Origin of the sequence: Mycobacterium sp. (assembly GCF_035697385.1) — a bacterium.
Taxonomy (GTDB): Bacteria; Actinomycetota; Actinomycetes; order Mycobacteriales; family Mycobacteriaceae; genus Mycobacterium.
Map to the genome: position 1 here is coordinate 1 of NZ_DASSCY010000149.1, position 57671 is coordinate 57671.

At 64.6% G+C, this 57671-nt stretch carries 55 protein-coding genes and 1 pseudogene (1 of these 56 running past the window's edge); 10 read left to right on the plus strand and 46 right to left on the minus strand.

What is annotated here, in order from left to right:
* Positions 1–234: 234 nt before the first annotated feature.
* The 10 genes from guaA to guaB all read right to left on the minus strand — a co-directional run bounded on the left by guaA (position 235) and on the right by guaB (position 11580).
* Positions 235–1794, minus strand: a complete 1560-nt coding sequence (guaA, locus tag VFH65_RS12540; protein ID WP_353321889.1) for a glutamine-hydrolyzing GMP synthase — start codon at positions 1792–1794, stop codon at positions 235–237.
* A gap of 9 nt (positions 1795–1803) precedes the next feature.
* A complete protein-coding gene (locus VFH65_RS12545; RefSeq protein WP_353321891.1) occupies positions 1804–2514 on the minus strand; it encodes a hypothetical protein in 711 nt (236 codons plus the stop codon).
* Positions 2511–3128 carry a TetR/AcrR family transcriptional regulator gene (locus VFH65_RS12550; protein WP_353321893.1) on the minus strand — a complete coding sequence of 206 codons (618 nt, stop codon included), beginning with the start codon at positions 3126–3128 and terminating at the stop codon, positions 2511–2513. The genes VFH65_RS12545 and VFH65_RS12550 overlap by 4 nt, the downstream gene beginning before the upstream one ends.
* Positions 3129–3138: 10 nt before the next feature.
* Positions 3139–4206 (minus strand): dihydrodipicolinate reductase, encoded by a 1068-nt coding sequence (locus VFH65_RS12555; protein WP_353321894.1) that lies wholly within the window; start codon positions 4204–4206, stop codon positions 3139–3141.
* A 9-nt stretch (positions 4207–4215) separates the two neighbouring features.
* Complete coding sequence (locus VFH65_RS12560) at positions 4216–5073, minus strand: SDR family NAD(P)-dependent oxidoreductase (RefSeq protein ID WP_353321896.1); 858 nt, start codon at positions 5071–5073, stop codon at positions 4216–4218.
* A gap of 1 nt (position 5074) precedes the next feature.
* Positions 5075–6181, minus strand: coding sequence for a dihydrodipicolinate reductase (locus VFH65_RS12565; RefSeq protein WP_353321898.1), 1107 nt, complete (start codon positions 6179–6181; stop codon positions 5075–5077).
* Positions 6182–6232: 51 nt separating this feature from the next.
* Complete coding sequence (gene phoU, locus VFH65_RS12570) at positions 6233–6892, minus strand: phosphate signaling complex protein PhoU (protein ID WP_353321899.1); 660 nt, start codon at positions 6890–6892, stop codon at positions 6233–6235.
* Positions 6893–6962: 70 nt separating this feature from the next.
* On the minus strand, positions 6963–8699 hold the full coding sequence (locus VFH65_RS12575) for a GMC family oxidoreductase (RefSeq protein ID WP_353321901.1): 1737 nt from the start codon (positions 8697–8699) through the stop codon (positions 6963–6965).
* A gap of 71 nt (positions 8700–8770) precedes the next feature.
* Positions 8771–9898, minus strand: a complete 1128-nt coding sequence (locus VFH65_RS12580; RefSeq protein ID WP_353321989.1) for a GuaB3 family IMP dehydrogenase-related protein — start codon at positions 9896–9898, stop codon at positions 8771–8773.
* Between the two features lie 128 nt (positions 9899–10026).
* Complete coding sequence (gene guaB, locus VFH65_RS12585) at positions 10027–11580, minus strand: IMP dehydrogenase (RefSeq protein ID WP_353321903.1); 1554 nt, start codon at positions 11578–11580, stop codon at positions 10027–10029.
* 168 nt (positions 11581–11748) lie between these two features.
* Between guaB and VFH65_RS12590 the strand changes: the two genes are divergently transcribed.
* On the plus strand, positions 11749–12156 hold the full coding sequence (locus tag VFH65_RS12590; protein WP_353321905.1) for a DUF5319 domain-containing protein: 408 nt from the start codon (positions 11749–11751) through the stop codon (positions 12154–12156).
* 24 nt (positions 12157–12180) lie between these two features.
* Here VFH65_RS12590 and VFH65_RS12595 read toward each other — a convergent pair whose 3' ends face one another.
* From VFH65_RS12595 to VFH65_RS12605, 3 genes are all read right to left on the minus strand, one after another.
* On the minus strand, positions 12181–13326 hold the full coding sequence (locus tag VFH65_RS12595; protein WP_353321907.1) for an anti-sigma-D factor RsdA: 1146 nt from the start codon (positions 13324–13326) through the stop codon (positions 12181–12183).
* Complete coding sequence (locus VFH65_RS12600; RefSeq protein WP_353321909.1) at positions 13319–13897, minus strand: sigma-70 family RNA polymerase sigma factor; 579 nt, start codon at positions 13895–13897, stop codon at positions 13319–13321. Before VFH65_RS12600 ends, VFH65_RS12595 begins: the two co-directional genes overlap by 8 nt.
* An 89-nt stretch (positions 13898–13986) precedes the next feature.
* Positions 13987–14775: a hypothetical protein gene (locus VFH65_RS12605; protein ID WP_353321910.1), complete on the minus strand. Its 789-nt coding sequence runs from the start codon at positions 14773–14775 to the stop codon at positions 13987–13989.
* Positions 14776–15213: 438 nt separating this feature from the next.
* On the opposite strand from VFH65_RS12605, the gene VFH65_RS12610 reads away from it, so the two are divergent.
* Positions 15214–15504, plus strand: a complete 291-nt coding sequence (locus VFH65_RS12610; protein ID WP_353321912.1) for a WhiB family transcriptional regulator — start codon at positions 15214–15216, stop codon at positions 15502–15504.
* A gap of 1 nt (position 15505) precedes the next feature.
* Here VFH65_RS12610 and VFH65_RS12615 read toward each other — a convergent pair whose 3' ends face one another.
* Complete coding sequence (locus tag VFH65_RS12615) at positions 15506–16408, minus strand: DUF4349 domain-containing protein (protein WP_414688405.1); 903 nt, start codon at positions 16406–16408, stop codon at positions 15506–15508.
* A gap of 436 nt (positions 16409–16844) precedes the next feature.
* Here VFH65_RS12615 and VFH65_RS12620 point away from each other — a divergent pair, with 436 nt between their 5' ends.
* Complete coding sequence (locus VFH65_RS12620; RefSeq protein WP_353321915.1) at positions 16845–17975, plus strand: NDMA-dependent alcohol dehydrogenase; 1131 nt, start codon at positions 16845–16847, stop codon at positions 17973–17975.
* Between the two features lie 12 nt (positions 17976–17987).
* Here the strand turns inward: VFH65_RS12620 and VFH65_RS12625 are convergent, their stop codons facing one another.
* From VFH65_RS12625 to VFH65_RS12670, 10 genes are read right to left on the minus strand one after another with little or no spacing between them, the layout of a single operon-like run.
* Entirely contained in the window at positions 17988–19457 is a 1470-nt protein-coding gene (locus tag VFH65_RS12625) for an MlaD family protein (protein ID WP_353321917.1), read from the minus strand.
* Position 19458: 1 nt separating this feature from the next.
* The gene (locus VFH65_RS12630) at positions 19459–20568 is read right to left on the minus strand and encodes an MCE family protein (RefSeq protein ID WP_353321991.1); all 1110 of its coding nucleotides are present in this window, start codon (positions 20566–20568) and stop codon (positions 19459–19461) included.
* Between the two features lie 23 nt (positions 20569–20591).
* Entirely contained in the window at positions 20592–21941 is a 1350-nt protein-coding gene (locus VFH65_RS12635; protein WP_353321919.1) for an MCE family protein, read from the minus strand.
* Positions 21938–23245, minus strand: a complete 1308-nt coding sequence (locus tag VFH65_RS12640; protein WP_353321920.1) for an MCE family protein — start codon at positions 23243–23245, stop codon at positions 21938–21940. Before VFH65_RS12640 ends, VFH65_RS12635 begins: the two co-directional genes overlap by 4 nt.
* Positions 23242–24270, minus strand: a complete 1029-nt coding sequence (locus VFH65_RS12645; RefSeq protein WP_353321921.1) for an MCE family protein — start codon at positions 24268–24270, stop codon at positions 23242–23244. The genes VFH65_RS12640 and VFH65_RS12645 overlap by 4 nt, the downstream gene beginning before the upstream one ends.
* Positions 24271–24310: 40 nt before the next feature.
* A complete protein-coding gene (locus tag VFH65_RS12650) occupies positions 24311–25645 on the minus strand; it encodes an MCE family protein (RefSeq protein WP_353321922.1) in 1335 nt (444 codons plus the stop codon).
* 2 nt (positions 25646–25647) lie between these two features.
* Positions 25648–26496, minus strand: coding sequence for an ABC transporter permease (locus VFH65_RS12655; protein ID WP_353321924.1), 849 nt, complete (start codon positions 26494–26496; stop codon positions 25648–25650).
* Entirely contained in the window at positions 26493–27260 is a 768-nt protein-coding gene (locus VFH65_RS12660; RefSeq protein WP_353321926.1) for an MlaE family ABC transporter permease, read from the minus strand. Before VFH65_RS12660 ends, VFH65_RS12655 begins: the two co-directional genes overlap by 4 nt.
* Before the next feature lie 59 nt (positions 27261–27319).
* Positions 27320–28228, minus strand: coding sequence for a hypothetical protein (locus VFH65_RS12665; RefSeq protein WP_353321927.1), 909 nt, complete (start codon positions 28226–28228; stop codon positions 27320–27322).
* A 42-nt stretch (positions 28229–28270) separates the two neighbouring features.
* Complete coding sequence (locus VFH65_RS12670; RefSeq protein ID WP_353321928.1) at positions 28271–29116, minus strand: SDR family oxidoreductase; 846 nt, start codon at positions 29114–29116, stop codon at positions 28271–28273.
* 188 nt (positions 29117–29304) lie between these two features.
* Between VFH65_RS12670 and VFH65_RS12675 the strand changes: the two genes are divergently transcribed.
* Both VFH65_RS12675 and VFH65_RS12680 read left to right on the plus strand, forming a co-directional pair.
* Positions 29305–30126, plus strand: coding sequence for a TetR/AcrR family transcriptional regulator (locus tag VFH65_RS12675; protein WP_353321930.1), 822 nt, complete (start codon positions 29305–29307; stop codon positions 30124–30126).
* A gap of 163 nt (positions 30127–30289) precedes the next feature.
* Positions 30290–31381: a hypothetical protein gene (locus tag VFH65_RS12680; protein WP_353321932.1), complete on the plus strand. Its 1092-nt coding sequence runs from the start codon at positions 30290–30292 to the stop codon at positions 31379–31381.
* Between the two features lie 20 nt (positions 31382–31401).
* On the opposite strand, the gene VFH65_RS12685 is transcribed toward VFH65_RS12680, so the two are convergent.
* Positions 31402–32286: a hypothetical protein gene (locus tag VFH65_RS12685; RefSeq protein WP_353321934.1), complete on the minus strand. Its 885-nt coding sequence runs from the start codon at positions 32284–32286 to the stop codon at positions 31402–31404.
* Between the two features lie 614 nt (positions 32287–32900).
* Between VFH65_RS12685 and VFH65_RS12690 the strand changes: the two genes are divergently transcribed.
* Entirely contained in the window at positions 32901–33575 is a 675-nt protein-coding gene (locus VFH65_RS12690; protein WP_353321936.1) for a TetR/AcrR family transcriptional regulator, read from the plus strand.
* 16 nt (positions 33576–33591) lie between these two features.
* Here the strand turns inward: VFH65_RS12690 and VFH65_RS12695 are convergent, their stop codons facing one another.
* The 5 genes from VFH65_RS12695 to VFH65_RS12715 form a co-directional block, all read right to left on the minus strand.
* Positions 33592–33957 carry a MarR family winged helix-turn-helix transcriptional regulator gene (locus tag VFH65_RS12695; RefSeq protein WP_353321938.1) on the minus strand — a complete coding sequence of 122 codons (366 nt, stop codon included), beginning with the start codon at positions 33955–33957 and terminating at the stop codon, positions 33592–33594.
* 243 nt (positions 33958–34200) lie between these two features.
* Positions 34201–35010, minus strand: a complete 810-nt coding sequence (locus VFH65_RS12700) for an SDR family NAD(P)-dependent oxidoreductase (RefSeq protein ID WP_353321940.1) — start codon at positions 35008–35010, stop codon at positions 34201–34203.
* 8 nt (positions 35011–35018) lie between these two features.
* Positions 35019–36113: an LLM class flavin-dependent oxidoreductase gene (locus VFH65_RS12705; RefSeq protein WP_353321942.1), complete on the minus strand. Its 1095-nt coding sequence runs from the start codon at positions 36111–36113 to the stop codon at positions 35019–35021.
* Positions 36114–36164: 51 nt separating this feature from the next.
* Positions 36165–37490, minus strand: a complete 1326-nt coding sequence (locus tag VFH65_RS12710) for an acyl-CoA reductase (RefSeq protein ID WP_353321944.1) — start codon at positions 37488–37490, stop codon at positions 36165–36167.
* A gap of 50 nt (positions 37491–37540) precedes the next feature.
* A complete protein-coding gene (locus tag VFH65_RS12715) occupies positions 37541–38875 on the minus strand; it encodes a hypothetical protein (protein WP_353321946.1) in 1335 nt (444 codons plus the stop codon).
* Between the two features lie 409 nt (positions 38876–39284).
* On the opposite strand from VFH65_RS12715, the gene VFH65_RS12720 reads away from it, so the two are divergent.
* Entirely contained in the window at positions 39285–40211 is a 927-nt protein-coding gene (locus VFH65_RS12720) for an SDR family NAD(P)-dependent oxidoreductase (RefSeq protein ID WP_353321948.1), read from the plus strand.
* A gap of 117 nt (positions 40212–40328) precedes the next feature.
* Here VFH65_RS12720 and VFH65_RS12725 read toward each other — a convergent pair whose 3' ends face one another.
* From VFH65_RS12725 to alr, 12 genes are all read right to left on the minus strand, one after another.
* Positions 40329–40991, minus strand: coding sequence for a PaaI family thioesterase (locus VFH65_RS12725; RefSeq protein WP_414688404.1), 663 nt, complete (start codon positions 40989–40991; stop codon positions 40329–40331).
* A gap of 394 nt (positions 40992–41385) precedes the next feature.
* Positions 41386–42024 (minus strand): hypothetical protein, encoded by a 639-nt coding sequence (locus tag VFH65_RS12730; protein WP_353321950.1) that lies wholly within the window; start codon positions 42022–42024, stop codon positions 41386–41388.
* A gap of 315 nt (positions 42025–42339) precedes the next feature.
* The gene (groL, locus tag VFH65_RS12735) at positions 42340–43968 is read right to left on the minus strand and encodes a chaperonin GroEL (RefSeq protein WP_353321952.1); all 1629 of its coding nucleotides are present in this window, start codon (positions 43966–43968) and stop codon (positions 42340–42342) included.
* A gap of 80 nt (positions 43969–44048) precedes the next feature.
* Complete coding sequence (gene groES, locus VFH65_RS12740; protein WP_015305122.1) at positions 44049–44351, minus strand: co-chaperone GroES; 303 nt, start codon at positions 44349–44351, stop codon at positions 44049–44051.
* A gap of 167 nt (positions 44352–44518) precedes the next feature.
* Positions 44519–45538 carry an alpha/beta fold hydrolase gene (locus VFH65_RS12745; protein WP_353321954.1) on the minus strand — a complete coding sequence of 340 codons (1020 nt, stop codon included), beginning with the start codon at positions 45536–45538 and terminating at the stop codon, positions 44519–44521.
* Positions 45539–45560: 22 nt separating this feature from the next.
* Complete coding sequence (locus VFH65_RS12750) at positions 45561–46013, minus strand: nuclear transport factor 2 family protein (RefSeq protein WP_353321956.1); 453 nt, start codon at positions 46011–46013, stop codon at positions 45561–45563.
* 97 nt (positions 46014–46110) lie between these two features.
* Positions 46111–47136: a tRNA (adenosine(37)-N6)-threonylcarbamoyltransferase complex transferase subunit TsaD gene (gene tsaD / locus VFH65_RS12755; RefSeq protein WP_353321958.1), complete on the minus strand. Its 1026-nt coding sequence runs from the start codon at positions 47134–47136 to the stop codon at positions 46111–46113.
* Positions 47133–47585, minus strand: a complete 453-nt coding sequence (gene rimI, locus VFH65_RS12760; protein ID WP_353321960.1) for a ribosomal protein S18-alanine N-acetyltransferase — start codon at positions 47583–47585, stop codon at positions 47133–47135. Before rimI ends, tsaD begins: the two co-directional genes overlap by 4 nt.
* On the minus strand, positions 47582–48178 hold the full coding sequence (gene tsaB / locus VFH65_RS12765) for a tRNA (adenosine(37)-N6)-threonylcarbamoyltransferase complex dimerization subunit type 1 TsaB (protein WP_353321994.1): 597 nt from the start codon (positions 48176–48178) through the stop codon (positions 47582–47584). Before tsaB ends, rimI begins: the two co-directional genes overlap by 4 nt.
* Before the next feature lie 2 nt (positions 48179–48180).
* Positions 48181–48648, minus strand: a complete 468-nt coding sequence (tsaE, locus tag VFH65_RS12770) for a tRNA (adenosine(37)-N6)-threonylcarbamoyltransferase complex ATPase subunit type 1 TsaE (protein WP_353321962.1) — start codon at positions 48646–48648, stop codon at positions 48181–48183.
* Positions 48641–49690 carry an alpha/beta fold hydrolase gene (locus tag VFH65_RS12775; protein ID WP_353321996.1) on the minus strand — a complete coding sequence of 350 codons (1050 nt, stop codon included), beginning with the start codon at positions 49688–49690 and terminating at the stop codon, positions 48641–48643. The genes tsaE and VFH65_RS12775 overlap by 8 nt, the downstream gene beginning before the upstream one ends.
* 68 nt (positions 49691–49758) lie before the next feature.
* Complete coding sequence (alr, locus tag VFH65_RS12780; protein ID WP_353321964.1) at positions 49759–50937, minus strand: alanine racemase; 1179 nt, start codon at positions 50935–50937, stop codon at positions 49759–49761.
* 255 nt (positions 50938–51192) lie between these two features.
* Between alr and VFH65_RS12785 the strand changes: the two genes are divergently transcribed.
* Positions 51193–51633 carry a hypothetical protein gene (locus tag VFH65_RS12785; protein ID WP_353321966.1) on the plus strand — a complete coding sequence of 147 codons (441 nt, stop codon included), beginning with the start codon at positions 51193–51195 and terminating at the stop codon, positions 51631–51633.
* A gap of 6 nt (positions 51634–51639) precedes the next feature.
* Here VFH65_RS12785 and VFH65_RS12790 read toward each other — a convergent pair whose 3' ends face one another.
* Genes VFH65_RS12790 through VFH65_RS12800 form a run of 3 tightly spaced genes read right to left on the minus strand, consistent with a single transcriptional unit; the run spans position 51640 to position 55927 of the window.
* Entirely contained in the window at positions 51640–53022 is a 1383-nt protein-coding gene (locus tag VFH65_RS12790) for a glutamate decarboxylase (RefSeq protein ID WP_353321968.1), read from the minus strand.
* A 14-nt stretch (positions 53023–53036) separates the two neighbouring features.
* Positions 53037–54458, minus strand: a complete 1422-nt coding sequence (locus VFH65_RS12795) for an NAD(P)H-hydrate dehydratase (protein ID WP_353321970.1) — start codon at positions 54456–54458, stop codon at positions 53037–53039.
* A gap of 38 nt (positions 54459–54496) precedes the next feature.
* A complete protein-coding gene (locus VFH65_RS12800; protein WP_353321972.1) occupies positions 54497–55927 on the minus strand; it encodes a PLP-dependent aminotransferase family protein in 1431 nt (476 codons plus the stop codon).
* Between the two features lie 99 nt (positions 55928–56026).
* On the opposite strand from VFH65_RS12800, the pseudogene VFH65_RS12805 reads away from it, so the two are divergent.
* Positions 56027–56812: pseudogene (locus VFH65_RS12805) on the plus strand (DMT family transporter); the annotation flags it as partial.
* A gap of 40 nt (positions 56813–56852) precedes the next feature.
* On the opposite strand, the gene VFH65_RS12810 reads toward VFH65_RS12805, so the two are convergent.
* The gene (locus VFH65_RS12810) at positions 56853–57317 is read right to left on the minus strand and encodes a CGNR zinc finger domain-containing protein (RefSeq protein WP_353321974.1); all 465 of its coding nucleotides are present in this window, start codon (positions 57315–57317) and stop codon (positions 56853–56855) included.
* Between the two features lie 80 nt (positions 57318–57397).
* Here VFH65_RS12810 and VFH65_RS12815 point away from each other — a divergent pair, with 80 nt between their 5' ends.
* A protein-coding gene (locus VFH65_RS12815; RefSeq protein ID WP_353321976.1) for an alpha/beta fold hydrolase crosses the window boundary here: on the plus strand, positions 57398–57671 show its beginning. 641 nt of this gene lie beyond the right edge of the window; 274 of the gene's 915 nt are visible here — the first part of the coding sequence; the start codon lies at positions 57398–57400; its stop codon lies beyond the right edge, outside the window.

A 57671-nucleotide genomic window follows, 5' to 3' on the forward strand; every position in this document is an offset into this window, starting at 1 on the left:
AGCAGCACCTCCCGCATCATCTGAATCACCCGCTGTTCGAATGTATGTTCGATACAGCGAGTAAACACCCACCCACCGACGCCGTCAAGCGGGCTTAGGAGTTGAAACACGGTCCGGGCGGGGACTGATCCGCATCAAGGACGACGCGCCGAAACACATCTGTCGCTCGTTACGCGGGCACTTTCACATACGTCCCCGCGGACGGCGAGCGTGCAGTTTGGTACGCCAGCGCGGTCACTCCCACTCGATGGTGCCCGGCGGCTTGCTGGTGACGTCCAGCACGACCCGGTTCACCTCGGTGACTTCATTGGTGATGCGGGTGGAGATGCGTTCGAGCACCTCGTAGGGAATCCGCGTCCAGTCCGCGGTCATGGCGTCCTCACTGGACACCGGCCGCAGCACGATCGGATGACCGTAGGTGCGGCCGTCACCCTGCACTCCCACCGACCGGATATCGGCCAGCAGGACGACGGGGCATTGCCAGATCTGGTTGTCCAACCCCGCCGAGGTGAGCTCCTCGCGGGCGATCGCGTCGGCGTGGCGCAACGTGTCCAGCCGCTTGGCGGTGACCTCCCCGACGATCCGGATTCCGAGGCCAGGCCCCGGGAACGGTTGGCGCGCAACGATTTCCTCGGGCAGGCCGAGTTCACGGCCCACCGCGCGCACCTCGTCCTTGAACAGCAGGCGCAGCGGCTCGACGAGCTTGAACTTCAGGTCTCCGGGCAGGCCGCCGACATTGTGGTGGCTCTTGATGTTCGCGGTGCCCGTGCCGCCGCCGGACTCGACGACGTCGGGATACAGCGTGCCCTGCACCAGGAACTCGACCTCAGATCCGCTGTCCCCCACGATATCTCGTACCGCACCCTCGAACGCCCTGATGAACTCGCGCCCGATGATCTTGCGTTTGCCCTCCGGGTTGGTCACCCCGGACAGTGCCTCGAGGAATCGGTCGGCGACGTCGACGGTAACCAGGTTGGCGCCGGTGGCCGCCACGAAATCGCGCTGCACCTGGGCTCGCTCGCCGGAGCGCAATAGCCCATGGTCGACGAACACGCACGTCAACCGGTCGCCAATGGCCCGCTGCACCAGCGCGGCGGCCACCGCGGAGTCCACTCCGCCCGACAAACCGCAGATCGCCCGGCCGTCACCGATCTGGTTGCGAACCTGTTCGACCAGGGCATCAGCGATGTTCGCAGGTGTCCACGTCGAACCGATACCGGCGAACTCGTGCAGGAATCTGCTCAGCACCTGCTGACCGTGCGGGGTGTGCATCACCTCGGGGTGGTACTGCACGCCTGCCAATCGCCTGCCGCGGTCCTCGAAACCCGCCACCGGGGCGCCGGAACTGGTGGCCACCACTTCGAATCCCGCTGGGGCGGCGGTGACCGCGTCTCCGTGGCTCATCCACACCGGCTGTTTGGTGGGTAGGTCGGAATGAAGTTGTCCCCCAGTTACTTCCATCTCGGTGCGGCCGTACTCACTGGTTCCGGTGTGGGCGACGGTGCCGCCAAGCGCCTGGGCCATCGCCTGAAAGCCGTAACAGATGCCGAACACCGGCACCCCGAGGTCGAACAGTGCGGGATCCAGCTGCGGGGCACCGTCGGCGTAGACACTGGCCGGACCGCCGGACAGCACGACGGCCTGCGGATCTTTGGCCTTGATCTCCTCAACGCTGGCGGTATGAGGAATGACCTCCGAATACACCCGCGCCTCGCGGACCCGTCGAGCGATCAGCTGCGCGTACTGCGCGCCGAAGTCGACCACCAACACAGGGCGGGGAGATGCTGATTCCACCCGGTTAGTCTAATTGGCCCGCGAACGACCCCGCCGCCACAGCACCGAGACGCCCTCTTCGCTTATCCCCATCGCGCGAATAAACGCCTCGTTGTCGAAACCGGGCAATCCCTGCAGGCGGGGTAGTAGTTCGGATCCCTCACCGAGCGGAACCACGCTGTCGGGACCGTCGTCGTAACGCAGCACGAAGAACACGTCCTCCTCGAACGGCCCTCGCGACGTCGTCATCAACGCGACTTCGGCCAACCCCTCCCACCGCACTCCGGTGCCACCCTTTCCACCCGCATGCTGCTGGGCAGCCCGGTGTGCCTCCAGCAGGTCGTCCACCTCGCGGCCGAACGGTTGCAGCACTGCCGGTTCACGGTCACCGAACTCGAATCGGATTGCCCGCCAAGCACCCAACGGAATCGGGCCGGCTTTTCGCTGGTAGCTCTGATCGGTCAGCCGCACTTGCGCCAGCGGCCAAGTTCCGATGAGCGTTTTGCCCTTGTCGGGCCGCATGTGGTGTGCTTCGATGACGAACAACCGGGTCGCTCCCGCGCCGATCAGCGTCCAATCCGGTAGTCCGCCCGCCCATTCGGCGCGTCCGCGCACTCCCGGCTGCGCGCCCATGCTGTTGCCGGCCCACGTGAAGTTCGCGACCGCCACCAGTTCCTCGTCGGCGAACGGCTGGCCCCTGCGGATCAACAGCCGAGCACGGCGGCGCTGCAGGAAGTTCACGTCGTCATGCCGTCGACATACGCTGTGATCATGTCGACGAGCGCGCGCCGTTCACGACTGGTGTCCAGCGGTTCTGGAATCACCAACTGCGCCACCACAAGCCCGCGCAGCGTTGCCCAGATCATGTTGCCGATGGCGGCGGCGTGCCGGGCGTCCAATCCCTCGCCGATGTCCCTGCCCAGTTTGGCGAACGCACTTCCCAGGTCGCTGAGATGCTGGCTTGCGCCGGTATCGCGCATGGCCCTGGTCGCGATCAGGATCTCCAGCGCCGCCATCGATGTGGGGCTTGAGAACGCCTCCCACGCCGTCGTGAGGATGGCTTCCGTTCGTTCATAAGTATTTTCAGTGTTGGGAGGTAGTTCGTCCAACGCGCGGAGCAACTCGCCGAAGCCCTTGTCCACCACCGCCATCAGCAACCCGTCACGGTCCCCGAAGTGGTATTGCACCACACCCCAGGTCACGCCGGCGCGTTCGGTGATGTGCTTCGCGCTCGCCGCTGCGAACCCTTCTTCCAGGATGCAGTTGATGGTCTCGTCGATGACCAGCGCGCGGGTGCGATCGGCACGCTGCTGGCTGCCGTGTGCGGGTCGTCGTGGCGAAACTACTTGTGCCATGTCGTCCAGATCACCACATGACGCCGCGGATGTGTGCGGCTGGCAGATCCTGTGCGGCGAGGAGTCCGGTGGGAGCAAGACACACCGGCTCGATCGCGTTGACGGCCCGAGCGGCGGTGGCGATCACCCCGCCTTGGTTGTGGTCGGTTCCATCCAGGCCGACGTGCGCGTTGATCTCGACACCGGGATCGCCCGTGATCGTCACGCGGTGCACCCCGGGGCGTCCGTCCGGCGGATACGGCCATTGCGGCGCGGCGGCGACCGTCAACCGGTTGACGTGTTCCATCGTGATCAGCGGTTGGCCGTCGCGCAGACCTTCGACCGCGAACCGCACGGCGGCAACCCGACCGGGAGACACCGTCATCATCGTGCAGTCGATCCGCTCAGACGTCACCCATGTTTCATGGCGCTCGCGGACCTCGTCGAGTTCGACGCCGAGGCCGTCGGCCAGGCTGCGCACCTGCCCTCCCCACAGCGAAGCCAACACGCCTGGTGCAAACATGATCGGTGTGTGGTCGGGCGTCGCACCGAATCCCATGCTGACACCGGTGAATTCGGCGTCGTCGTAGCTGCCGTAGTCGAAAATCTCCTGCACGGTAACGGCGGTGGCGCGAGCGGCAAGGCTCAGCGCGGTGTACACCAGGGTGTCTCCGGAGAAGCCCGGGTCGATGCCGTTGATGTAGAGCGAGGTGTTGCCGGTCTTGCAGGCTCGCTCCAGCGGCGTACGCAACCACTCGTCGGCGTGCTGCGGTGCGACCAGCCAGACCAACGACGTGCCAACGACGTTGGTACCCGCCGCCAGGAACCGTGATATCTCGTCGAGCGCGGCGTCGGGGCGCATCTCGGCCTGCGACGTGTACACGACGCAATCGGCGCCAAGCGCGACCAACGCATCGATGTCGTCGGTCGCCAGCACTCCGGTGTCCTCACTGAGTCCACACAGCTCGGCGGCGTCGCGGCCTACCTTGTCCGCGCCATTGGCGTGCACACCGACCAACTCGAGGTCGGGTCGCTCGATGAGCGTCCGCAACGCGTGACGTCCCACGTTGCCGGTGGAGTACTGAATGACGCGTCGCATGCGGTGTCCTCAGAGCAGATCGGTGATGGTCTTCAAGCCGGCTTCGTACAGCACGCCGGGCAGCATGCCGCCGTCGATCTCGATGGTCGTTCCGTTGATGAAATCGGCTGTGCCACTGCACAAGAACACGCACGCCCGGCCGACCTCGGCAGGTTCACCTGCTCGCCGCAGGGGAACGTTGCGGAAGTACTGTGCGCCGTCCGGGTCGTCCTTGGGTAGCACGAAGCTGCGGAAATTCTCGGTCATGGTGGGGCCAAGCGCCAGGCAATTGACGCGCACCTGTGGTCCCCATTCCTCCGCCAGCGATCGGGTCATGTGGTTCAGGCCAGATTTGGCGGCACCGTAGGAGACCAACGTCGGGGAACCCGCGGGATGCCCGGCGCCGCTGGAGATGTTGACGATCGACCCGGTGCCGTCTTGATTGCGCATCTGCCGATACACCCGGATGGCGAACCACAGCGGGCTGATCAGATTCATCTGGACGGCGAAGGAGTGAAAAAGCGCCGTACGCTCGAAGTCGTCGTCGCTGCGCGGCGCGCCCTGGATCTGGGAGACAAGGGCGGGAACGTCTTCGACGCGCGGAGCAGGTACGGTTCCGCCGGCGTTGTTGACCAGGATGTCGATATGGCCGTAGGTCTCTGCGACCTCCGAGACCAGCGCGTCGATCGCTCGGTAATCGCCTTGGTCGCATACCAATTGGGCCGAGCGCTGCTCCCATTCCGGCTCGATGCCCGGCAACGCGTCGAGCTTCGAGCGGGAACAGCCGATGACGGTTGCGCCCGCGCGCAGTAGCTCATGTGCGATGCCGACGCCGACGCCCCGGCTGGTGCCGGTGACGATCGCAACCTTGCCGTCGAGGACGCCCATGTCAGAACGCCGGAACGCCGTCGCGATGCGGATGCAATGCGCCGACGGGTGAGGTCAGCGGCAGGTGCAGCGCGTCGACGATGCCCGGCTGCGCCGCGCACACCCACGGAATGGCGTTCACCGCACGCATTCCGGTGGCGAGGAGCCCTTGGTCGCTCGAGTCTTCGCCCGGCTGGAAGCCCACTTCGAACTCGGCGTCGAAACTGGGCTCGCCGTCGATGATGACGCGCCAGACGCCGTCGATGCCGCCGGTGCGGCCTTTCGGCCAGTCAGGTGCGAGGTCGTCGGCCATCCGGTCGACGTGTTCGATCGTGATCACATCCGTGCCGTCGACCACGCCGATGCATCGCGCGTACGTCGCGCCGACGGTCCCCGCCTCGATGATGCCGCACGCTGTCTCCAATTGCCGTGGTGTTGGCAGGAACTCACACTCCTCGCGGATCTCGTCGAGCTGCACACCCAACGCGTCGGCCACCATCGTCACCGCCGCTCCCCAGCCCCACCTCAGCACACCTGGGCTCTTCAACCCGCCCTGGTAGTCCAGCGGCTGGCCGAACCCGAACAGCTCACGCATGTCGAACTCGACGGGATACCGCGAATAATCGGTGATCTCGATGCCGCGTACGGAGTACACCTTGTGCGACATCGTCATGAGCGCGATCGGAAACAGGTCGCAGCCGAAGCCCGGTTCGATCCCCGAGGAGAATATCGACGACGAACCCGCTTGAGCTGCTTGGCGAATCGCGTCCAGGTACCGCTCAGATAGCGACCCGCGCTCATACACCAGGCCCGGCAGCGAGGTGGTGACGACGTTCTTGCCTGCGGCCAGGATGCGGCAGAGGTCGTCCAACGCTTCCTTGGGTCGCGAGCCGGCCGGAGCCGCGTACACCACGCAGTCGGCGTCGCCGCCAAGGATCTCCGACTCGAGCCGCGTCGCCCGCACGCCCACCGGCGCGATGCCGGCCAGTGTCCCGATGTCTTCGCCGTCTTTTTGCGCCGAGTGCACCCACGCGCCCACCAGTTCGAAGTTCGGCCGGTCAACGATGGTGCGGATGGCGAATCGTCCGACGCCGCCGGTGGCCCACACCGCCACCTTGTAGGTCTGCACGGCTAGACCATAAAGCACTCAATGTTTTCTCGGGGGCGGATTCTGCGACCTCTACACCAGCTGTTTGGTCACGGGTAGGCCGCCGGTGGCCTCGAACACCACCCGCCTGCCGATCTCGACGGCGTGGTCGGCGAACCGTTCGTAATACCGGCCGAGCAGAGCGACGTCGACCGCGGAGCAGACCCCGTCCTGCCACTTGCGGTCGATGAGCAACGTGAAGAGATGCCGATGCTCGGCGTCCACCGCGTCGTCTTCGTCACGCAGGCGCCCAGCCTTGTCGGGGTCACGCGACAGCAGCACTTCCTGCGCTGTTCTGGCCAACTGCACTGCCCTGGAACCCATTTCGGCGAAACTGGACCGGACCTCATCGGGCAACGCGCATTCGGGATGGCGCAGCCGGGAAATGCTGGCGACGTGCACGGCGAGCGCACCCATCCGTTCGATATCGGCGCTGATGTGAATCGATCCGACGATCGTTCGCAGGTCGCTTGCGACGGGCTGCTGCAGCGCGAGCAGTTTGAGCGCGGTTTCCTCGGAATGCCGGTTCATCGCCGCAATATGCTCGTGGTCGGCGATGACCTCTTCGGCCAAGGACAGGTCGGCTTCGAGCAATGCGCGCGTGGCTTTCTCCATCGCCGTGGCGGTCAGACCGCACATCTCACCTAACTGCGCGCACAGTCCGGATAACTGCTCGTAGTAAGCGGTTCGCATGGTCCCAGCCTCCTCGCCGGATCCGTATCAGTCCCTGAAGCTGACGTTAGGTACCCGTTTCGACGGCGCCCTAACCGGCTGAGCTGACCGGCTCGATCGGCAACCGTCGTAGTGCAGCGGGCGCGTCAGCGGGCACGACCGGCTGTTGCGGCGGGATCGGCGCAAGCCGCCGGTAAGCCTCGCCCTGCGGTGGCCGCTGGTCTACCTCCCCCTTGTTCGGCCACAGCGACGCGGCGCGTTCGGCCTGAGCGGTGATCGAAAGCGACGGATTGACACCGAGATTCGCCGAGATGGAAGCTCCGTCCATAACCGACAGCGTCGGGTAGCCGTATACCCGCTGATACGGGTCGATCACACCGGTCTCGGGACGGTCCCCGATCGCCGCGCCGCCGAGGAAGTGCGCGGTCAGCGGAATGTTGAACAGCTCACCCCAGGTGCCACCGGCGACGCCGTCGATCTTCTTCGCGATGCGGCGGGTGACCTCGTTGCCCGCCGGGATCCACGTCGGGTTCGGCTGGCCATGACCTTGCTTGCTGGAGTAACGCCTGAAGCCGAGCTTGCTCCGCTCGGTGAAGGTCGTGATCGAGTTGTCCAGATGCTGCATCACCAACGCGATCATCGTGCGCTCGCTCCACTGCCTGACGTTGAGCATGCGCAGGGTGGCGCGCGGATCCTCACCGGCGTTGCGGAAGAACTGCCGCCACCTGGGAACGTCGGTGCCCTGTGGACCGGAGCCATCGGTCATCAGTGTCTGCAACAGCCCCATGGCATTTGAGCCCTTGCCGTATCGCACCGGCTCGATGTGGGTGTCGGACGTGGGATGGATCGACGACGTGATCGCCACCCCGTGCGTGAGGTCGAGGTCGGGCGAGACTTCGAAACGTCCTGCGCCGACGATCGACTCCGAGTTGGTGCGAGTCAGCACGCCAAGCCGCTGCGACAGCTTCGGCAGCTTGCCCTTGTCACGCATCTTGAACAGCAGCTTCTGTGTGTTGAACGTGCCCGCGGCCAACACAACGTGTTGCGCGGTGAATGTCCGCTTCTTCCTGCGCACCCAGCTGCCGGTGCGCACGGTGTGCACCTCCCACAGCCCGTCGGCCCGCTGCTCGAAGCCGGTGACGGTGGTCATCGGATGTACTTCGGCGCCAGCCTTTTCCGCCAGGTACAGGTAGTTCTTGACCAACGTGTTCTTGGCGTTGTGACGGCAGCCGGTCATGCACTCCCCGACCTCCACGCAGCCGGTCCGCGCTGGGCCGACACCGCCGAAGTATGGATCGGGCACCGTCTTACCCGGCGCCTTGGTGCCGTCGGGCCCGAAGAACACGCCGACCGGGGTTGGCACCCACGTGTCGCCGACGCCCATCTCGTCCGCAACCTCCTTGACGATGCGGTCGGCGTCGGTGAACGTCGGGTTCTTGACCACGCCGAGCATCCGCTGCGCCTGGTCGTAGTGGGGCATCAGCTCGGAGCGCCAGTCGGTGATGTCGGACCACTGCTTGTCGGCGAAGAACGGCTCCGGCGGCACGTACAGGGTGTTGGCATAGTTCAGCGACCCACCGCCGACGCCGGCACCGGCCAGGATCATCACGTTGTTGAGCAAGTGGATCCGCTGGATGCCGTACATGCCGAGTTTCGGCGCCCACAGGAACTTCCGCAGATTCCACGAAGTCTTCGCGAAATCCTCGTCGGCGAACCGCCGGCCGGCTTCGAGGACCCCGACGCGATAGCCCTTCTCGGTCAATCGCAGCGCCGTGACGCTCCCCCCGAAACCAGAACCGATGATCAAGACGTCATAGTCAGGCTTCATCGACCCAGTATGACCTCATCACGAGGCAAGTTCTAGACAGGGGGGCCTAATTTGTAAAGCAGATCTGGGGCTCAGCCGCCTACCGTCAGACCCACCTTCTGGAACTCCTTCAGATCGCAATAGCCGGCCTTGGCCATCGACCGGCGCAGGCCGCCGACCAGGTTCAACGAGCCGAACGGGTCGTCTGACGGCCCGGTGAGCACCTGCTTGAGCGACGGCCGCTCACCGAGCGCGACCTGCAGCAATGCACCACGCGGCAGCGACGGGTGGGCCGCTGCGGCAGGCCAGAACCAGCCGTCGCCCAACGCTTCGGCGGCCGTCGCCAGCGGCGTGCCCAGCACCACCGCGTCGGCACCGCAGGCGATCGCCTTGGCCAAGTCGCCGGACGTATGGATATCGCCGTCTGCCAACACGTGCACGTAGCGGCCACCGGTCTCGTCGAGGTATTCGCGGCGCGCGGCGGCGGCGTCGGCGATCGCGGTGGCCATCGGCACGCTGATGCCGAGCACCTCGTCGCTGGTGGTCACGCCAGTGGTGGAGCCGTAACCGACGATGACACCTGCCGCGCCGGTCCGCATCAGGTGCAGCGCGGTCCGGTGATCGAGCACGCCGCCTGCGACCACAGGGACATCCAGCTCTGAGATGAAGGTCTTGAGGTTCAGCGGCTCGCCGTCCTGCGCGACCCGCTCCGCGGAAATGATGGTGCCCTGGATGACCAGCAGATCGATACCCGCGGCGACCAGCGCCGGCGTCAGCGACTGCGCGTTCTGCGGGCTGACCCGCACCGCCGTCGTCACCCCGGCATCACGAATCCGCGCCACCGCGGCACCCAACAGGTCGGGATCAAGCGGTGCAGAATGCAGCTGCTGAAGCAGACGGATCGCCGCCGACGGTTCTGGTTCCTTCTCGGCGGCCTCGACCACCTGGGCGATCTTGGCCTCGACGTCGGCGTGCCTGCCGATCAGACCTTCGCCGTTGAGCACGCCAAGACCGCCGACGCGGCCCAGTTCGATGGCGAACTCCGGGGACACCAGCGCATCGGTGGGATGCGCCACCACCGGGATCTCGAACCGGTATGCGTCCATCTGCCAGGCCGTCGACACGTCTTGGGACGACCGGGTGCGACGCGACGGCACAATAGTTATGTCGTCGAGTTCAAAGGTGCGGCGGGCGGTGCGGCCCATGCCGATTTCGACCATGTCACGCATGACTACCCCCGACTTCCGCGAGATCGACGTTTTGCAGAGAAAGTACGAGAAGCCGCCTGCAAACGTCGATCTCGGCGCGCGGGGGCGACTCGTGAATGTGGCTCATCGATCAGAACCCTCTAACGGGCGTAGTAGTTCGGCGCTTCGACAGTCATCGCGATGTCGTGCGGATGGCTCTCCTTCAGGCCAGCCGCGGTGATCTGCACGAACTGCGCCTGCTGCAACTGCTCGATTGTGGCCGAGCCCGTGTAGCCCATGGCCGCACGCAGCCCGCCGGTGAGTTGATGGATCACGGTCGACAGCGGACCCCGGAACGGCACCCGGCCCTCGATGCCCTCTGGCACCAGCTTGTCCTCGGAGAGCGCATCGTCTTGGAAGTAGCGGTCCTTGGAGTAGCTCCGGCCCGTCGACGCGGCGCCGGCGCGGCCCTGCATCGCGCCGAGTGAACCCATGCCGCGATAGCTCTTGAACTGCTTGCCGTTGACGAAGATCAGCTCACCCGGCGACTCCGCGGTGCCGGCCAGTAGCGAGCCCAGCATGGTGGTCGACGCGCCTGCGGCCAGCGCCTTTGCGATGTCACCGGAGTACTGCAGCCCGCCGTCGGCGATCACCGGCACACCCGAAGGTGCGCACGCCGCGACGGCCTCGAGAATCGCGGTGATCTGCGGCGCACCGACCCCGGCAACGACCCGGGTGGTGCAGATGGATCCTGGGCCGACCCCGACCTTGACGGCGTCCGCGCCGGCCTCCACCAGAGCCGCGGCCGCCGCCCGGGTGGCGACGTTTCCGCCGACCACCTCGACGCGGTCACCGACCACGGTCTTGAGGCGGTGAACCATGTCGAGGACCAGCCGGTTGTGCGCGTGCGCGGTGTCCACGATCAGCACGTCGACGCCCGCCTCGACCAGAGTGATCGCGCGGGTCCACGCGTCGTCGCCGACACCGACCGCGGCTCCGACAAGCAGCCGACCATCGCTGTCCTTGGTGGCGAAGGGAAATTGTTCGGTCTTGACGAAGTCTTTGACGGTGATCAGCCCGGTCAGCTTGCCGTGGCCGTCGACGATCGGCAGCTTCTCAATCTTGTGGCGGCGCAACAGACCTAGCGCCGCTTCAGCGGACACGCCTTCCTGCGCGGTGATCAACGGCGCCTTGGTCATCACCTCGGAGACCGGCTTGGACTGGTCGACCTCGAAACGCATGTCGCGGTTGGTGATGATGCCGACCAGCGAGCCGGTGTCGTCGACGACGGGAAGCCCGGAGATGCGGAACCGCGCGCACATCGCGTCGACCTCGGCCAGCGTGTTGTCCGGCGAGCAGGTGACGGGGTCGGTGACCATCCCGGCCTCGGACCGCTTGACCGTCTCGACCTGACCGGCCTGCTCGGCCACCGGAAGATTGCGGTGCAGCACGCCCATGCCGCCTGCGCGCGCCATCGCGATCGCCATCCGCGACTCGGTCACGGTATCCATCGCCGAGCTGACCAACGGCACCTTCAGCCGGACCTTGCGGGTGAGCTGGCTGGAGGTATCGGCTGTGGCGGGCACCACATCGGATGCGGCGGGCAACAACAACACGTCGTCGAAGGTGAGCCCGAGCATCGCGACCTTGGTCGGATCATCGCCCCCGGTCGGCACCGGAACGGCGATGGGAATGCTGCTTTCAGCAATCGACATGAGCGGGGCCTCCAGTTACGAAACGCAGCCGAGCACAGGCGCAGGCCTGAAACCTCATCTTATCGGCATTGACGTCGCCACTTCGGCTCCACACCGTGCTGCCGATACCCGCGCGGCGTACCGGTGAACGGCTGGCGCGATACCTGTGCCGCTGCGTAATGTGGAGTCGTGCGTGATCACCTGCCACCGGGTTTGCCGCCCGATCCGTTCGCCGACGACCCGTGCGACCCGTCCGCGGCACTTGACGCCCTCGAACCGGGACAGCCGCTGGATCCGCAGGAGCGGACGGCGGTCGAGGCCGATCTCGCCGACCTTGCGGTGTATGAGGCGTTGTTGGCGCACAAGGGAATTCGCGGCCTGGTGGTGTGCTGCGACGAATGCCAGCAGGACCACTACCACGACTGGGACATGCTGCGCGCCAACCTGTTGCAGTTGCTGGTCGACGGCACCGTGCGTCCGCACGAGCCGGCCTATGACCCGGAACCCGACGCCTACGTGACCTGGGATTACTGCCGGGGCTACGCCGACGCGTCACTGAATGAGGCGACGTCGTCGGACTCCGACGGATATCGCTGAGGGCGCAAACCCGCAGCTGCCTGCCTAGCGCGGCTCTTTCGGCCCGCCCGGAACCACAACCGTTGTCGTGACCTCCGTCTGGGGCGCAGGCGCCTCCAGAATCGGCGGCTCCGTCGTCGCGGGTTCCTCTTCCTCCTCCGCCGCCGGCGGCGCAGGCACCGGAGTCGGCAGCGGGATCGGAGTCGGTATCGGCGTGTAGGCCGTCGGCGTCGGCAGCGGGGTTGACGGTGCCGGCGTCGGCAGCGGGCTGTACGTCGACGCAGGCGGCGTCGGCAACGGGCTGTACGTCGACGGTGTCGGGCTCGGCAGCGGGGTCGACGGCGTCGGCGTTGGCAGCGGAGTCGACGGTGTCGGCGTCGGCAGCGGAGTCGACGGCGTCGGGCTAGGCAGCGGAGTCGACGGCGTCGGGCTCGGCAGCGGAGTCGACGGCGTGGTCGTCTCGGACGGCGAAGTGGTCTCCGACGGGGAGGTGGTCTCCGAGGACGTCGTGGTGGACGTGGTCGTGTCGAGCACTACCGCAGGCACGTCGGGGAACGGGAATATCGGAGGCGGCGCATTCGGCGGCACCGTCGCGTTGACGTCCTTGGTCTCGACCTTCACCGTGAGGTCTTGCCACTGTTCGACCAATTCCTGTTGCTGCTCAACGTCATTCACAGTCGCCACTGTCGTGGTGAGCGTCTCCAGCTTGTCCTGGGCGGCATCCCACTGGCCCTGGTCGATCAGCTGCTGCACTTCGGCGAGCTGCTGCGAGGCGAGCGTGACTGCGTCAGTGCGCGGCGCCTGCGTCTGGTCACCGAACAGCATGGTGCGCAATCCGTAAAGCGGGTCGCCGGGTCCGGCGCCGGCGATGACCGCGCCGAAACCGCCGAGGCACAGCACGGCGGCCGCAAGTGATCCGACCACGGCCATCGACGTGCGCCTGCGCTTGCGGGTGGTCGTCGCACGGTGCAGCGCGACGACCGCGTCGCGCGGCGTGACGACAGCGCGCAGCGGCGGGTCGCGCACCTCGTCGCGCCATCCGGCGAGCAGGTGGGCGAGTTCGGCCTCGCCCGGGTCGGTCGAGTACACGGCCTGTTGCGAGGCAAGGGCATCGAGGAACCGGTCGGTGCGGTTGATCTCGTTGAGCGACGGGTCCCCGCCATTGGAAGTCCAGCGTCCGAAGTCAGGCATGGTCACGCCCCGTCGCCATGATTTCGGACTTCAGCCGTGCCAACGCGCGATGCTGCGCAACCCGGACCGCACCGGCCGTGCTGCCTACCGCCTCGGCGGTCTCTTCGGCGCTCATGCCGACGACCACACGCAGGATCAGGATCTCGCGCTGCTTGTCGGGCAGCACTGACAGCAGCTTGTTCATCTGAGCCGACGATTCGGAGTCGAGTGCCATTTGCTCGGGGCCCGCATCCAGCGAGAACCGCTCCGGAACGACGTCTGTCGGTTCGGCCTTGTTCCTGGCGGCTGCGCGGTGAGCGTCAGCAACCTTGTGCGCAGCGATGCCGTACACGAAGGCCAGGAACGGTCGTCCCTGATCCTTGTAGCGCGGCAGCGCCGTGATGGCGGCCAAGCACACCTCCTGTGCAACATCGTCTGCTGAAAGACCACTTCGCTCGGTCGTCCCAACCCGTGCCCGGCAATACCGAACAACGATCGGACGGATGGTCTCCAGTACCTCCCGGAGCGCGTCCCTGTTGCCCGCTACGGCCTCAGCAACGACAGCATCGAGACGTTCTCCCGAAATTGTCATCGTGGGCAATCTCTCCAGCGTTACGGACGGGACACATCCCGATTGGGTGGCTCAGCTAAACAATAACTTTCAAGATGGTGTGAACCCGGTTAGCGAGCCGACCACACGCCGCCCAGGCGACGCACTGTATCGGCGGCGTCGTCACGGATTGCGACCACCTGTGCAGTCGGCCACGCCGCGCTGCCGATGTCGGCCAGCAGGCAGGCCAACGCCCAGCGCAGCGGGACCATTCCCAAATGCCCCGCGGTTTCCAGCGCCGGATCGGCAATCTGGCGCGCCGAATCGAGCTTCCCGGCGCTGCACCACGCCGCGGCGAGGACGACGTCCGATTTGAGGGCGTGGCGAGTCGAGCCGGACTCGGCGGCCAGGTCGACAGCGCGTTGCGCGTGGCCGACGGCATCAGGACCGTCGCCACGTGCCATCGCCAATTCCGCGGACACCCACGCGAGCCGGACCGGCAGCCGCGGCGGCGCGAATTCGTTCAGAAGACCCGCGGCACGGTCAAGCGCAGCCGCCGACGCCGCGAAGCGGCCCACCCCGAGCGCGTCTGCCGCCAGCCCGATCAAGGCGTCGGCACCCGCCTGCAGGTCACCACCGGCCAGCGCCGACGCCCGGCCATCCCAGCGGCGGGCAAGAACGTGCCAGCCGAGCTGACGCAGGAACGACGCGCGGCTGCTGTGGGCCAGCGAGACCAGCGGACCACCGCGATGTCGGCGGCACACGGCGGCCAGGTCGGCCAGCGCACTGGCGTAGCGGCCCTGGCCGCCTGCGACGACCGCGCGCAGCCACAACTGGTGCGGCGTTGTCGCCGGCGGCAGTGGCCAGCATCCCGGGTCATCGCCGAATGCGGCGTTGGCCAATATTCTTTCGGTGGTCATCGAGTCGCGAGGCTATCAATCGCTGACAATGCGGTGCGCAAAAACCCGGTACCGCTGGGCACGTATTAGCCACGCCGCCAAATCAACATTGGTTAACAGTTCGTGGTTGGCATGTTAATTCGATGTCAACCGCCTACTGAGCGCCAGGAAAAGCCGCCGCGACACAGCTTTGCGCGATCAGGACAAACACGAGTCGTTATCGGTCAGAGGGGGTTTCGTTACCACCGATCTCGTTGCCCGCGCGTCGCATCGATGAACGTGATGTAAATTCTCGGCCTGCTGTTATGTCCTTGAGCACATGATCGGGCTATTGACGGAATTTCGTGAGCACCCCTACTTTGTGTGCACGAGTAGTCATCGGCGACTTGTGCTCGGATCGGTTCCACGACTCACGCACTCACACGTTCGTGAAAAGGGTGTGTAGAGAGGGGTTTTCCAATGCCACAGCCGCAACAGCTACCAGGACCCAATGCTGACATCTGGGATTGGCAGATGGCCGGGCTTTGCCGAGGCGTCGATTCCGCTATGTTCTTTCATCCCGACGGCGAGCGCGGACGGGCTCGTGCGCAACGCGAAATGCGCGCCAAGGAGATGTGCCGCCGTTGCCCCGTGATCACGCAATGTCGCGCCCATGCGCTGGGAGTCGGTGAGCCCTACGGCATCTGGGGCGGTCTGTCTGAGGCAGAACGTGAGCTGTTGCTCAAGCGAGGCATCCGCCGCGCTTCTTAGATCATTCAACCGATTCGTCCGACGATCCCCGGTCCTGGCCGGGGATTGTCGCCGTTGCGGGCACCTCTTGCGATGCACTCCGAGCCCGCGCCAACCGAATCACTCCGTACAAGATTGCGGCTGCAACGGCTAGTGCGCCCAGCCATGGCAACAGCAGGCCGAAGAGCAGAATCCCGTTGTTCAGAACCCACACCAAGCCATCCCAACCGCGTTCGATCTGGCCGGTGAACCCGTCGTACTGTTGCGGAGCCGGTCCACCAATTCGCTCGGCGATGAAGGTGACGTCGACGGTGCGGTAGTCGATTCGCTCGCCGAGCTGATCGCGCTGTGCACGCAAGCTGTCCAGATCGGCCTGGCGCTGCGAGAGCGCGCTCTCGGCCTTGATGAGGGCGTCCGGGTCCTCGGCGTCGCGCATGATCGCCAGGAGTCGATCCACGGAGGTCTGCAGGGCCTTGATCCTGGCGTCGAGATCGACGCGTTGCGCCGTTACGTCCTCGGACCTGGTCTCGGCCGTCTGCACGGTTCCCAGGCCCTTCAGTTCGCGCACGACGCCGTCGAGCTTGGCCACCGGAACTCGCAGCACGACCGAGGTGCGGGCCAATCCCCGTTCGGATCCCGCATCCTCGGTCCGGCTGTCGACCCGGCCGTCGGCGTTTTCCACCACGACGGCGGCTTCGTCCGCGGCCTCGGAGGTATTGGCCACCGTGATGGTCATCGACGCCGTCTTGACGACGTCGCGCTGTGGTTCCAGCGGTGGCGCGGGCCCGAACTCCGGTGCCGGCGAGCCGACAGCGTCCTTCATCCCGGTTGCAGGCGCGGTCGCAACATCGCCGCCCTGCGGCGCCGCGTCCTCGCGCGACGCCGAGCAAGCCGTCAGCACGCCCAACACGGCGATCCCCGCCATCGCCAGCGTCAACCACCTGCGACCCCACCTGCACAAAACCCGGTTCATGATCATCAACCTTGCCATCGGCTGTGATTTACGACAACGAGCCAGCAAAACGCCCCCACGTCGCGGGCACGTGGGGCCTTAGCGTCGTAAGTGATCGTTCACGTTGAACCGTGCGACGGGCTCGATAGCTGGCGGTCATTTGCCCCGAACGGAGGTCCTTCACCGCTCCTTGGCGCCTGGGTCGTTGCGGCCGCTGGCGTCCCCCCGACGCGCAACCGGGCGCGTCGGGCGACTCTGCAATGTCGTCGCGACGCATGCCGAGAAAACATTCCGTATGCCATTATAATCGCGATTGAAATAGTTTTGGGGCTCTGGTAGATCGTTCAAGCGGGTGAATGCCCGTGTACGGCCACCGGACCCACATACCTGGACGCGTGGAGAGGCGACTGTGAAGACCAAGGGTGCGGTGCTGTGGGGTTTCAACGAGCCGTGGTCGGTGGAAGAGATCGAAATCGGCGATCCGCGTCGCAAGGAGGTGAAGGTACGACTCGAGGCGGCCGGGATGTGCCACTCCGACTACCACCTAGTCACGGGAAGCATCCCGATGGCAGGCTTTCCGGTCGTCGGCGGCCACGAGGGGGCGGGCGTGATCGTGGAGGTGGGACCGGACATCGACGACCTGGCAGTCGGTGATCACGTCGTGTTGTCCTTCATTCCGTCGTGCGGCAAGTGCCCCTCGTGTCAGTCCGGTCTGCGCAACCTGTGTGATCTTGGGGCCGGCCTTCTCTTCGGTGCATCGGTCACGGATGGGTCGTTTCGTGTCCAGGCTCGAGGCCAGAACGCTTTTCCGATGTCACTGCTGGGGACGTTCGCGCCATACGCCGTCGTTCACGAGACGTCCGTGGTCAAGATCGACCCGTCGATCCCTTTCGAGGTCGCCTGCCTGGTGGGATGCGGTGTGACGACCGGATATGGATCCGCGACCCGCGCAGCCGACGTCCGTCCAGGCGAAGACGTGGCCATCATCGGTGTCGGTGGCGTCGGTATGGCCGCGCTGCAGGGTGCCGTTCATTCCGGTGCTCGCTTCGTCTTCGTAGTCGAGCCAATCGAGTGGAAGCGTCAGCAGGCGCTGAAATTCGGCGCCACCCACGTGTACCCCGACATCGAATCGGCTACTGCCGGGGCCGCGGAAGTAACCTCGGGCGGCATGGCCAAGAAGGTCATCGTCACCGTCGGCGAGGCCGACGGCCATGATGTCGATAAATGGATGGGCATCACCGCGAAGGCGGGCACATGCGTCGTGACAGCCATGTCCAAGAGTCTGCTCGATACCGAGGTGACGTTGAACCTGTCGATGCTCACGCTGATGCAGAAGAATCTTCAGGGCACGATCTTCGGTGGCGGCAACCCCCAGTACGACATTCCGCGCCTGTTGTCGGTATACAAGATGGGCAAACTCAATCTCGACGACATGATTACACGCCGCTATACCCTTGAACAGATCAATGAGGGCTACCGAGACATGGTCGAAGGCAACAACATCCGGGGTGTGATCGTCTTCTCAGACGCCGACCGCTGATCGAGCTGAGTCTCAGCTGCCCGGCCGTGTCAGCATGTCCTGCCACGAGGTCGGCTGCCCGCTGTCGGCGAGATCGGCCTGCGTGTAGCGCTTCCCATCTGGTCCCACGTACTCGCCAGACGCCGGATCGTATATAGCGGCGGCGATCGGCGGCGGTGCAACCTGTGGAACTGTCTGTGGCGGATCCGGCAGTGGCGCAACGATCGGAGGCCGCGGCCCGGGAATATCCTGCCCGGACAGCGTGGCGTTGGGGTCGCCCTTCCAGTTGTATCCATCGTTGAGCGGCACATACTGATCGTCGCCCTCGCACATCTGGACGGTGGGTGCACGCTTCCACGGCTTCGCCTCGCAGGGAATGTTTCGAATGCCGCGCACATTCAGTTGAGAGTCCTGCGGGACTCGGCAGTACAGGTCCTCAACCGGTCGGTCCGGATAGTCGATTTCGGCGGGGCTGCGCCGAGACTGTGCGGGAAGATAGCCGGTCGTGCAGGTTGGCGGCAGATTGAGATTGAGATTGAAGGACAAGAATCCAGTCTTGTAGGGCCCAGGCGGGGTGTTGAGGGACGCGGCCGAGATGGCCTGAGCGTTGGCGAGGCTTTGCGGCACCAGTACCAAGATCTGTTCCAGGTCAGCTCGGTAAGTCAGCGCGATCTGGCTGATGCTGACCAGGTTCGCCATCAGCAGCGGTACACCTTGCTTCAGCCGGTCGATCAACTGCTGGGCTTCGGCAGTGGCGCCTGCGCCGTTTTCCAGCACGCCGGCGACGGCCGAGTCGTGGTCACGCAGCCGACCGGTCAGGCTGGCTACCTTGGCTGCCCACGCGGCAATCGAATCCGAGGTGTTCGCCTGGGAATCCAGAATCGGCCCGGAGCCGTCGATGAGTGTGGTCATCGAATCGAGATTGGCGCGAGCGTCGATAGCAAGCGTGGTGAAACCCGAGACGATGCGTGACAACTCGGGACCGTGGCCGCCAAAGGCCGTGGCGCTTTCGTCGATGACGGTCTTGAGGTTGTCCTTCGGGATCGCCTGCAGCGCAGTGTTGGTGGAATCCAGGATCCCCGTGATGCTGGGAGGAACTGACGTGCGGCCCTCGGGAATGACGTCACCGTCCCGCAATGGTGGAGCCTCGCCATTTCGCGGTAAAAGAGCGACGTACTGCTCGCCAATGGCGGACTGGCTGTGCACCTCTGCGTTCAAATCAGACGGAATTGCAACTCCCTTATCGAGCGACAGTTGCACGTCGACGCCAGAATCTGTGAGGTCGACGGACTCCACGTGGCCGACTTCGGTGCCCTGATAGGTGACATTGCTGCGGTCGTAGAGTCCACCGGATTGGGCGAGCCGCATGGTGACCGTGTAATGGCCTGAGTTGAACAACATCTGGGGCAGATTGAGGTAGCCGAACAACATGTAGCCCGTGAACACCATGGATACGACGATGAAGACGGCCAGCTGAACCCAAGTCCGCTTGTTGAGGTGCATATCAGTAGCCTTGATCGAATCGGTATGGAGCTACCAGCGGATTTCCGGCGGTATATGGGCTGGGCATCTGACCGATGGTTCGGCCCCATTGCATTTCGAGTTGTGTGAGGTCGCCTTCGAAACGGGTGCCGGTGAACATGGCGGCGTCGATTCTGCTGAGCGTCAAGTCAAGTACGGCGGTGAGGTTGCCGTAGTCACCGCGCATCCATTTGTCTAGGGTGTCTTTCGGGTAAGGGTAGGTCGAGAAGAAGCCCAGTGATTCGATCAGCGACGGGCCGGCGTCGGCCAGCGATTTCAGTACGGGTGCTAAATCCCGCAGTTCTTGTACGAGGGAGACCTTGGTCTGGTCGACCGCTTGAGTGGCCAGTGCGCTGAACTTGCTCAGGTGGTCGAGCGCGTCGGCGATCTTGGTGCGTTGGTCCTTAAGGACATTCAACGCTTGGGGCAGAGTCCTCAGCGCCGTGTCGATGACGGGTTTTTGCTGCGCGACCTGACCCGCCAAGTTGTCGATACTCTCCGTCGCGGCGATGATGTCGTCGGTTTGATTGTTCAGGTTGGCAATGAATTGATCGATTTGCGTGAGCAGGCTGCGCAAGTCGTCGACACGCCCCCCGAAGGCGGTCGCAAGAGATTTGACGATGTCTTGAACCTGCCCGATGCCGCCGCCGTTGAGTAGTAGCGACACTGCCCCGAGTGTCTGCTCGGTGGTGGGATAGGTGCCCGCATGTGCCAGCGAGATCATGGATCCGTCATGCAGCCGTCCTTCGGGTGGAACTCCGACGGGCGGCGCCAACTCGATGTGAAGTGAACCGAGCAGGCTGGTTTGACCGACCATCGCGGTGGTATTGGTGGGAAGCTCCACGTCGCCGTCCAAGCGCATGGTCACCAGCGCATGCCAGTCTTGCAGTTCGACCTTGGTGACATTGCCGACGGTGACGTCGCCGACTCGTACTCGCGAGTTCGGTTGGATGTTAGTCACATTCGGCATCTGCGCGGTGACCGTGTACGCCCCGGGTCCGCTGCCGGCTGTGCCGGGAAGCGCCAGGCTGTTCAGGCCGTGCCATTCGCATCCGGCCACGCCCAACGTGGATGCTGCGATCGTTGCTGCGATCGCGGCTCGCCAGCGGACGGATTTCACGAGCCAGCCCCCGCGGGCACCATCAGGCCGGGCAGTCCGGCGGCAGGGTCGGTCGGAGTGGGTACAGGCGGAAACGGTGCTTCGGCCGGCAAGGGTGTCACTGGTACGCCCGGCTCCGCGGGTGATACCGCCGCAACCGCGGCCGAAGGCGCACCCGGCGGGGCCGCTGGAGGTACGTAGTCGGGACGCAGTCGATCCTCGCTGTAGGTGATCTCGTTGGGCCGTGCTACCGCACCGACAAGTGGGTTGAGACCGAACGGCAATGTATTGAACTGGCGGTTCTTGATGATCGGAGCAAGGTACTGAACGCAGAGCTTGGCTGATTGCTCGGCACCGAGACGCGAAGCCGCCTCAACCGCACCGCAGATGAACTGGATTGGGTCGGCGAAGTTGTTGAACGCCAACGCCCCTGTGACAGTGCCCTGGGCGGGTTGGTAGATGTTGACATAGTTGGCCAACTGCGTCGGCGTGATGTGCAGGATCTGCTTGAGATCGTAGTTGGATTCGTTGATCGCCGTGGTGATCGCCGTAAGGTGATCGACCGTGGTGCCGAGCGGCTCACGGTTGTCCGCGACGAATCGACTGAGGTCGCTGGAGGCCTGACTGAGCGCGGCGACCGCGTTACTGATCTCACCCGGGCTGTTGGTCAACAGGTTGGTGACCGCGGCGAGGTTGACGTTGAGGTCGCTCATCAGATGCGAACTTCCCTGCAACGCAGAGACGAGCAGGGCGAGGTTACGCACGACGGTGAAGATGTCGGAGCTGTGATCGCCGAGCACCGAGGCCGCCTGCGAGAGCTTGACCAACGTGTCGCGAACGGCCTCACCGTTGCCGCGCAGGTTGTCGGCGGCGACGTTGATGAACTCCCCCGCCGGCGCGACACCTCCCGGTTGTGCCGGCTGCAGAGTCAGTGCGAGTTTCTCGAGTTGCTCACGCAGATCATCCCATTCGATTGGGACAGCGGTGCGATCTTCTTGGATCACCGCCCCCGACGCCAACGCGGGACCACCGGTGTATGCAGGCGTCAACTGGATGGCACGCGCGGAGATCAGTGTGGGGGAAATGATGACCGCCTTGGCATCGGCGGGCACGTCATACTGGTCGTCGAACCAGAACGTGATCCGAGCGCGCCCTGGCAGCGGCTCGATCTTCGAGATCTTGCCGACCGGGATTCCGAGAATACGTATGTCGTCGCCGACGAAGATTCCATTGCTGTTGGCGAAGTACGCGGTGATCGTCGTTCTGCGCGCGTCGTCAGCGTGGTGCCAAACCATCGCGACCCCCGCGATCAACGTCGCGATCAGCACGATCGCCAGTACCGTGCGTGACTTCATGAACTTGCTCATGGCTGACCTCCGAGCGGAAACCGCCTCTCCGGAGGAGGCGGGCCGATTTCGGCGGAGGTCGGCACCGGCACTGCCGGCATTATCGCTGCGGGGTCCTGTGCGGGCGGTCCCGGAGGAGGGCCGCCGGGCGGTGGGGCGGGCAGCGGTTCGCGGTACGGGTAGCGCGAGTCACCGGGTTTCCCCGTGATGGCGTCGGGCAAGTTCAAGTGCGGCTCTCCGCCCTGCCCTGTACGCGGATACGGGATCGGCAGCGCGGGAGTGGCCGACTGTCCGGTTTGGGGTTCCTGTCGTTCGGATGGCAGCAGAACGTTGGGGTCTAGGCCGAGATCGGAGAACGCGGCGTCGATGAAGGGCTGCATCCACTGGCCTGGCACGAGGTTGGCCAGATAGGCCTTGAAGAAGGGCCCTGAACCGACAGTCTCGCCGAGTGACATCGCATAGCGCGATAGCATCGGGATCGCGTCTTGGACGTCTGCCTTGCGCTTGTCGAGGATGGCTAGCGTCTCGTTGAGCCTGTCCAGCGTTGGCTTGAGGTTCTGGTTCTCGGCCGCAAGTCCGGAGATCTGATGGGACAGCGCGGCAAGACTGCCTAGGATGTAATCCAGTGCCGCGCTTTCGGATTGGAGCTCGACCAACAATGCGTTGGTGTTGGCGATGAGGTCAGCGATCTGTTTGCTGCGCTCGCCGAGCACAGTGCTGACCTTGCTGGCGTTGGTCAATAGGTTCCGCAATGCGGCATCGCGTGTGTTGAGGGTGTCGGCGAATCGGGCGACGCCGTCGGCCGCGGCCCGCAATTCCGGTGGCGTCTCCCGAAAAGTATCGGCCACGGTGGCCAGGGAAGTGGAGAGTTGGTCGGTGTCGAGTTCGCTTATCGTGGCAGTGAGGTCTCCCAGCGCGTTGGGCAGGTCGTATGGCGATACAGTGCGATCCAGCGGGATCGGTCCAATCTGTTGACCGTCCCCGCGCGGACTGATCTCGAGTGTCTTGGCGCCGAGCAACGTCTTGGTCTTGACGGCCGCCTCGGTGCGATCCCCGAGGCGGATGCCGTCGTCGACGGTGAAGGTCACCAACACCCGAGATCCGTCCAGCTTCAACGCAGACACCTGTCCGACGCGGTAGCCGGCGACTTGGACCTCCGCTCCACTGGTAAGTCCGCCGGCCTCTGCGAAGTACGCCTCGTAGGTGGTGCCGGACTGTACAAAGGGGAGCTTGTCGTACTCGACGGCACCGACGACGAGTACCGCGGTGACCGCCAAGCCAACCAGCCCGACGGTGAACGGGTTGCGATCGCTGAGCGACTTCATCTCGGCGCGCACCTCCCCGTAGATTGTCCCGCCAATTTGATGTAAACCGGTTGTCCGCCTTTGCCATTGACTTTCAGGACGAGGTCACACAGGTAAAAGCTAAAGAAGTCGCCCCATAGACCCTGGCGTCCCAGAATCTGGTAGGCGGCCGGCAAAGTCTCGAGTGTGTGGTCGAGGTAGTCCTTTTGGAGCAGTACGGCTTGGGCAGTGCGATCCGTCTCGTTGATCGTGTCCTTCAGCGGGGGGCGTGCCTGGGTGAGCAGATCAGCCACCGACGACGCGACGGCATCGGTATAGGCGACGCCATCGCGAACCTCGGTTCTCCGATCGGAGAGCTCTGCGACGAGTTGACTCAACGAGTCGACTGCCGAACTGAATTGCTTGTTCTGGTCACCTAGCGAACCCAGTACCGCGTTGAGGTTGTGGATGACCTCACCGATGAGATTGTCCCGGTCGGCAAGTGTGTTGGTCAGCGTTGCAGTTTGATTCAGGAAAGACGATATGGTTCCGCCCTGGCCTTGCAGCACTGAAATCAGTTGTCCGGTCAGAGTGTTGACCTGCTCCGGATCGAGCGCCCGAAACAGCGGCCGGAAGCCCCCAATCAACGCGTCGAGGTCGAGCGCGGGTTCGGTCCGGTCGACGGGAATCGTGGCTCCGGCCGACAGTCGGCGGATACTTCCCGCCCCGTCAGCCAATTCGAGAAATCGATCGCCGATCAAGTTCTCGTAGCGCACAATGGCGCGAGTCCCCTCGGTCAGTGCGACGCGCTGATCAAGGTTGAATTGAACGGCAGCACGATTGTCGGTGTTGATCGAAATGCGCTTCACCTCACCGACTTCCACTCCCGCGATGCGCACAAGATCGCCTTCGCGCAGTCCGCTGACATCGTTGAACTCGGCGCCATACGCTGACTCATCGCCAAACCGGAGCTGGGCGAACACAGCGACCAACGCGAACATTCCGACGCTGCACAACGCGACGAACAGCGTTAAGCGCCACAGGACACCTCGCAGATTGTCCTTCACAACGTGAGTCCTCCGTGACGGTCAGGCGTTGGCGGCGGCTTCATGGCGTGGGGTTGTTGTTCGGGCCGGGAGCCTCGGGGGGCGCAGCGGGCGGCCCGGCTTGCGACGGTGGTGGTGGTGGAATCAGGAATGGGAAGGGCCCCGGCGCTGGGGGACCCATGCCGCGGTAGCTCGGCGGCTCCGGGACGGCGCGAGTGACCGGGAAGTTGTTGACGTAGAAGGGGTGGCCGATTCCGGGATTCGTTCTGATCTCGTTCGGCGCGGTGCCCCAGCCGGTATCAGTGACCAATTGTTTGACGGGAAAGTTGTTCGGGGCTATGGGCAACGATCCGCAGCCCGGTTTTCCGCCCGGCCCGCCTTTCGCGTTGACCTTGGGAAGATTCTCGGGATAGCGATACACGTCGTCGCCGAACAGGATTGCGGCATCCACGACGGTTGAATAGCCGTTTCCGCCCGCACCTGCTAGGGATCCGCCCTCATGGAGTAGCCAGTCCGCCCCGACGAGCAAACAGGTGAATGAGGGGCTGTACTTCAGCAGGAGTTCGGTCGTCGGTGCAAGGTTGTTCACCGCGGTGATGAGGTTCTTCTGGTTGGGCGCTAGGAGATCGGTGCCACTCTGCGAAAGACCAATCACGTTGAGCAGAAGGGCGTCGAGTGCCGTCGAATGATCGGTGATGGTTGTCGCGGTCGTCGATACAGCGTCGAGGGCAGCCAATAGGTCGGGAGCTACGTCGCCGTATGCGTCTGCAAAACCCTTCAACGACCGGAAGTCGGCGGCGATCACGTCCGTTCGGGAATTGAGTGCTTTGATGACGTCGTCTGCCGCACTAATCGCTTCGCCGATGCGGTCTCCCTTGCCGCGCAGCCCTTCCGACAGGGCAGTCAGGGTGGCATTCAGGTCGGCGGGATCAACTTGTCGGAGCACCGCCGTGAGACTCTCGAATACGGTGTTGACTTCCGTGCTCACGTTGTCCGACGTCAGGACAGCACCTGCTTGGATGCGTTTGGCACTGGGGTCGGCCGGGACGAGGAGATCGACGTATTTGGCGCCGAACGCAGTGCTTGCTTCGATGCGTACGCCGACGTTCGCCGGAATGTATTGGACCTGGTCGGGATTCAGTTGCAGGACTAGTTCGGTATTGCTTGTGCCACTGCGGATATCGCCAACACGACCGACGACAACACCGCGCATCTTGACCTTGGCGCCGGACTCCATCACCAGGCCGGCGCGATCAGCAGTGAGGGTGACGGGGACGACGGACCGGAACTGACCGCTGAACTGCGCCGAGCAGATGACGACGAACGCAACGACAGCGACCACGAGGATCGCCGTCCACCAGCGGGGGCTCAGTCCCCCTTCACGGTCCTCGTCCATGCCTATCCAGAGAGGTTGAAGTTGCCGGACTGGCCGTAGATGGCCAGGGAAACGAACACCGTCACGAAGACCGCCGCGATCAGCGACGTGCGCACCGACCGGCCCACGGCCTCGCCGACTCCGGCCGGTCCACCGGCGGCGGTGAAACCGTAATAGGTGTGCACCAGCATGACGACCAGTGCCATCACGACGGCCTGCAGAAACGACCAGATCAGGTCAGTGGGGTTGAGAAAGGTCGTGAAGTAGTGATCGTAGACACCGGTCGACTGGCCATATATATAGGTGGTGCCGAATCGCGCGGCAAAAAAAGACATCGTCACGGCGACGCAGTAGAGCGGGATGACGACGATGATCCCGCCAATCACTCGCGTGGAAGCCAGGTAGGCAATGGAACGGACGCCCATCACCTCGAGCGCGTCGATCTCTTCGTTGATGCGCATGGACCCCAGTTGAGCCGTCGCTCCGGCTCCGATAGTGGCAGCCAGGCCGATACCTGCGATGAGCGGGGAAACGAGCCGCACGTTGAGGTAGGCCGAGACGAAGCCCGTCAGCGCCTCCACCCCAATTCCGGACAACGAGTGGTAACCCTGCACCGCGATGAGCGCACCAGCCGACAGGGTCAGAAAGCCCACAATTACGACGGTTCCGCCGATCACGGCCAATGCTCCTACGCCCAAGCTCATTTGAGCGACGAGCCGAATGATCTCAGATTTGTAGTAGACCAGCGCGTCACCGATCGAGCGCAGCGTCCTGCCGTAGAACTTGGCCTGGGTCCCTATTCGGTCCCAGCCCTCCGCGAACCGTGAGACGCTTCTGGCCACCCTCGGCAGCCGAGGGCTTGCGACGCTCACGCCGTTGCCTTGACGCCGACGGCGGTGGCGATGACGTTGATGACGAATAACGCCATGAATGAAAACACCACGGTTTCGTTGACTGCGGCGCCGACACCGGCAGGACCTCCGGTCACCGAGACGCCCTTGTAGCAAGCAATGAGGCCCGCCGACAGGCCGAACAACGCAGCCTTGACGAACGAGATCAACACCTCGGGAAGCCCGACCAACAGCGTCAGGCCCGAGACGAACGCGCCTGGCGTGACGTCTTGTATGAATACCGAGAACGCGAATCCGCCACCAAGTCCGACAAGGCTGACCAGAGCTGATAGCAATAGCGCGACCAGGGTCGAGGCGAGCACTCGGGGCACAATCAGCGCCTGTATCGGATTGATGCCCATCACCCTCATCGCGTCGAGTTCCTCACGGATCGTGCGCGCACCGAGGTCTGCGCACATCGCCGTCGCACCGGCGCCAGCGACGACGAGAACCGTTACGACGGGACCGATCTGAGTGATGGTGCCAAGAGCGGTGCCCGTACCGGAAAGGTCGGCGGCACCGAGCTCGCTGAGCAGGATGTTGAGGGTGAAGACCGTGAGCACGGTGAATGGGATGGCCAACATCAAAGTCGGCAACAGCGAAACCCGTGCGACAAACCAGGTCTGCAGGATGAACTCTCGCCACGCGAACGGCGGGCGGAACATGAGCAGCAGCGTGTCCCCCGCGACCGCATAGAAGCTCCCCAGCGAACGAACCGGCTTGCCGAACACCGCGGTATTGTTCACCTCGTCCCCCAGGGGGCCGGATCAATCACGGTTGGCCTGCCGGCCTTGCGCGATCCCGGTCATGGTTTCGGACCCAGACAGTTACTCGAGCTCCAGTCGTTGATCTGCCGGACGCCGTGCTGTACCTCGATGAAATGCGGAGCGATGAACGTCTTGGTGATAGCCATCAGCACCATCAAAATTCCAAGGGTCGCGAATCCCGACAGGATCGTGGTGCTCACCGTGGCACGTTCCCCGGGCCGCGTGTCCCACCGCGTGAAAAACAGCAGAGCCGCGAAATGCCAACCGCCATAGACCAACACATTCAGGCCCCACATGCCGACGCCATTGTCGAAGCAGTAGTTGGAGCTCGTGTAAGCCAAGGACTCACCCAGCGGCATGATGCCGGCCAGGAGGGCGCACACAACGCCGTGCCGAATGAGGCTGTCGTGAGCAAGGAATGAGTTCGTGCGATCCAGCAGTTGGGTGACTATTCGGTAAAGCGTGCCCAGAATCACCGAGTAGAAGCCGAAGACGCTGATGCTCATCGGCAGCATGAACAACGGGACGCCGTTTGGATTGAGTTCCGTGTTGAACCCGAAGTGGCCGTGTAACACCTCGTACCACGGGTCGGTGCCTATGAATCCGCCGAGAACAGCCCAAATTGAGAGGAAGATTCCCATCCGAAAGCCGTACAACTCGCGCAAGGGACGGCCCTTGTCATCGGGTACTCGAAACACCAGCGGGAAGATCAGCGTTCCCAGCCCCATTGCCACGGCCTGCGACAGCAGCAGGGGGTCGTTGGGTACGTCATAGCTCAGGTTCATTACGACTAGGCCCTGCACTGGTACCGAAATCAGAAACCAGATGACGTAGATGATCTCGGTACGACGCTTGCCAGGGTTGGCCGAAAGCCAGTGGAACTTCCGCACCGATTCGGGTGCGGGATCTGTGGGCGACGGCGCAGCCGTTTCACTGTTGCTGACCATGGCGGTCTCCTTTCGCCTGCTGTGACCGGATGACGCGATGGGTCATGCGGTCGGAATTCCGTATCTCATGGCCGCCACGACGCCACCGTCGACGAGGACGTCGGTACCCGTGACGAAGCTCGAACCGCTTCCAAACAAAAACTCGGCCACCGCGGCGACGTCGCCGGGGGTCCCGACGCGTTGCGACGGCGACCCGGCGACCATGGCTTCGACGACAGCTCCGGTGGTTCCGTCGGTCATCTCGGCGCGGCCCATTTCCGTCGAGATGACTCCAGGACTGATCGAGTTGATGCGGGCACCCGCCGCACCCCATCGTGCTGCGGCGGCTTGGACGCGCAACTGGTTCCCGCGCTTCGCGAGCCCGTACGCCAGGCTGCGGTTCTCGGTGGTGTCGGATCCGAGGAGATCACGGACGGCGGAGATCTCGAGCAGCCGTTCAGGAGGGGACTGGGCGAGCTGGGCTTCGGTATCGGGGCTCTGACCGGAGCCGAGAATGGCAGCGGCCATGCTGGCGACGACCACTCCCGCACCGCCGGGCGCGATCGCACGGGCGAACTCGTCGACGATGTGTGCGGTCCCGACTAGATCAACCGCGAAGATCGCAGAGACCGACGCTCCTGCGGGCGACACTCCCGCGGTGTGTGCGACCGCGGTCACCGGGCCAATTTCAGCTGCGCAATCCGCGAGAGCGGCGACTGACCTGCGGTCGGTGATGTCGACGGCTTTTGTCGACACTAGGTGGCCATCGTCGTGCAGCTGACTCCCAACAGTCTTTAGAGCCTCATCGCTGCAGTCAGCGACCAGAATGTGCCTGCCCGCGCCCATGCGATGCGCAAGGGCCGCACCCATGCCGCCGGCACCGACGACGACCAAGACCGCGCGAGTCATACCTGCCTTCCGCTGTTCAGATCGCCCCCGAGTGGCGAGGAAGAGCGCCGATGTGCGGTGCGCCACAGGCACGCTAACATAATTAATCTCGCATGCAATAGTATTGTATCTACAATGCAAATCACTCCGGACCTCACATGGGCGACGCCGAGCTCCGCCCCTCGGGTCGCCGTGCGAAGGCGAATTGCATGGGTACTCCCCCAAGTCGCGCACCGCTCTCGTTGCAGCGGCACGCCGCGGCGATGTATGGCGCTCACGTCGAGTTATGTGGTGATGTAGACGTCATGGCAACGAAATCCAGTCCACGCCCGGTGCCGCGCCGAGCTGCCAAACGAGGCCAGGAACGGGCGGACCGGACGCGGGCGCTGGTGATCGAGGAGACGATCCGCTGCATCCGCGAAGAGGGCTTCGCTGCTGCGAGCACGCGCCACATAATCGAACGCGCGGGGGTCTCATGGGGGGTCATTCAGTATCACTTCGGTGATCGTGACGGCCTGCTGACGGCTGTCATCGAGTACTCGTTCGCAACTCTCACCGAGTCGCTGAATGAACTCGCAGACTCCGCCGCCCACCTTTCTGACCTACGCGAGCGCAGCGAGGCCGTCGCCACTGCGGCGTGGACGTTGTTCTTTACGCCAACCTCGATGACCGCCATGGAAATCCTCTTGGCAACTCGAGCGTTGCGAGGCACGTTGCAAACCGACGAGCTAAGAGGGCTCGAGTCGGCGCTCACCCGCATCGCAGATTTGTTCGGTACCGACACACCGCACGCATTCGGAATCGCCAACTTGTTGTGGGCTGGCCCTGTCGGCATGACGATGGCGCAAGCGGTGATGACCGACGAATTGCCAACCCAAGCCGAGCAGAACGCGATGGCAGACCTGATTGCCGACCACCTCTCCTACCGACGGCTTTCGACCGCGAAAAAGGATCGATCCGCCGCGCTTCGCCAACCGGTCAAACGATCGAGAGCCGCCAAACGCGGAGCGAGGCGACCGGAAGAATCCTGACGCACGACGCGCATGCATCACTGAGACTTCCGGCCCGGCCAGGGGCCGCTTTTTTGTTGCGGCTGAATCGAAGTCGGATGGCCAACAAGGTCAAGTCTTGATCGGACGCTCGGCCTAGGGTAAATGTTAAGGTGCTTAATAACGCGGGCGGAGGAGTCTTTTTGTGGGACCACTGAGGGTCATCCAGGTGGCGACCGGCACCGTCGGCACGCACAGTTTGCGGACGATCATCAATCGCCGAGACATGGAACTGGTCGGCCTACTGGTGTTCTCATCCGAGAAGGCCGGCAGAGACGCAGGCGAGTTCATCGGCGGGGAGCCAACCGGCGTTCTAGCAACGGAGGACTTCGAAACGATCCTCGCACTGGACGCGGATGTCGTGGCCTACAACGCTCTCGGTGAAACACGCGACCCCGAAGCCGCTCTCGACCAAATCTGTCGCCTGCTCGAATCAGGGAAGAACGTATGCTCGACCGCTGTCAGCGTGCACATCTATCCCGACATCATAAAGAGCAGTCCTCTACGCGCGCGCCTACAGGCCGCTTGTGAGAAGGGCGGTGTTAGCTTTCACAGCTCCGGAATAAATCCGGGCTACATGATGGACGTGTGGCCGATCGCCCTGTGTCGCCTATCGCGTCAGATCGACACCATCTACATGACCGAAATGGTCGACATGTCGCGCTACACATCACGCCAGATCGGAGACTTCATCGGCTTCGGTAGGCCGGTCGAGGATCGGGTGATCTCCATCCCCAAGGAGATCGTGGCGGAGAGCTCATTTTACGCATCTCTCCAAATGTTCGCCGATGCAACCGGTCTGGAGATCGACGACGTGACGCTCGACTGGGAAGTCGCGCCGTCGCCGCGGGAGATCGTGACCCCGGTATACCGAGTGGAGCCTGGCCAGGTAGGTGCTGTGAGGATCACGCTACGTGCGTACCAGGACGGGACCGTGCGGGTCGAGAACCAGTGGATCTGGGTCCTCGGCGAAGACGTGGCCCCGCCGGAATGGCCATATGGTGACGGCGCTTGGAGCGTACGCATCGTCGGAGACCCGTGTCTGGAAACCCGAATCGACGCCAGCACTGCGTATGACGCCAAGCAGCCGGACGTGCTGATGACAGGGGTCCACGCAGTCAATGCGATGCCGTCCGTCGTAGCGGCTCCCGTCGGCGTCCGCACGCATCTCGACCTTCCGTTCTTCAGCGGGGGCTTCTTCGCGAAAACGTCGTCCGCCGCAGTGCAAATCGTCTGATCTTCGTCATGAGCCATGTGTCAGATCGGTCGAATGGTGGATTCCCGCCCGTCCCTCCACCAGTCGATGGAACCCATCGCCGTGACAACTTCCCTGTTGTCGCCGACCCGCCGCAGCACACCCTCTGCGCCCAACGGAATTCCGGGCATATCGTAGACATCTGCACGCTCGGCACGGTCTGCAATCTGCCAAAGCCATTCCTGTCCAAGGAAGCGGTACAAGATGCGTTCGGGGTAGCCATTCGGTCGAACATCGGCGCGAACGTCGATCTGTGTCGTCGCGAATCGATTCCCAGATTCGTCGGTTAGCAACGCGAACCCCCACCCGTCGGTTCCGATCGCCAGACTCGCGTCGATCAGCGTCCCATCTGCGAACGCGGTCGCCATGTGACCCCAGTGAACCTCACGACCGCCGCAGCCAAACGGCGAGTCCATGAAACTTCTTCCCGGCGGGAAGAAGTGGAACTCAACCGCAACGAACCCGTCGGCGCTCTGCCCGAACACGGTTCCCTGCACCCGATACTTGAGCGTGACGGCGTAGCCGCCTTCGCCGTTTCGCCAGGGGTTGAACCATTGCGTCGGCTCAGCGATCAGCGAACCAGATACGTCGAGTAAGCCTGCTTCGCTCCATGCAGCACTATCCACATCTGTGGAGAAGCTGAACCCATCCTCGCCGGGGCTGGAATATCGCACAGCGCCTTCGGTGAAACTCGTAGAGATACCGCCGCGATACAGCTGGCCTTCGGCATCCGGCTTGTGTTCTAGCAAGTCGGCGCCTCGGTTGCTGAATACCGAAATGATCGCCCCACTCTGGTATGCGGCGACTTCTCTGAGGAAATGATGGATGTCACCGTCAGCGGTGTGCCAGGTTCCGATGAGGTAGGCCGCAGTCTTCGGCAGACCCATCGCTGTCGCTCCTGGCACGAACAAATCTGTCGTGACAAAGCAACTACTCGCGAGGCATGCGCCGCCAAAGTCTCCCCAGTGAGGCAGCCCAGGTGAGGCCAATGCAGATGGCTCGGTCCTTTCACCGACATCCAGAATCGTCGGTTCCTCTGACATCGCCTGTCCCCTTAGTCGCTATTAATGCGCTCCATGCACCGCGATTGACGGGTCGATCGCTATGGCGCCCGGTGCACGTGCAAACCCAACAGGCCGCAGCAGTATTCTACGATGGACAGCTGTCCGGTTTTGATCCTTTGACACATTCGATCTGCATGCTGAGTCACACCGCCCTGCTTTCGACTGCAATCCAAGAATTCTCGATAGGCCCTCTACCACAAGGTGTCATACAGCCTCGCGTTGCTGTTGTTTAGTTTCTTAACTTACAATGGACAGGTGTCCAATCTTGCGGCGAGAGTCGCCAGCCAGTCGCCACGGCGACGCGGGCCTGCTCGCACAGCAAGTCGCCATCCAATGAGTTCAATGCCATGTGCACACCGGTCCGCGAGATGCCCGCGCGTCCAACGAAGGTCGAAGGCGCGTGGCAGTGACCTCGCTTAGCGGAATCGGGTGATGCTATGGCGAACTTGCCAGATGGGTTCCGCCCCAACGTCGTCAGTGGCCACTTCGACCACGAACCGGGAATGTCTGAGGACATCCTGGACACCGATCGCCAAAGCGAGCGACGGACCCGAATCCTGGACGCCGCCATTGCAGTCGCAGGGGCGGGCGGATACGAACTGGTGCACATGAGGGATATCGCCGAGCATGCTGGTGTCTCTCTGGGCACGCTCTACCAATACTTCCCCTCTAAGGTTCACGTGTTGGTTCGAGCGTTGGAGCGCGAATTGCTTCGGTTCGACGACTACCTGAGCCAGAACATGTCTGACATCACGGATCCCTTCATTAGACTTCGCGTTGTCGTGTGGCGGCTGATAACCGCGATGGAGCAATCCGACCGGATGACGGAGGCGCTGACGCACGCCTATGTGGCGTCCAACGTCGTCGCTTCACCTGAGGCCGAGGCGATTCGGGACCAGACGAGCGAGATGTTCGCTTATTACATGAGCGATGGTGTCGTCGCAGGCCTTGAGCGTCACGCCGCCGATCTACTCACCGATGTGTGGACGGCAGAGATACTTGCGCTAGTGCAGGGCCGAAGAACCTACACGGAAATGCGCCACACCTTGAACAAGGCCGTCGACTTGGTCGCCCGAAGCGCTCTCGGTGGCAATGGGATTCAGATCCGCTGATTGATCTGGAAGGCTGTCACTGCCTCGCGGCCGCCTCCCATTCCTGGATCACCTGGGAGTGGAAGGCCTCCAGCTTGGTCACGAACCGTAGATACGCGCGCAACTCGGTGGCACTTTCCTTCTCGAACAACGCATCGGCCATGGCGGATTTGTAAGCGTCAGCGATAGCTGCCGCGCCCTTCCCCTGCTCGGTGAGTGACAGCTGCTTTCGCTTAGCGTCGAGTTCCGATACCCGTTCGGTGACAAGACCCTTCTCCTTCAGCTTGGAGATGATCTGCGACGTCGCCGATCGAGTGACAGCGAGTTCTTCGGACAGTTCGCTTCCGGTAACCCCATCGTTCGCTGCGATCATTGCGCACATCTCAGCCTCGAGCAGAGTCATCGACACCCCTGCGCCGTAGTCTCGCGGGAGCCGCCGTCCTTGCTGAATCTTGTTGATCACCCGAAGCAGCGAGATCGTGATCGCTTCACCGATAGCGCTATCTGCATTACGGGTACGGCGACTTCGATCTGAACCTCGACCAGTCACCACGGTTCCTTCCTCACGGCGCCATATTCACCGATGAGTTCATCATGGTAGAGCGATGAAGGGCCTGCCCAGGCTTCGATGTGGTCGACCGGTCACTCAACTCCCAGCTTCGCGCAGTTCAGCTAGTTCGGCGTCCAGCATCGCAGCGAACGGATCACCCGCGACGGGAAGAGCCCAGAACCGGTTCTCGTCCAATGCACGCAACGCCCACGCGACAGCCTCGTCCGGTTCGACTCCGCCCTGATTGAGCGCATCGTGCATGCCCTGGACGTGGTCGAGTATCGACGTCCCCCGAGGCAGCAAAGCGACTGAGGTGCGGATGAGATTCGTCTTGACCATCCCTGGATTCAGCAGCGCCACCCTGATCGATGGCGCAACCAACCCCAGTTCGGCGCGCAATGACTTGGCCATCGCAATGGCCCCTGCCTTGCTGGCCGCATAGGCACCGCTGAACGGCGACGCCACCATTCCCGCCATCGAGGCGGTGATCACCAGGTCGGCGGCCTCGCCCTGCTCCACGAGGACTGGAACGAAGGTCTTGATGCTGTGAAAGAGGCCGCGCAGGTTCACCCCGATGACGAAGTCGTAGGTGGCCTCGTCGGTTTCCCACACTGTCGATCCCGTTGACGTCACACCGGCGTTCAGGCACACCGCACGCAGTGGTCCCAGCCCGGACGAGAACTCGCCGAGGCGGGCCACCGAACGCACGTCCTGCAGATCCACCCGGACACATTCGACGGCTGCCCCCGACTCCGACAACTGCACCCGCGCCTGCTCCATAGCGGGCTCGTCGATGTCACCTATGACGACGTGCGCGCCCTTCGCGGCGTAGGCGCGGGCGAATGCCAGCCCGATTCCACTCGCGCCACCGGTGACGATCGCGACACCGGCGGCCTGCTCTGACATCGGTCGGGTCATCGGTAATTCGGGATCAGTTCTTTACCGATCAGCTCGATCGACTCCATGATGCGGTCGTGCGGCATACCGCCCATCTGCATGTGGATGATCACTTGATCCACGCCGCTGGCCTTGAAGCCGTCGAGCACCGTGGCGCAGTCGTCGGGATTGCCTGCCATCACGAAGCCCTCGTTGATCATGAACTCCTCGATCGCGGCGGGGTCCGCCTTCGCCGCTTCCCGGAGCATGGCGATGTCGCCGCTGCCAAGATGTGCGTAGCTCGCCGTCGGCTGATCGTTCGGCCAGCCTGTGGACATCCAGTCGAAGCCGTGCAGTGTGTGCTGAACGGTGTTGTGGGCCGCCAGTTTACGAACCTCGTCGCGGTCGTGACTACACAAACCGTTGACGAATCCTGCCGTCTGCTTGTTGACGTGCCCGCAGATCGGCTCGGCCTTGTCGATGTTGGCGTAGTACGCCTCGGTGGCCTCGGTCAGTCCGTCGTAGTCGGTCTTGTGGGCGAAGAAGAGCATTCCCAGCCCCTTCTTGGCGGCGCGTTCGGCGTTGCCGGGCCCGACGCCACCCACCCACATCGGCGGATGCGGCTTCTGCACCGGGCGTGGCACGACGGTGCGGGCCGGCATCTTCACGAATTCGCCGTCGAGCTCGACGTTCTCCTCCGCAAGGAGCCGCGTGACGGCGTCGACTCCCTCCTGCCACTGGGCCCGGGATTGTTCGGGGTCGATGCCGAACCCATAGAGTTCGGCTGGCGTCGTCGACCGACCCGAGCCCACGTCCACCCGTCCGTTGGACAGGCAGTCAAGCATCGCCACCCGCTCGGCGACACGGACCGGATGGTTGTAGGACGGTGGGGTCAACGCCAATCCGAAGCCGAACCTGATGTGCTCGGTCTGGTAGGCAGCCGCCCCAAACAACACCTCGGGCGCCGACATGTGCGAGAAGCCCCTCAGGAAATGGTGCTCCGTCATCCAGACGTGATCGAAGCCATGCTTATCGGCGTGCACGATCTGATCGACCGTCTGTCGAATGATTCGCGCCTCGGCATCGGACTCGCTGGGCGGAACGAACATCTCGTAGAAGATCCCGAACTTCATTGTCCTCCACTCTTGTTTGATCAGGTGCTGGGTTTGGTCGATGAGGAAAGGTCAAGCCGGGGTGTCGTCGAGCACCCACCGCATGACGCGCCGGATCGGGTAGAAGCCGTCGTGTGGCAGTCCTTCGACTGCCTGGGCGACCTCGCCAAGGGCGACGATGTGTTGAACCCCCATGGATGCCAGAGCATTACGCAGTCCGGCGGCGCGATCTGGTGGGTAGATTCCGACGGTCTGCGTCGCCACGTTCGCGTGTCGCACCGCCTCCTCCAGCGATGGGACTCCAACAACGTTGACGGTCTTAGACATCGGATAAAAGTCGACGGGATCGTCGGAACGCACAACCAGCCCGGCACCGGAGTAATCGCCCCACACCCGGTAGATCGGTTCGAGCGTCTTGAGGACTTCGACATCGTCGCGGATCTCGTTCGACAGCGGGGCGGCGATCGCGGATGACAGTGTCCGCTCCTGGCGGAGCTTCTCCAGGAGTCGCTCGCAGAATCGGTCGATCTGCTCGGTGCTACCTTCGGCATAGACGTAACGGCTTGCCGCACAAGCATCCTGATTGAAGAGGGCGACGTCGATGGCGGCGCGCTCGGCCGCGTCATCGACGGACGCATCGTTGACGTAGGCCTCGCGACCCACCATGGAGATGGATACCTTGGGGTCGAAGGACACGATTTCGAACCCAGGTCCGGCATAGCGCAACGCGTTGCGCACAGCGGAGTCGCCTCCCCAGACCACCAACTTGTCAAAGAACTGTGGGCGCATGATGGCACTCTCAGTGGCGGTGTCTCCGCCCTTCCAGTAGACGGCCGAAAAGGACTTCACCGTGGGGTGATCGGGGTCGACATCAGCCATGGTCCGCAGGATCGCGGCCGCAGTGAACAAGTCGTTGGTGGGAACCTTGATCAGGTGCACGCCCTTGGTGAGCGCACCGCGCACGATCGTCGTGACCGCGACAGCTGGCGTGTTGCCGGCAATGACGTGCGCTAGCCGCGGCGGAAAGGCGCGAACGCGAGCGGGATTGCCATATGGGCGTGTGACATGTTCCCATCCGTCGATCGCCGCCCAACCGGTCTCCTGCTCGACTTGGAACTCCAGGTTTCTGCGATCGAAGAAGAACGGCACTGTGCGATAGGTGTTCTCGAGGATCCGGCGCTCGAGTGTGTTACATGCCAACGAGTGCTCCAGCGCCTCCTGCATGTACTCGTTCTTGTCGAAGTCGAGGGCGGCGCCGACCTCGACCATGAAGTCGATGACGTCACGGATCGGGGTGTCGAACGCCGGGCCTGGCTGGTGGCGCGGCCACACCAGGTCGTCGAGGTCGATCTCGGGGCAGCGGAAGGCACCGAAGTTCTTCGTCGCGTTGGTATCCACGCGCCCCTTGATGATATGAGGAACGACGGTGATGGAAGTCGCAGTCACAGCTATTCGCCGACCGCGCCGCGGACGAACGAGTCGATGGTGCCCGCACACGTCAGCTTGTCGTCGCCACCCTCCAACTCGGAGTATCGGGCGATTTCAACCACTGCCGGCACACTGCGGCCCGACGGACTCGGGTCGTAGTCCATGACGACGCGGTCACCGCTGATGATGCCGCCCCAGCGGCCATCGATCGAGACGTCGAACAGCGCCATGCGTCCAGTGACCTTGCCTTCGCGGCTGTCGAGCAATTTCTCGCCTGTGTCGTCGAGGAGAAGCGGCACGATCCACCCCGGGAATTCGTAGCGGCCCCACTCGTTCATCCGGCCACCGCTACTCGCCTCTTGCATGCCGTAACCCTGGGTGAAGTTGTCCAGCGTCAATCCCATGAAAGCCATGATCTGCTCGACGTGGTCGGCCGGAAGATCGAAACCCTTGGCCCCGCCGCCGCTCAGTACATGGGTGTCAGGGTGGAAGCTGCCCTCGGGAATCCCGCGCTCCCGAGCCGCCTCGACCACCCGGAACAGCTGCGGCGTGAGTCCGACGAGCAGCATCGGCTCGTCCCGGTAGGCGAGGATCCTGTCGATCAGGCCATCGAGCATTTGGGCGGCGATATCGCGTCGCAGTTTCAATCCGGCTTCGAACTCTGCGATCTCCGATGGCGTCGCGGTGCCGTCGCCGATGCGTCGCCGCATGCGCGCCATGCCCGACAGGTCAGAAATCCGAAGTTCGGCGTCGGTGAGGAAGTGCACCGCGCCGGGGCGCCCGACCACTTCGACTATGTGAGCGAATGTTGCCGACGCGCGGTTCGGGGCCTTTCGGGGCCCGAGTACGAAGACCGGTCGCGACCGATCCTGCGCGACGCTCTTAGGGACCGTCACCTTGTTGGAGAACGCGACATCCTTCGCCGTCTGGTTCAGGAATGAGTTCTTGCCGCTCGTGCCGCTGGTGGCGAACACGTAGTGGCCGGCATCATGAAGCCGTTTGATCCAATCGTCGGAGTCGGCGATGCCGTCGGTGTCGACGCCCTCGACCGGAACCTTCGACAACGTGTTGAGCCACAGGTTCATCCGGTCCCACTGACCCCGATCGATGAAGGACTCCGGATAGCTCTTGTAGGCGGTGTGCGCGAACAGCAAGGGCACGACCTCCTCGAGGCTGGACACCGAGGTGATGCCTTCCTTCTCGGCGAGCTGGTCGAGGATGCGGATTTGCCCACGGCACTGCTGAAACCGTTGGTTGATCGCGTCGATCCAGAGCGGCTCGAGTTCCTCGTGGCTCTTGCCGGACGGGTCATCGAGGTCGAAGAGCCCTTGAAGGGTGCCGATGGAATCAGTCACTCCGTGTACAACCTTTCGCATTCAAGCCCTGACACGCGTGCGCGACAACAGCGATATTGTTTAGTGCCTTAACAAGTAAGCTATTCACTCCGTATGCCGCTGTCAATCACCCGCCTCGTGCCACGCGGGTGCGCGAGGCGGCAGAGTCGGCCGAGGTTCGGCGAATCTAGCGTTGATGCGAGAGTCCTTCGCCCGTCGGCGCATTGCGTTTTGTTTAGTTGCTTAATAAGATGGTCGGCCAGTCCAGTCGGGTCTTGGAATCGCGGCGTACGAACCCCACACGGGCCGGTGAGGAGCAGGCGATGTTCGTACGTTTGGCGATGGGCCGGAGCTTTCGCGGACACGCTCACCTGCGCCAAGTCCAAGGGATGGATGACAGACGGTGAACACTTAGGAGAATCTCGACAACGTGACGCCAACGATTTCGTTTGCAGACCGGGTGGCGATCGTGACAGGCGGTGGCCGCGGACTCGGTGCAGCGTATGCACGCGAGTTGGCCCGTCGTGGCGCAGCTGTGATCGTGCACGACAACGGGGCAACAGCCGACGGTACCGACGCCGATCCAGGTCCTGCGACCGAAGTGGTGGCCGAGATCGTCGGCACAGGTGGGAGGGCGCATGCCTGCTTCACCGACGCAAGCACACCGGACGGTGGTCGTGCGGCGGTGGACCTGGCCGTCGAACGCTTTGGCCGGTTGGATGTCGTGATCGCCAATGCCGGCATCATCCATTCGGATTCGTTCGGTAGCTGGTCGGCGGAGCGGTTCGAAGCCCAGCTTCGCAATCACCTGCTCGCAGCGTTGCACGTCGTGCAGCCGGCGTTCGGCGTCATGAAGACGGCCGGCTACGGCCGATTGGTTTTCGTATCGTCGGCGGCGGGAGTCTTCGGCCAGCCAGGCCTGGCGGGCTACGCCACGGCCAAGACCGGGATGTTGGGGCTGATGAACGTCGCTGCAATAGAGGGCGCAGAGTTCGGAGTCACGGCCAACGCGATCATGCCAATGGCAGACACCCGAATGGCATCAGCGTTACTGGGCGACGCCGCAGAATCGCCTGAGGCGCGGGCATTCCTCGAAACACTGCGCGTCGATCAGGTTGCCCCGGTCGTCGCATACCTGGCAAGCGAGCACTGCACGGTGACTCATACCGTGTTGAGCGCCTTCGGCGGGCGGGTGGCCGCGCTGCAGATCGGGGTGACGCGGGGATGGACGAGTGTAAGTGGGCAATTCACCGCCGAGGACGTGGCGGTGAAAATACCGGAGATCATGGATCCTCATCGGATTCTGGTGCCGCAGAGCATCTTTGACGAGATGGCCCATGCGATTGCTCCAACTTAGCTGGCGATGTGTCCACGGAACCGTCCTCGGAATGAGCAATGTGCCCGTATGAGACTCGCCCGCGTTGACGACACTCGTGTCAGCAGTCGGTGAGCCGACGATGTCATCACGCCGGGATCATTGACGGTGTCGGCGATCACGACCACTTTCGCGGGCGAGTTTTTCCTGCAATTCGTTCACCGGTGTCGGCATGGTTCCGAAGTCGTTGAAGTGCTCGAACGGCACCCGCACGTAGACCCCGTTGGCAGTGAACGCCACCTTCCCGCTGGCGCTGGTTCCCACCAGGGAGACATGGATCGCGCGGCCCTTTTCCTTATCGACTTTCGCCGTCACGCGATGAGTTTCATGCAGAGGGACGGGGGCGAGGTAGTCGATCGTGAGTGCGCGCGTTACGGCAGGGGCGCCAACCAACCACAGAGTGAAACCCAGTAGCTCATCACACGCCGCCGCGATGGCTCCGCCGTGAGCCAGGCCAGGACCGCCGATGTGGCGCTCGTCGAACGCCACGTCGGCATAGATCTCGTCCCCGATGCGCCAAGCCTGCAGGTGCAACCCTGACGTGTTCTCGCTCCCGCAGCCGAAGCAGGAGTCGGTATGTCCCGGCAGCCTGCGTGGCGTGGATTCGCTTGAATCTGCGTTCATTTCGATTTCATCGCCGTCCGACGCGGCGGGATTGGCACCGTCCATGAACCCTTCTCCGCTCATCGCATCGTGATTGGACGCTCCGATGGTCACGGCCAGTTCCCAGTACAACGAGAGAGGCCGTGCCGATCTGCTCACCAAGTATTTTATTGTACGTGCAATACTTATGAAGGCGTTTCACGGATATCCCGCCCGGTGCCCCGCACCCCACATCCGTATGGAGAAAGACTTCCCGTGTGCAGTGCAGTGCTGAGCATCGCCTCAGTGCCGAGGGATGTCGATACTTCATCGCGTGGATGCAGGTTGGCGTCAGTAGGGCCAGAAGGTCGGCCTATCGAGCAGGAGGGTCGAAAGTGAGTCTCAACAACGATTTTGGCGAGATGGCCGCACTCGCGCAGGCGCAGGCTTCGCAATTGCAGCCGACATCGCGATGACTCGGCTGATTCCACGCAGCCGCACCACAATCGCAGCGCTCGGCTTGGTCGCGGCCGGGACAGTTGTCGTCACAGGGCAGCGGCGGCGCAGTGTGCTTCTAAGCACCGGAGTGGATCAAGGCTAGGCTGATGTGTTGCGGCTCAATGCGGTTGTTCGCGACCGCGTACTCCGGCAGAACCGTCCAGGTGTCCCCGTGATCGTTTACGGAATCAATCAATTCGCCCAACGTGTTCTTTCCGATGTACCGGAACTCGGCAGGCAAATTGTTGCACGTCACTTGTAGGTCGATGTACGTGATACTTTGCGGTTCGACGTTAATCACTGGGTCAAAATGACCGCTAACGATAGCTTTGCTATACCCGTACTCGCTGACGCGAGGGGAGCGAAGAAACACGGCCAAGCCTGTCACCCCTCCTGGCAGATGCCCCGCGTTCCGTACTCCGACCGCCGCCACTAGCGGCCGATCTGGACTTTCACAGCCGCCTTTGAACAAGATGGTGTCGTCTATCTCAAGCTTGGCGCCGCTCTCATCTGCAACTGAATGCGCCAACTCCAGCGACGCCTGAGCCGTACGCCATGCCATCAACGCGGCGGCCGCAGATGCGGCTGATGGAACTAGTGCCAACACGCTGATTATTACTGCGTACTTCTTGATGCGGTGGCCCGATGCTGTCGTGGTTGCAGCGTCCGAGTCAGGACTCACCTCGCGCTGTTGGTGATCGTCGCTTTCGCTCACGGTTCTAGTGTGCGGACGGGCACCGACAGTTCGGTGCGTACAACGCGAAGACGTAGACCGATGTACCCCACGGTCGGGGCATCGACAGCGCGATACGAGATCTATCCGGACAGCGGAGGCAGCTGGCGATGGCGCGCGTGGCGGTCGAGTGACAAGGTCGCATCGTCCGATGAGTCGTTCGCCAGCAAGGATGACGCCGAGCGGGGGCTCAAAATGTCCGCGACGACGCGGGTAGCGCCACAGGACCGTAGCGGCAACTGTCTGACGAGAACACCCCCGGCTGTAAGAAAACCGGGGGTGTCTCCGTTGATGCCTCTAGTGAGCGTGGCCGTGATGGCCGTGGCCCCCATGAGCGCCGTCTTCTTCCTCGGCCGGCTTGTCCACCACCGCGGTCTCGGTGGTGAGGATCATCCGTGCGACCGACGCGGCGTTCAACACCGCCGAACGGGTCACCTTGACCGGGTCGACGATGCCGTCGGCGGCGAGGTCGCCGTACTCCAGCGTGGCGGCGTTGAAGCCCTGCCCGTCCGACATCTCGGCGACCTTGTTCACCACCACCGAGCCGTCCAACCCGGCGTTGGCGGCGATCCAGTACAGCGGGGCCGAGAGCGCCGCGCTGAACACCTCGACGCCCACCGCCTCGTCACCGGTCAGCTCGTTGCGCAGCTTGTCCAGCGCCTTGCGGGCGCGCACCAAGGACGAACCACCGCCGGTGATGATGCCCTCCTCGACCGCGGCTTTCGCGGCGGACACGGCGTCCTCGACGGCTTCCTTGCGCTTCTTGAGGTCGGTCTCGGTGGCCGCACCGACCTTGATGACCGCGACGCCGCCGGACAGCTTGGCGAGCCGCTCCTCGAGCTTCTCTCGATCCCAGTCCGAATCGGTGGTCTCGATCTCCGCGCGCAGCTGTGCAGTACGCGCCTCGATGGCCTCCTTGGTGCCGCCGCCATCGACGATGACGGTGCTGTCCTTGTTCACTACGACGCGGCGCGCCGAGCCGAGCACGTCGAGGCCGACCTCGCGCAGCAGCAACCCGACATCCGGGTTGACGACCTGACCGCCGGTCACCACAGCGAGGTCCTCGAGAAACGCCTTACGGCGGTCGCCGAAGAACGGAGCCTTGACCGCGGCGGCCTTGAGCGTCTTGCGGATCGCGTTGACCACCAACGTCGAAAGCGCCTCGCCCTCAACGTCTTCGGCGACGATCAGCAGCGGCTTGCCGCTCTCGGCGACCTTCTCCAGCAGCGGCAGCAGGTCTGGCAGCGAGCTGACCTTGTCGCGATGCAGCAGCACAAGCGCGTCTTCGAGCACCGCCTCCTGGGCGTCGAAGTCGGTGATGAAGTAGGCGGATATGAAGCCCTTGTCGAAGCCGACGCCTTCGGTGATCTCCAGCTCGGTGTTCAGCGTCGAGGACTCCTCGACGGACACGACGCCGTCGTGGCCCACCTTGGTCATCGCCTCGCCGACCAGCTCACCGATCTGCTCGTCTCGCGAGGACACGGTGGCGACCTGAGCGATGCCTTTCTTGTCGGACACCGGCGTGGCCGACGCCAGCAGCGCTTCGGACACCGCATCGGCGGCCTTGGCGATGCCCGAGCCCAGGGCGATCGGGTTGGCACCGGCAGCGACTTGCCGCAGCCCGGCCTTCACGATCGCCTGCGCTACTACGGTCGCGGTGGTGGTGCCGTCGCCTGCGACGTCGTTGGTCTTGGTGGCCACCGACTTCACCAGCTGCGCGCCTAGGTTCTCGAACGGGTCCTCGAGGTCGATCTCGCGGGCGACGGTGACGCCGTCATTGGTCACGGTCGGGCCGCCGAACGCCTTGGCAAGGACGACGTGCCTGCCGCGAGGGCCGAGCGTCACGCGCACCGCGTCGGCGAGCTTATCGACGCCGGCTTCCATTGCGCGGCGCGCGGTTTCGTCAAAACTAATGAGTTTGCTCATGGCTCTTTCTGAAGTCGAAACGCATGCCGCCCCGGAAATCGCCCGTGGTTACGGGGATCGCCGGGGCGGACATGACGTGATTACTTGTTGACGACAGCCAGCACGTCGCGGGCCGAGAGGATCAGGTACTCCTCGCCGTTGTACTTGATCTCGGTGCCGCCGTACTTGCTGTAGATGACGACGTCGCCCTCGGACACATCCAGCGGAATCCGCTTTTCGCCGTCCTCGTCCCAGCGGCCGGGGCCAACTGCGACGACGGTGCCTTCTTGCGGCTTTTCCTTGGCGGTGTCGGGGATGACCAGACCGGATGCGGTCGTGGTCTCGGCCTCGTTGGCCTGGACGAGGATCTTGTCCTCGAGTGGCTTGATGTTCACGCTCGCCACGATGGAGCCCTCCACTTAGTTCGGGTGTCGATCCGGGGTAGATCCCCGGAACTGTCAATTACCAGGTGTTCGGCAAAGCGTCCGTGCCCACGTGCCGTCGTCGCGGGTGCCGGCGCAGGGGGTTGGCCGCCTGCCACCTAGCACTCTATACATGAGAGTGCTAGCACTCAAGGTTGCCCCACTGCCTGATGCGCGTGGCCAACCCGCACGTCTCCGAAGAACGCGATCACCAGGGGATTGAACAGATCGGCGCGCTCCCACTGAAGGAAGTGGCCCGCGCCGGGCAGCACGACCGGGCCGGTGCGGTTGGTGAAGGCCACTTCGCAGGTGTGCAGGAAGTCGGCGCCGATCACTTGGTCGTCCATGCCATATAGGAGCAGTGTCGGCACGTCGACCTTGCGGTCCACGATCGGCGGCTCGCTCATCGGCCGCCCGTGCATCAACTGGTAGCACGCCCAGCCAGCACGCAACCGCTCCTCGGCGGCGAACATTTCGGTCATGAAGTCGACCTCGTCGGCGGTGAACGTGCCTGGCGACGCCCACAGCCGGTGCCCATAGAACTCGGCGATGTACCTGCGCCGCTTGGCCACGGTGTCGAGTTCGGCGGCCAGCTCGTCGGGCGTCACGCCCTGCCGATAGCGGTAGTCGGCCGTCGGCCCGTCACCGAGTCCACGAATCGAGGCGACGTCGATGCCCGCCGCGACGTAGTCGTCGAACACGAACGGCGGAACGGTGTTGAAGAAGACGAGCTTCTCGACGAATCCGGGGAACCGGTGCAACAGATCCACCGCGATGGCACCGCCCAGATCGCCGCTGACCACGCCGCACCGCTCGTGTCCGAGCACGTCGTGCACGAGAAGGTAGGCGTCGCGGCTCCATGCCGCCAGGTCGTACACGTCCTCCGCCGACACGTCCGACTCCCCGTAGCCGCGCAGGTCGGGGGCGATCACTTCATAGCCCGCCTCGGCCAGCGCGGTGATGTTGCGCCACCAGATGCGTTTGGTCTCGGGGTATCCGTGCAAGAGAACGATCGGATAGCCGGCCCCATCTTTCGGACCTTCATGCACGAACGCCAGCGACAACCCGTCACGCCCCTTGGTCGGTGGTACCTCCCGGCGGTGGATGGTGAACGCATCGGGAGCCGGAGTGGCAGGTTGGGCGGGTCGCAGGCGCAGGTCGTAGTGCACGGCAGGGAGTCTGCCGCACAGATCAATCGAATCTGCCCGGATCGATCATCAAGTGGGCCGAGATGTCCCCGATCATCTCGACGTCGACCCGCCGTGAGGTGAAGTACCAGCCGGCGTCGTCGCAGCTGAAGGTGTCGAGATAGCGGCCGACGACGATGGGCTGCAGCGGCACCGTCTCCGTGTTCTGGATGACGCAGAAGGTGGACCGGGCGACGGCCGTGTTGTCGGTGAGGTCGACAATCGGGTTGAGCACCAGGTGGCGGGTTCGTGGGGTATTGCCATGCCCGGGATAGCGGCGAGTGGTGGCACCGAACAGCTTGGCGATGTTCTCAGCGCCCGACGCCCCCTGCGGCCCGGAACCGCCGAACGTCGCCCGCGCAAGCAGCCGCCCGACCCCGTCAAAGTCGCCGGCGTCGATCAGCTCTGCGTAGCGGTAAAGCAGCTCGGTGATCGCGAGCTTGTCGGCAGCACTCATGCCTCGACTCCCCCTCGTCCCCTGCCCTGCGGGCGTGGGCCCACCGGTCCTCGCTCGTTCCTCGCTGCGAACCTCACTCGCGGTCGTCTTCGGAAAGTCATGCCACTTGTCCCTTCACCACCGGCAGACCCGGATCGCTGGCGACATCCAGCGGCGACGGCGGCGCACCCGCGGCGATCAGATGCGCGGCGAACGACGCGATCATCGCGCCGTTGTCGGTGCACAGCCGCGGTCGCGGGATCCTCAGCATCAGCCCGTTGGCTGCGCATCGTTCCTCGGCGAGTTCGCGCAGTCGCGAATTCGCCGCAACCCCACCGGCAATCAACAACGTCGACACGCCGAGGTCTGTCGCGGCGCGGATGGCCTTGCGCGTCAGCACGTCGGCCACCGCCTCCTGAAAGCCCGCCGCCACATCGGCCTGCGAGGCCTCGGGATTACCTTCGACATACCGCGCCACCGCGGTCTTCAGGCCCGAGAAGCTGAACGCATACGGGGCGTCGCGCGGTCCGGTCATGCCCCGCGGGAAGACGATCGCGTCGCGATCGCCCTCGCGGGCAAGGTCGTCGAGCACCTTGCCGCCCGGATATCCCAGCCCCAGCAGGCGCGCCACCTTGTCGTAGGCCTCACCCGCGGCGTCGTCGACCGTGCTGCCCAGCTCGACCATCGGCTCTCCCAGCGACCGGACATGCAGCAGGTTCGTGTGCCCGCCCGACACCAGCAGGCCGATGCTCTCTGGCAGCGCACCGTGGTCGTACACGTCGGCGGCCAGGTGGCCACCCAAGTGGTTGACGGCGTAGAACGGCACCTGCCAGGCGGCCGAATATGCCTTGGCGGCAGCAACTCCCACCAACAGCGCGCCTGCAAGCCCAGGACCGATGGTGGCAGCGACCACGTCCGGCTTGTCCACTCCCGCGGCCTTCAGTGCGCGGCGCATGGTCGGGCCAAGTGCCTCCAGGTGTGCGCGCGACGCGATCTCGGGCACCACACCGCCGAACCGGGCGTGTTCGTCGACGCTGGAGGCCACCTCGTCGGCGAGCAGCGTGACCGCGCCGTCGGCACCCAGTTCGGCGATGCCGACACCGGTCTCGTCGCAGGAGCTTTCGATGGCCAGGATTATCGTCATTGCGGGTCCCGCCTCATGGTGTAGGCATCGGCGCCGCTGGCCCGGTAATACCGGCGACGCAGGCCGACATTAGTAAAGCCCAAGCTCTCGTACAGCCCGATCGCGGCCGCGTTGTCGGTGCGAACCTCGAGGAAAACTGTTCCACCCGAGGCATATTCGAGCAGCTCCGTCATCATGTGCCTACCGATACCCTTACCCTGATAAGCGGGGTCCACTCCGACGGTGTGAATCTCGTACTCGTAGGGCTTCTTTCGCCCGAGTCGGGAGATGCCGGCGTAACCAACAAGCTTGTCGTCGGCACGGGCGGCGATGTAGCGAATGTGTTTTGCCTCCAGCTCCGCGAGGAAAGCCCGCGCCGGCCACGGATCGTCGCCCTCGAAAAGCTGCGCCTCTAGCTCCGCGCACCGGGCAGCGTCGTTGCGGGTCAGTGGACCGTACTCAACCGTCATCGCGCCGCCGCCGGTCGCTCGGACTGCGGTTTGGCGTCGGGCCGGCGCAGATACAGCGGGACGAGCGGCGCAGGCTCGGCTGTCCAATTCGAAACGGCGCGCACCAGACCGGCCACGCTCGGGTAGACCGGCGGGAGCGCCAACGCGTCGACTGCGCCCTGCACATCGGCAGGCGCGTTGACCGCAGGCCCGTCGACCCGGGCGCCGTCGCGGTAGCGGGCCCAGTAGACCTCGCGCCGGCGCGCATCGGTGACAACAAGCGCATCGCCCGTCGTGTCTATGCCGATGGCGTCGAGGCTGCACACCCCATGCACCGGAAGACCAAGTGCATGGCCGTAGGCCGCCGCGGTGGCCATGCCGACTCGCAGGCCGGTGAAAGGCCCTGGTCCGCAACCAATGACGACGGCGTCGAGATCATCGACGGTCAGACCGGCATCGGCGAGCGCACCCACCACGTTCGGGGTCAGCTGTTCGGCATGCGCGCGAGCGTCGACGGTGACGCGCTCTGCGAGCACCTCGACGTTCACGCCGTCGAGCCGGACAACGCCTGCGGTAACCGCTGGGGTCGCGGTGTCGATAGCGAGGATCACCATGCTCACGGCCTGCTCCACTCCCAGATGGCCGTGCGCACTTCGGTTTCCGGGCCGCGTTCGAGCCGGATGTCGAGGTGGCTCTCGGAGAGTCGCTCGGCGAGCCCTTCGCCCCACTCGACCACCACGACAGCGTCGTCGAGATCGGTGTCCAGATCCAGCGAGTCCAGTTCGGCGAGCAGGTCGACGGACTCGTGGTCGAGCAGCCGGTACATGTCGACGTGGATCATCGCCGGCGCATCCGGCTGCCGTGCCCGATGAACCCGGGCCAGCACGAACGTCGGCGAGATGACGGGCCCTTCGACGTTCATCGCCTCGGCGATTCCCTTGGCCAGCACCGTTTTTCCGGCACCCAACGGTCCCGAAAGCACCACGACGTCGCCGGCGCGCAGTTGTGCGCCGAGTTGAGCACCGAACGCGATGGTGTCCTCAGTGGTCGGCAGTTCCGCGGTGCCGGAGCGTCGATCAGCCATGGCGCCGAACCCGTTCGCGCACGCGCCGGGTGAGCGCGATCAGCTTCGACGGTGCAGCGCGCTCCACGAGCCGAACCAGTGCGTCGTCGATGACCTCCGGTTGTTCGAGCTGGACCAGATGCCCTGCGCCGCCGACGATCACCAGCTCCGATTTCGGTAGGGCCGCCGCCATCTGCTCCGAGGACTCCATCGGAGTGAGCAGGTCGCGGTCACCGCAGGCAATCAGCGTTGGGATCTTCGCGAGTGTGGGCAGCGCCGCCGTCTCATCGTGCACCTCGAGCGCGTGCAGAAACTCCACGAGCGTCGCGATAGGCGTGTCATGCATCATTTTCTCGGAGAAGGCCACGACGCTCGGGCTCACCTTCTCGTCACCGTAGGAGGCCGCCCGCAGGATCGGGGCGATCACCGACTTGGCGGCGCCGCGGGTGCGGTGCACGGTTTTCGGGGCATACCGGACGGCGAACCGGGCGGCCTCGAGCGCCGGGTTCTTGAGAATCTCCCCCAGCGGCGACCGCGAAACTCCCTCGGCCGCAGAGGCGATCAGCGCCACACCGACGATGCGGGTCTTATAGCGGCGCGGAAATTGCCGCGCGTGTGACAGCACAGTCATGCCACCCATCGAATGCCCGACCAGCACCACCGGCCCGCGCGGCGCCATGATGGCCAGCACGGTCTCCAGGTCCTGTCCCAACTGGGCAACCGTGTAAGTCTCCGGCGGTGCTTCGCCCGACTGTCCGTGTCCGCGTTGGTCGTAGAAGACCATGCGCACTTGTGTGCCCCACTGCTCGGTCAGCCGGGCCCGCTGAAAGTGGAAGGCCCCCATGCGCAGACAAAAGCCGTGGGCGAAAACCACCGTCAGCGGCGCGTCGCCGGGACCGACCTCGCGGACGGCCAGCGGTACGCCGTCGGGCGTGGTGACCACGAAGCTGCGGTCGGCGTCGAGGAGTTCGAAGTCCTCGTCCCGGTAGGGGTCATCGGTGGTGACGCGCCTGCGCATCGATCGGGCCACCGAGACGCCCGCGGCCGCGCCGACCGCGGTCAGACCAGCCGCCCCTGCCAGCCAGCGAGCGCCCGACTTTCGGCCGCGCTGCGGCCGTGGATCCGTATCGCTCAACGACTTTGGCCTGTCCCTTGCGCTCCGCGGTACGTACGGGTAACCCTGCCACGCGGGCTGGTGACGACCTCGTAGTTGATGGTTCCCAGCAGTTCGGCCCAGTCCTGTGCGGTGGATTCGCCGTGCGTGCCTGGCCCGAACAGCACGGCCTCGTCGCCTTCTGCGACGTCAGGCCTGCCTGGTCCCAGATCGACCACGAACTGGTCCATGCAGATCCGCCCGACACTGCGGCGCAGCCGGCCGTTGATCAACACGTCGATGCGGCCGCTCAGGCTGCGAAACACCCCGTCGGCGTACCCGATCGGCAGCAGTGCCAGCGTGGTGTCGCAATCGGCGATCCAGGTGTGCCCGTAGGACACCCCGTCTCCTGCGTTGACCGACCGCACCAGGGCGACAGGGCATTTGAGTGTCATTGCCGGGCGCAGACCCATGTCGCCCCGCGAGGGAATGGGAGTCTGCCCGTACACCGCGATGCCGGGCCGGACCATGTCAAAGGCCAGATCGGGTCGCGTCATCGCGGCAGGAGAGTTGCTCAGGTGGGCCAGGTCGAAGTGCACACCCTGTTCGCCGGCTTGGGTCCGCATGTCGCGAAGACGTTGTGCCTGTAGGTCGTTGAGGGGGTTGTCCGGGTCGTCGCCGTGCGCCAGATGCGACATGATGGCGCGCAGCTTGATCGCCCCGTCGGCGTGGGCGCGCTGCAACGCCGCGAGCATCGTTGGATATTCGGCCGCGCCGACACCGTTGCGGTTCAGCCCGGTGTCCACCTTGACGGTGACCGTGGCGGAGCGGCCGGTGCGTTCGACGGCGTCGAGTAGTTCAGCGAGCTGGCGCACCGACGACAGCGCGATCTGGATGTCGGCGGTGACCGCCGGGGCGAAGTCCGTGCCGGGCGGGTGCAGCCATGCCAGTACCGGCCCGGTGATGCCGTCACGGCGCAGGGCCAGTGCCTCGTCGACGGTGGCGACGCCGAGTTCGGCCGCCCCTGCGGCAAGGGCGGCGCGGCCCACCTGGGCGGCGCCGTGTCCGTACCCGTCGGCCTTGACGACAGCCATCACCTGCGCCGAACCCGCGTGCTCACGCAGTAATCGCACGTTGTGCGCGATGGCGTCGAGATCCACCACCGCCTCAGCGGCCGCGTTGGGCCGCACGGATGTCGTCAGCTCGGTCGTTTGCATGGTCTCCTCACCCTGGCCGATTGTCCCAGAACCGGTTTGTGCCGCTGAACCTGCGCTTGTTACCGAGGTCAGGTCGCAAATATGCGGTAAACGCCTCATGTACCGAGGTCGGTCGATTGAGCACACTAACGACGTGCGCAGGCTGGGTCAGCAGGGCTCTTACCCCGAATTTGGGATCGGTAGGCGGCCCGGCCAGCTTTACTGGACCGCAACTGGCAACGCCGACGGGGCAGCGCCCGACGAAAGGAAGCGATCTTGAACCGGATCATGCGGTTCGCGACACTGCTGCTGGTAGTGGCCGGCGGGCTCGGCCTGGCCGGACTCGGCACTGCCCAAGCCCAGGGCCCCAGCTACAACGGCGGCAACTGTCCGCCCGGTGTCACGTGCACCCACTGGTTTCCTGGTGATCCTCCGCCTCCGGGCAGCCAGGTGCTGAGTTGGGACTGGAACGTCCCGCACGACTGGTACTGGAACTCCGACGGCATCGTCGACGTGACCACGAACACGATCTATCCGTGGAACGGCACCGGACCCCGCCCCGCCGGGCTGCCACCGGCCCCCGTCGGTCCTCCGCCGCCTCCGCAGGGTCCGCCACCGGGTACGCCGTTCTGCAGCCCGCGCGGTGCGCTGATCATCATCCCGCCGATCTGCGACGAGATCGGTGTTGACTGGCCGCCCGGCTCGCTGCAGCGCTAGAAACAATCAGTGGGCGAAGGGCTGCACCTCGTCGAAGTGGCCGCCGGGCTTGAGCGCGTCGAGGTGGCCCAGCGCCGTGATGGTGTCGTCCTTCAACAACCTGGCCAGATCGGCGGAGAAGCCTTCGCGCACGACGACGCGCAGTACCGCGATGTCGCTGGCGTTGTCGGGCATCGTGTACGCGGGCACCTGCCAGCCGTAGGCGCGCAGCGCGTGGGATACGTCGAACTCGGTGTAGCCAGGCGCCCCGGCCAGCCGGAAACTGACCACGGGGATTGCCGACCCGTCGGAGATGATCTCGAAGTGCTGGCTTTCCCGTAGCTGGTCGCCGAGCCACCGCGCAGTCTGCGACAGGCACTGCATCACCTGCGTGTAGCCGGCCCGGCCCAGTCGCAGGAAGTTGTAGTACTGGCCGACGACCTGATTGCCCGGCCGGGAGAAGTTCAGCGTGAAAGTCGGCATATCGCCGCCGAGATAGTTGACCCGGAAGACCAGGTCGTCGGGCAGGTGATCCTTGTTGCGCCACACCACGAAGCCGATGCCGGGGTAGGTCAGGCCGTACTTGTGGCCGCTGACGTTGATCGACACCACTCGCGGCAGCCGGAAGTCCCACTCCAGGTCGGGGTGCAGGAACGGCACCACGAACCCGCCGCTGGCCGCGTCGACGTGCACCGGCACGTCCAGTCCCCCGTCGCTGGCGACCTTGTCGAGCGCGGCGCAGATCTCGGCGATGGGTTCGAGTTCGCCGGTGAACGTGGTTCCCAGAATCGCCACCACGCCGATGGTGTCCTCGTCGATGTTGTCCAGCACCTGTTCGGGGGTGATGACGTAGCGGCCTTCCTCCATCGGCAGATAGCGCGGCTCGACGTCGAAGTATCGGCAGAACTTCTCCCACACCACCTGCACGTTGGAACCCATCACCAGATTGGGCGTGCGGGAGCGCCAGTTCTTGCCGACCTTGTCCCGCCACCGCCATTTCAGTGCCAGCCCGGCCAGCATGACCGCCTCGCTCGACCCGATGGTGGAAACCCCTGTGGCGCTTAGCGGGTCGTCGTCACGCAGATCCTCGGCATGGAAGAGGTCGGCAACCATGCAGACACACCGCTGCTCGATCGCCGCGGTGGCCGGGTATTCGTCTTTGTCGATCATGTTCTTGTCGAACGTCTCGGCCATCAGCGTCTCCGCCTGAGGGTCCATCCAGGTGGTGACGAACGTGGCGAGGTTCAGCCGGGAGCTGCCGTCGAGCATCAGCTCGTCGTGGATGAACCGGTAGGCGGCGTCGGGCTCCATCGCCTTGTGGGGCAGCCGCAGCGACGGCACCGGCGACATCGCCAGCCGCCCGGTGTATGCCGGCGAGATCTGCGGGCCGTGAGTGTGCTTGCGCGACATGGCAAGTCCTTTCCTTAAAGGGAGGCGATGGCGCCGCGAACGTGGGCGAGAATGCGCGACGCCGACGTGGGCGCGGGATGGGGTCCGGGGTCGTGCGCGGACAGGTTGGCGGCGCGGGCGTGCACGAAGGCCGCCGCGGCGGCGGCCTCCCCGGCGGGCAGTCCGGCGGCCAGCAGAGCACCGATGATGCCGGACAGCACATCACCCGAACCGGCGGTGGCGGCCCATGATTGGCCTGCGGGATTGAGGTACACCGGGCCGCCAGGTTCGGCGATGACCGTGATGTTGCCTTTTAGTAGGACGGTGACCCCGAGGTGGTCGGCCAGTTTGCGGGTGGCGGCGACCCGGTCGTCACCGGGCGGCGAGCCGGCCAGCCGCGCGAATTCTCCTGCGTGCGGGGTCAACACGGTCGGGGCGCTGCGATTGACGACGAGGTCAGGGTGCGCGGCCAGGATGGTAAGACCGTCGGCGTCGACGATCACCGGCAGGTCGGTTTCCAATGCAAACCACAGCGCCGCCGCCCCGGTGTCGTCGGTGCCGAGGCCGGGGCCGACTGCCCAGGCCTGCACACGGCCGGACGCCTGTGCGCTTGGCGCGGCAATGACTTCGGGCCACTGCGAAAGCACTTGCTGCCCTGCGCTTCCCGCGTAGCGCACCATGCCGGAGGTCGCGGCCACCGCAGCGCCGGTGCACAACACGGCTGCGCCGGGATACGTCGCCGAGCCGGCCAGGATGCCCGTCACACCTTGGGTGTACTTGTCGTCTTTGGGTCCGGGTATCGGCCAGCGAGACTTGACGTCGGCAGCCTCGAATCCGAGCATGTCAGTGGTCGGCAAATCAAGACCGATGTCGACCAGCTCGACTCTCCCGCAATCGCCAAGCGCGTGAACGGGTTTGAGGCCGCCGAAGGTCACGGTCATGGCGGCGTGTACATGCGGTCCGTCGGCTGCGCCGGTCTGCACGTCGACGCCGCTGGGGATGTCGACCGCGACCACGGGGATGCCCGCGTCGTCAACGGCTTTGAATACCTCGGCCGCGTCGGGCCGTAGCGGGCCGGAACCGGAGATGCCGACGACGCCGTCGACCACCAGATCGGTTGTCTCCGGAACGCTTTCCACCACCCTGCCGCCGGCCTTCCGGAATGCGGCCAGCGCCGCCTTATGGGTGCGCTCGGGTTTGAGCAGCACCGCGGCGGCAGTCGCACCTCTGCGGCGCAGAAAGGTGGCGGCCCAAAGCGCGTCGCCGCCGTTGTCTCCTGAGCCGACGACGGCGCACACCCGGCGACCGGAGATGCCGCCGGTCAGCAGGACGAGTTCGCGCGCGATCGCGGTGGCCAGGCCGTTGGCCGCTCGTCGCATCAATCCGCCCTCGGGCAACGACGCCAGCAGCGGCGCTTCAGCTTCGCGGATCGCATCGGCGGTGTAGTAGTGCCGCATCGCTGCCCAACGTTACGTGGTTTCGCGGTCCTAACTACCTAGATGCGCGCAACCCGGCCGATGGTCGCGGCCGCAGCGCGCAGCCGATCGGGACTGTGGGCCGCATAGCCGATGACCAGACCGGGCGGTCCGGGCAGTCGGCGATGCCACGACAACGGATGCACCAGCACACCGGCGGCCTGCAGCGCTTGGGCCAGTTGCGCGTCGTCGACGCACCCGTCGGGCAGCGTGACCAGCAGGTGCAATCCGGCCGCAACGCCCTTGACCGACGCGGCAGGCAGCTCAGCGGTCAGTGCGCCGAGGAGCGCGTCGCGCCGGGACCGATGACGTGTCCGGACCAGCCGGACATGGCGGTCGTACTCGCCGCTTTCCAAGAGCCGGGCCAGCACCAGCTGAGGGACGGTTGGGCTGCCAAGGTCGCTCGCGTGCTTGGCCGCCGCCAAATCGGGATAGCGGCGCGGCGGCGGGATGAGCCATCCGAGCCGCAGCGCCGGCGCCAGGCTCTTCGAAGTGCTTCCGGCATAGGCGATGCGGTCGGGGGCGGCCGCGTGTAGTGCGGGGACCGGCGCGCGGTCATACCGATACTCGGCGTCGTAGTCGTCCTCGATAACCAGTTCCGCGTCCACCGCCCAGGCGAGCAGCTCGCGCCGACGATGCGGAGCCAGCACCACGCCCGTCGGAAACTGATGCGCGGGTGTGAGGAACGCGGCGCGGGCGCCGGTGCGCTCCAACGCGTCCACCCGCACCCCGTCATCGTCCACCGGGACGGGCACGGGTTGCAGTCCCCAATAGGCGAATTCGTCGAGGGCCCCGCGCGATCCGGGGTCTTCGACCGCGATCGAGTCAATGCCATCTCGGCGCAATTGTTGCGCCAGCAATGCCATGGCCTGTGCCACGCCGGAGACGACGATGATGTCGTCCGGTGTCGCCCGCAGGCCTCGCGTGCGGGCCAGCCACGGCGCCAGCGCGGCGCGCAACCGCGGGTGCCCGCGCGGGTCGCCGTAGCCCAGTTCCTCCGGTGGCGTCTCCGCCAGGACGGTGCGCTCGGTACGCAGCCAAAGGCTCCGCGGAAACGCCGACAGGTCGGGAACGCCCGGCGAGAGGTCGACACCTTCCCCCATCGGCAGTCGTGGACGCGGCAGCCGCGGCGGTCCGACCTGCTGCGGCGCTGCTTGTGTACGCGGTCGCGGTGCGCGAGCGGGGTGGGCCAGCACCGTCGTGCCGCCACCGCTGCGGCCGCCGACCAGACCCTCATCGGTGAGCCGCCGGTATGCCTCGACGACCACGCCGCGGGACACCGCGAGGTCGGTGGCCAGCGCCCGGGTGGCCGGCAGCCGGCTGCCCTGGGCCAGCCGACCATCATCGATGGCGCTGCGCAGGGCATTCACCAGCCAATCGGTGAGACCACGAGCCGGCGCGGTCGCGGGGTCGAGCAGTAGGAAGTCGGCGCCGACCGATATTTGGTCCATTTAGGAAGCCAATCTTTGGTGCTGTATAGCGGACCATGATGGCGCGAGCATGGCTTTGTGTCCAGCACGTACCGCGCCAGCCTGTCGGGCGCACTAGGGATGACGTTCGTCGGCGGCAGCGTCGCGGTGTCCGGCGCCCTCGCCGACTCGCCGCTGTACACAGGGCAGGGACTGCGCTACGCGATCACGTGCGTGCTACTCATCGCGTGGATTCGGCTCACTGGCCGGCGGCTGTACCGCCCACGGGGCAGCGAGTGGCTGTGGCTGCTTGGGGTGACGGTGACAGGGCTTGTGGTCTTCAACATCGCGCTCGTGCACGGGTCTCGCCACGCCGAGCCCGCAGTACTCGCCGTCGCGGTCGCCTGTGTCCCGATCGCGCTGGCGGCGATCGGCCCCCTGCTGGAGGGCCGCCGCCCTCGGGCGCGGGTGCTCGCGGCGGCCGGCGTGGTCAGTGCCGGCGCGGTGATCGTCGAGGGCATCGGCCGCTCCGACGCGATCGGCCTGTTGTGGGCACTCACGGTGTTCGTCTGCGAGGCCGGCTTCACGCTGCTCGCCGTCCCCGTGCTCGGCAGACACGGACCGGAGGGCGTGTCTGTTCACACCACATGGCTTGCAGCCGTGATGTTCGGCGTACTCGCCGTCAGTACCGAAGGATGGTGGGCCGCAAGCGATTTCGAACGCGATGACGTGCTGGCGCTCGGCTATCTCGCGATTGGTGTGACGGCGATCGCATTCATTCTCTGGTACTCATGTGTGCGCTCGCTCGGCGCCGGGCGAGCCGGCCTGCTCACGGGCATCGCACCGATTGCGGCCGCGGTGATCGGCATCCCGGTCACAGGTAATACGCCCGCGCCGGCGGTGTGGGCGGGAATCGTGCTCATCGCTGTTGGGCTCGCGACGGGGCTGGGCGCCGGCAAGACCGACGTCAGTGTTGGGCGCGGCGGTAGTACCGGCGCGCCTTCATCCGGTTCCCGCATCCACTCATCGAACACCAGCGGGCAGTCCCCGAGCGGGATCGGTCGATCAGAAACAACCGGCACTCGTCGTTAGCGCACGGCCGCAACCGGCCAGGCATCTCGGCGTGCAGCTCGCCCCAGGCCAGAACCAGGTGCGCCGGCCAGTCCGCCTCGAGCATCCACTCCACACCGGTCTCGCCGATCTCGGGCTTCTGCCGCACGTCGACGAGGTAGCGACGCAGCACGGACGCGTCGATGTCGCCCCGGACCACACGTTGAAGGTCGTTGCGCAGACGCTGCACATCGTCGAGGTCGCCCGTCGCCCTGTGCGCGCGCAGCCACGCCTGGTCGAGCAGGTCGATCATCCGGCCGTCGACCACAGGCGTCGTGTTCAGCAACTCCAGCAGAACCGCCGGCCAATCCAGCTCGGACATCTAACCATCATAGACGACTTGACAGGTTAGATCGATACGCGTTTACTCCTAACCATCACAACTATCTGAGAGGGTTAGACATGGTCACGCATCATCGCTTCGCCGAGATCGCCGGTCGCCAGATCTTCTACCGCGAGGCCGGCGCAGCGACGGCGCCCGCCGTGGTGCTCCTGCACGGCACGCCCGCCAGCTCGCACATGTACCGCAATCTGATTCCGGCGCTCGCCGACCGCTATCACGTCATCGCGCCGGACTATCCCGGCTTCGGGCATTCCGACGTGCCGGGCGTCGACGAGTTCAGCTACACGTTCGACAATCTCGCGGACCATGTCGACGCGCTGCTGGATCACCTTG

Bases quoted from the DNA above. Each gene is read 5' to 3' on its own strand.
- VFH65_RS12795 (WP_353321970.1), bottom strand. From the start codon at position 54,458: ATGCGGCACTACTACACCGCCGATGCGATCCGCGAAGCTGAAGCGCCG.
- guaB (WP_353321903.1), bottom strand. From the start codon at position 11,580: ATGTCGATTGCTGAAAGCAGCATTCCCATCGCCGTTCCGGTGCCGACC.
- VFH65_RS12675 (WP_353321930.1), top strand. From the start codon at position 29,305: ATGGGTACTCCCCCAAGTCGCGCACCGCTCTCGTTGCAGCGGCACGCC.
- VFH65_RS12595 (WP_353321907.1), bottom strand. From the start codon at position 13,326: ATGCCTGACTTCGGACGCTGGACTTCCAATGGCGGGGACCCGTCGCTC.
- VFH65_RS12670 (WP_353321928.1), bottom strand. From the start codon at position 29,116: ATGACTCGCGCGGTCTTGGTCGTCGTCGGTGCCGGCGGCATGGGTGCG.
- VFH65_RS12695 (WP_353321938.1), bottom strand. From the start codon at position 33,957: ATGACTCTGCTCGAGGCTGAGATGTGCGCAATGATCGCAGCGAACGAT.
- VFH65_RS12600 (WP_353321909.1), bottom strand. From the start codon at position 13,897: ATGACAATTTCGGGAGAACGTCTCGATGCTGTCGTTGCTGAGGCCGTA.
- VFH65_RS12550 (WP_353321893.1), bottom strand. From the start codon at position 3,128: ATGGCACAAGTAGTTTCGCCACGACGACCCGCACACGGCAGCCAGCAG.
- VFH65_RS12635 (WP_353321919.1), bottom strand. From the start codon at position 21,941: ATGAGCAAGTTCATGAAGTCACGCACGGTACTGGCGATCGTGCTGATC.
- VFH65_RS12610 (WP_353321912.1), top strand. From the start codon at position 15,214: ATGCCACAGCCGCAACAGCTACCAGGACCCAATGCTGACATCTGGGAT.
- VFH65_RS12580 (WP_353321989.1), bottom strand. From the start codon at position 9,898: ATGGTCGAAATCGGCATGGGCCGCACCGCCCGCCGCACCTTTGAACTC.
- VFH65_RS12555 (WP_353321894.1), bottom strand. From the start codon at position 4,206: ATGCGACGCGTCATTCAGTACTCCACCGGCAACGTGGGACGTCACGCG.
- VFH65_RS12800 (WP_353321972.1), bottom strand. From the start codon at position 55,927: ATGGACCAAATATCGGTCGGCGCCGACTTCCTACTGCTCGACCCCGCG.
- VFH65_RS12700 (WP_353321940.1), bottom strand. From the start codon at position 35,010: ATGTCAGAGCAGGCCGCCGGTGTCGCGATCGTCACCGGTGGCGCGAGT.
- phoU (WP_353321899.1), bottom strand. From the start codon at position 6,892: ATGCGAACCGCTTACTACGAGCAGTTATCCGGACTGTGCGCGCAGTTA.
- VFH65_RS12575 (WP_353321901.1), bottom strand. From the start codon at position 8,699: ATGAAGCCTGACTATGACGTCTTGATCATCGGTTCTGGTTTCGGGGGG.
- VFH65_RS12810 (WP_353321974.1), bottom strand. From the start codon at position 57,317: ATGTCCGAGCTGGATTGGCCGGCGGTTCTGCTGGAGTTGCTGAACACG.
- VFH65_RS12640 (WP_353321920.1), bottom strand. From the start codon at position 23,245: ATGAAGTCGCTCAGCGATCGCAACCCGTTCACCGTCGGGCTGGTTGGC.
- alr (WP_353321964.1), bottom strand. From the start codon at position 50,937: ATGCAAACGACCGAGCTGACGACATCCGTGCGGCCCAACGCGGCCGCT.
- VFH65_RS12650 (WP_353321922.1), bottom strand. From the start codon at position 25,645: ATGGACGAGGACCGTGAAGGGGGACTGAGCCCCCGCTGGTGGACGGCG.
- VFH65_RS12750 (WP_353321956.1), bottom strand. From the start codon at position 46,013: ATGAGTGCTGCCGACAAGCTCGCGATCACCGAGCTGCTTTACCGCTAC.
- VFH65_RS12625 (WP_353321917.1), bottom strand. From the start codon at position 19,457: ATGCACCTCAACAAGCGGACTTGGGTTCAGCTGGCCGTCTTCATCGTC.
- VFH65_RS12705 (WP_353321942.1), bottom strand. From the start codon at position 36,113: ATGAAGTTCGGGATCTTCTACGAGATGTTCGTTCCGCCCAGCGAGTCC.
- tsaD (WP_353321958.1), bottom strand. From the start codon at position 47,136: ATGACGATAATCCTGGCCATCGAAAGCTCCTGCGACGAGACCGGTGTC.
- VFH65_RS12790 (WP_353321968.1), bottom strand. From the start codon at position 53,022: ATGTCGCGCAAGCACACTCACGGCCCGCAGATCTCGCCGGCATACACC.
- tsaE (WP_353321962.1), bottom strand. From the start codon at position 48,648: ATGGCTGATCGACGCTCCGGCACCGCGGAACTGCCGACCACTGAGGAC.
- tsaB (WP_353321994.1), bottom strand. From the start codon at position 48,178: ATGGTGATCCTCGCTATCGACACCGCGACCCCAGCGGTTACCGCAGGC.
- VFH65_RS12615 (WP_414688405.1), bottom strand. From the start codon at position 16,408: ATGGCGGGGATCGCCGTGTTGGGCGTGCTGACGGCTTGCTCGGCGTCG.
- groL (WP_353321952.1), bottom strand. From the start codon at position 43,968: ATGAGCAAACTCATTAGTTTTGACGAAACCGCGCGCCGCGCAATGGAA.
- VFH65_RS12665 (WP_353321927.1), bottom strand. From the start codon at position 28,228: ATGGTCAGCAACAGTGAAACGGCTGCGCCGTCGCCCACAGATCCCGCA.
- VFH65_RS12605 (WP_353321910.1), bottom strand. From the start codon at position 14,775: ATGACCACCGAAAGAATATTGGCCAACGCCGCATTCGGCGATGACCCG.
- rimI (WP_353321960.1), bottom strand. From the start codon at position 47,585: ATGACGGTTGAGTACGGTCCACTGACCCGCAACGACGCTGCCCGGTGC.
- VFH65_RS12690 (WP_353321936.1), top strand. From the start codon at position 32,901: ATGGCGAACTTGCCAGATGGGTTCCGCCCCAACGTCGTCAGTGGCCAC.
- VFH65_RS12685 (WP_353321934.1), bottom strand. From the start codon at position 32,286: ATGGGTCTGCCGAAGACTGCGGCCTACCTCATCGGAACCTGGCACACC.
- VFH65_RS12560 (WP_353321896.1), bottom strand. From the start codon at position 5,073: ATGGGCGTCCTCGACGGCAAGGTTGCGATCGTCACCGGCACCAGCCGG.